Annotated in this window: 48 protein-coding genes and 1 pseudogene (1 of these 49 only partly in view); 29 read left to right on the forward strand and 20 right to left on the reverse strand. The window is 73.5% G+C overall.

Going from position 1 to position 57,435, the window contains the following annotated elements:
• The 7 genes from OG435_RS32440 to OG435_RS32470 all read left to right on the forward strand — a co-directional run.
• On the forward strand, positions 1-2,757 hold the 3' portion of the coding sequence (locus OG435_RS32440; RefSeq protein WP_266881433.1) for an FtsK/SpoIIIE family DNA translocase. 66 nt of this gene lie to the left of the window's left edge; only the last 2,757 of its 2,823 coding nucleotides appear in the window; its start codon lies beyond the left edge, outside the window; the stop codon is at positions 2,755-2,757.
• Positions 2,758-2,961: 204 nt separating this feature from the next.
• A complete protein-coding gene (locus OG435_RS32445; RefSeq protein ID WP_266881434.1) occupies positions 2,962-3,858 on the forward strand; it encodes a helix-turn-helix domain-containing protein in 897 nt (298 codons plus the stop codon).
• A gap of 126 nt (positions 3,859-3,984) precedes the next feature.
• Complete coding sequence (gene rimO, locus OG435_RS32450) at positions 3,985-5,478, forward strand: 30S ribosomal protein S12 methylthiotransferase RimO (RefSeq protein ID WP_266881435.1); 1,494 nt, start codon at positions 3,985-3,987, stop codon at positions 5,476-5,478.
• The gene (gene pgsA, locus OG435_RS32455; protein ID WP_266881436.1) at positions 5,475-6,131 is read left to right on the forward strand and encodes a CDP-diacylglycerol--glycerol-3-phosphate 3-phosphatidyltransferase; all 657 of its coding nucleotides are present in this window, start codon (positions 5,475-5,477) and stop codon (positions 6,129-6,131) included. The genes rimO and pgsA overlap by 4 nt, the downstream gene beginning before the upstream one ends.
• Before the next feature lie 62 nt (positions 6,132-6,193).
• Positions 6,194-6,733: a CinA family protein gene (locus tag OG435_RS32460; protein WP_266882285.1), complete on the forward strand. Its 540-nt coding sequence runs from the start codon at positions 6,194-6,196 to the stop codon at positions 6,731-6,733.
• Positions 6,734-6,842: 109 nt separating this feature from the next.
• The gene (locus tag OG435_RS32465) at positions 6,843-7,223 is read left to right on the forward strand and encodes a helix-turn-helix domain-containing protein (RefSeq protein WP_112451800.1); all 381 of its coding nucleotides are present in this window, start codon (positions 6,843-6,845) and stop codon (positions 7,221-7,223) included.
• 203 nt (positions 7,224-7,426) lie between these two features.
• Positions 7,427-7,765: a hypothetical protein gene (locus OG435_RS32470; protein WP_430625732.1), complete on the forward strand. Its 339-nt coding sequence runs from the start codon at positions 7,427-7,429 to the stop codon at positions 7,763-7,765.
• 144 nt (positions 7,766-7,909) lie between these two features.
• On the opposite strand, the gene OG435_RS32475 is transcribed toward OG435_RS32470, so the two are convergent.
• The 3 genes from OG435_RS32475 to OG435_RS32485 all read right to left on the reverse strand — a co-directional run bounded on the left by OG435_RS32475 (position 7,910) and on the right by OG435_RS32485 (position 15,131).
• Complete coding sequence (locus tag OG435_RS32475; protein WP_266881438.1) at positions 7,910-8,677, reverse strand: SDR family NAD(P)-dependent oxidoreductase; 768 nt, start codon at positions 8,675-8,677, stop codon at positions 7,910-7,912.
• 36 nt (positions 8,678-8,713) lie between these two features.
• A complete protein-coding gene (locus OG435_RS32480; RefSeq protein ID WP_266881439.1) occupies positions 8,714-9,613 on the reverse strand; it encodes an Fpg/Nei family DNA glycosylase in 900 nt (299 codons plus the stop codon).
• Positions 9,614-10,517: 904 nt separating this feature from the next.
• Positions 10,518-15,131, reverse strand: coding sequence for an Lhr family helicase (locus tag OG435_RS32485; protein ID WP_266881440.1), 4,614 nt, complete (start codon positions 15,129-15,131; stop codon positions 10,518-10,520).
• An 80-nt stretch (positions 15,132-15,211) separates the two neighbouring features.
• On the opposite strand from OG435_RS32485, the gene OG435_RS32490 reads away from it, so the two are divergent.
• The 4 genes from OG435_RS32490 (at position 15,212) to OG435_RS32505 (ending at position 18,464) form a co-directional block, all read left to right on the forward strand.
• Complete coding sequence (locus OG435_RS32490; RefSeq protein WP_266881441.1) at positions 15,212-16,081, forward strand: AraC family transcriptional regulator; 870 nt, start codon at positions 15,212-15,214, stop codon at positions 16,079-16,081.
• A gap of 10 nt (positions 16,082-16,091) precedes the next feature.
• A complete protein-coding gene (locus tag OG435_RS32495; protein WP_266881442.1) occupies positions 16,092-17,336 on the forward strand; it encodes a DUF2716 domain-containing protein in 1,245 nt (414 codons plus the stop codon).
• 103 nt (positions 17,337-17,439) lie between these two features.
• On the forward strand, positions 17,440-18,159 hold the full coding sequence (locus OG435_RS32500; protein WP_266881443.1) for an AzlC family ABC transporter permease: 720 nt from the start codon (positions 17,440-17,442) through the stop codon (positions 18,157-18,159).
• Positions 18,156-18,464, forward strand: a complete 309-nt coding sequence (locus OG435_RS32505; protein WP_266881444.1) for an AzlD domain-containing protein — start codon at positions 18,156-18,158, stop codon at positions 18,462-18,464. Before OG435_RS32500 ends, OG435_RS32505 begins: the two co-directional genes overlap by 4 nt.
• Here OG435_RS32505 and OG435_RS32510 read toward each other — a convergent pair.
• Entirely contained in the window at positions 18,433-19,434 is a 1,002-nt protein-coding gene (locus tag OG435_RS32510) for a hypothetical protein (RefSeq protein WP_266881445.1), read from the reverse strand. The two genes, OG435_RS32505 and OG435_RS32510, sit on opposite strands and share 32 nt — an antisense overlap.
• A gap of 81 nt (positions 19,435-19,515) precedes the next feature.
• Between OG435_RS32510 and OG435_RS32515 the strand changes: the two genes are divergently transcribed.
• Together OG435_RS32515 and OG435_RS32520 are read left to right on the forward strand one after the other, a co-directional pair.
• Positions 19,516-19,710 (forward strand): DUF3046 domain-containing protein, encoded by a 195-nt coding sequence (locus tag OG435_RS32515; protein WP_214955542.1) that lies wholly within the window; start codon positions 19,516-19,518, stop codon positions 19,708-19,710.
• Positions 19,711-20,020: 310 nt separating this feature from the next.
• Positions 20,021-21,115: an AI-2E family transporter gene (locus OG435_RS32520; RefSeq protein ID WP_323187956.1), complete on the forward strand. Its 1,095-nt coding sequence runs from the start codon at positions 20,021-20,023 to the stop codon at positions 21,113-21,115.
• Here the strand turns inward: OG435_RS32520 and OG435_RS32525 are convergent.
• Positions 21,063-21,824, reverse strand: a complete 762-nt coding sequence (locus tag OG435_RS32525) for a Clp protease N-terminal domain-containing protein (protein WP_266881447.1) — start codon at positions 21,822-21,824, stop codon at positions 21,063-21,065. The genes OG435_RS32520 and OG435_RS32525 overlap by 53 nt on opposite strands.
• A gap of 97 nt (positions 21,825-21,921) precedes the next feature.
• Positions 21,922-22,488 (reverse strand): 2'-5' RNA ligase family protein, encoded by a 567-nt coding sequence (locus tag OG435_RS32530; RefSeq protein WP_266881448.1) that lies wholly within the window; start codon positions 22,486-22,488, stop codon positions 21,922-21,924.
• A 184-nt stretch (positions 22,489-22,672) separates the two neighbouring features.
• Here OG435_RS32530 and recA point away from each other — a divergent pair, with 184 nt between their 5' ends.
• The 4 genes and pseudogenes from recA to OG435_RS32550 all read left to right on the forward strand — a co-directional run.
• Entirely contained in the window at positions 22,673-23,794 is a 1,122-nt protein-coding gene (recA, locus tag OG435_RS32535) for a recombinase RecA (protein WP_250751812.1), read from the forward strand.
• Positions 23,795-23,797: 3 nt separating this feature from the next.
• A complete protein-coding gene (gene recX / locus OG435_RS32540; protein ID WP_266881449.1) occupies positions 23,798-24,487 on the forward strand; it encodes a recombination regulator RecX in 690 nt (229 codons plus the stop codon).
• Between the two features lie 124 nt (positions 24,488-24,611).
• The gene (locus OG435_RS32545) at positions 24,612-24,782 is read left to right on the forward strand and encodes a hypothetical protein (protein WP_266881450.1); all 171 of its coding nucleotides are present in this window, start codon (positions 24,612-24,614) and stop codon (positions 24,780-24,782) included.
• A pseudogene (locus OG435_RS32550) lies at positions 24,700-26,859 on the forward strand (FtsX-like permease family protein); the annotation flags it as partial. The gene OG435_RS32545 and the pseudogene OG435_RS32550, both read left to right, overlap by 83 nt.
• A 287-nt stretch (positions 26,860-27,146) precedes the next feature.
• Here OG435_RS32550 and OG435_RS32555 read toward each other — a convergent pair.
• The 8 genes from OG435_RS32555 to OG435_RS32585 all read right to left on the reverse strand — a co-directional run bounded on the left by OG435_RS32555 (position 27,147) and on the right by OG435_RS32585 (position 33,465).
• A complete protein-coding gene (locus tag OG435_RS32555) occupies positions 27,147-27,533 on the reverse strand; it encodes a rhodanese-like domain-containing protein (RefSeq protein ID WP_266882287.1) in 387 nt (128 codons plus the stop codon).
• Positions 27,524-28,057 (reverse strand): cysteine dioxygenase, encoded by a 534-nt coding sequence (locus OG435_RS32560; protein ID WP_266881452.1) that lies wholly within the window; start codon positions 28,055-28,057, stop codon positions 27,524-27,526. Before OG435_RS32560 ends, OG435_RS32555 begins: the two co-directional genes overlap by 10 nt.
• Before the next feature lie 73 nt (positions 28,058-28,130).
• A complete protein-coding gene (locus tag OG435_RS50400; RefSeq protein ID WP_311318651.1) occupies positions 28,131-28,217 on the reverse strand; it encodes a putative leader peptide in 87 nt (28 codons plus the stop codon).
• A 47-nt stretch (positions 28,218-28,264) separates the two neighbouring features.
• Entirely contained in the window at positions 28,265-29,848 is a 1,584-nt protein-coding gene (locus tag OG435_RS32565) for an FAD-dependent monooxygenase (protein ID WP_266881453.1), read from the reverse strand.
• Positions 29,849-30,060: 212 nt separating this feature from the next.
• On the reverse strand, positions 30,061-30,939 hold the full coding sequence (locus tag OG435_RS32570) for an amino acid ABC transporter permease (RefSeq protein WP_266881454.1): 879 nt from the start codon (positions 30,937-30,939) through the stop codon (positions 30,061-30,063).
• Positions 30,936-31,610, reverse strand: a complete 675-nt coding sequence (locus tag OG435_RS32575) for an amino acid ABC transporter permease (protein WP_266881455.1) — start codon at positions 31,608-31,610, stop codon at positions 30,936-30,938. The genes OG435_RS32570 and OG435_RS32575 overlap by 4 nt, the downstream gene beginning before the upstream one ends.
• A 116-nt stretch (positions 31,611-31,726) precedes the next feature.
• Positions 31,727-32,581 carry a glutamate ABC transporter substrate-binding protein gene (locus OG435_RS32580; RefSeq protein WP_266881456.1) on the reverse strand — a complete coding sequence of 285 codons (855 nt, stop codon included), beginning with the start codon at positions 32,579-32,581 and terminating at the stop codon, positions 31,727-31,729.
• Between the two features lie 98 nt (positions 32,582-32,679).
• On the reverse strand, positions 32,680-33,465 hold the full coding sequence (locus OG435_RS32585; protein WP_323187928.1) for an amino acid ABC transporter ATP-binding protein: 786 nt from the start codon (positions 33,463-33,465) through the stop codon (positions 32,680-32,682).
• A 303-nt stretch (positions 33,466-33,768) separates the two neighbouring features.
• Here OG435_RS32585 and OG435_RS32590 point away from each other — a divergent pair, with 303 nt between their 5' ends.
• Together OG435_RS32590 and OG435_RS32595 are read left to right on the forward strand one after the other, a co-directional pair.
• A complete protein-coding gene (locus tag OG435_RS32590; protein WP_266881457.1) occupies positions 33,769-34,530 on the forward strand; it encodes a response regulator transcription factor in 762 nt (253 codons plus the stop codon).
• Positions 34,531-34,542: 12 nt separating this feature from the next.
• Positions 34,543-35,961 carry a sensor histidine kinase gene (locus OG435_RS32595; protein ID WP_266881458.1) on the forward strand — a complete coding sequence of 473 codons (1,419 nt, stop codon included), beginning with the start codon at positions 34,543-34,545 and terminating at the stop codon, positions 35,959-35,961.
• On the opposite strand, the gene OG435_RS32600 is transcribed toward OG435_RS32595, so the two are convergent.
• The 3 genes from OG435_RS32600 to OG435_RS32610 form a co-directional block, all read right to left on the reverse strand.
• Positions 35,883-37,814 (reverse strand): endo-beta-N-acetylglucosaminidase, encoded by a 1,932-nt coding sequence (locus tag OG435_RS32600; protein ID WP_430625733.1) that lies wholly within the window; start codon positions 37,812-37,814, stop codon positions 35,883-35,885. The two genes, OG435_RS32595 and OG435_RS32600, sit on opposite strands and share 79 nt — an antisense overlap.
• A gap of 34 nt (positions 37,815-37,848) precedes the next feature.
• A complete protein-coding gene (locus OG435_RS32605) occupies positions 37,849-38,058 on the reverse strand; it encodes a hypothetical protein (protein ID WP_266881459.1) in 210 nt (69 codons plus the stop codon).
• 83 nt (positions 38,059-38,141) lie between these two features.
• Positions 38,142-39,428, reverse strand: a complete 1,287-nt coding sequence (locus OG435_RS32610) for a glycoside hydrolase 5 family protein (RefSeq protein ID WP_266881460.1) — start codon at positions 39,426-39,428, stop codon at positions 38,142-38,144.
• 248 nt (positions 39,429-39,676) lie between these two features.
• Here OG435_RS32610 and OG435_RS32615 point away from each other — a divergent pair, with 248 nt between their 5' ends.
• The 3 genes from OG435_RS32615 (at position 39,677) to OG435_RS32625 (ending at position 46,185) form a co-directional block, all read left to right on the forward strand.
• The gene (locus OG435_RS32615; protein ID WP_266881461.1) at positions 39,677-44,014 is read left to right on the forward strand and encodes an NEW3 domain-containing protein; all 4,338 of its coding nucleotides are present in this window, start codon (positions 39,677-39,679) and stop codon (positions 44,012-44,014) included.
• An 8-nt stretch (positions 44,015-44,022) separates the two neighbouring features.
• Entirely contained in the window at positions 44,023-45,162 is a 1,140-nt protein-coding gene (locus tag OG435_RS32620; protein WP_266881462.1) for a LacI family DNA-binding transcriptional regulator, read from the forward strand.
• A 105-nt stretch (positions 45,163-45,267) separates the two neighbouring features.
• On the forward strand, positions 45,268-46,185 hold the full coding sequence (locus OG435_RS32625) for an ROK family protein (protein ID WP_266882291.1): 918 nt from the start codon (positions 45,268-45,270) through the stop codon (positions 46,183-46,185).
• A 22-nt stretch (positions 46,186-46,207) separates the two neighbouring features.
• Here the strand turns inward: OG435_RS32625 and OG435_RS32630 are convergent, their stop codons facing one another.
• A complete protein-coding gene (locus OG435_RS32630) occupies positions 46,208-47,203 on the reverse strand; it encodes a TAXI family TRAP transporter solute-binding subunit (protein WP_266881463.1) in 996 nt (331 codons plus the stop codon).
• Between the two features lie 118 nt (positions 47,204-47,321).
• Here OG435_RS32630 and miaB point away from each other — a divergent pair, with 118 nt between their 5' ends.
• Together miaB and OG435_RS32640 are read left to right on the forward strand one after the other, a co-directional pair.
• Entirely contained in the window at positions 47,322-48,839 is a 1,518-nt protein-coding gene (gene miaB / locus OG435_RS32635; RefSeq protein ID WP_266881464.1) for a tRNA (N6-isopentenyl adenosine(37)-C2)-methylthiotransferase MiaB, read from the forward strand.
• A gap of 499 nt (positions 48,840-49,338) precedes the next feature.
• Entirely contained in the window at positions 49,339-50,046 is a 708-nt protein-coding gene (locus OG435_RS32640) for a class III extradiol dioxygenase subunit B-like domain-containing protein (RefSeq protein ID WP_266881465.1), read from the forward strand.
• 107 nt (positions 50,047-50,153) lie between these two features.
• Here the strand turns inward: OG435_RS32640 and OG435_RS32645 are convergent, their stop codons facing one another.
• Both OG435_RS32645 and OG435_RS32650 read right to left on the reverse strand, forming a co-directional pair.
• A complete protein-coding gene (locus tag OG435_RS32645; protein WP_266881466.1) occupies positions 50,154-50,399 on the reverse strand; it encodes an antitoxin in 246 nt (81 codons plus the stop codon).
• A 22-nt stretch (positions 50,400-50,421) separates the two neighbouring features.
• The gene (locus tag OG435_RS32650; RefSeq protein WP_266881467.1) at positions 50,422-50,640 is read right to left on the reverse strand and encodes a gliding motility protein; all 219 of its coding nucleotides are present in this window, start codon (positions 50,638-50,640) and stop codon (positions 50,422-50,424) included.
• Between the two features lie 174 nt (positions 50,641-50,814).
• Between OG435_RS32650 and miaA the strand changes: the two genes are divergently transcribed.
• From miaA to OG435_RS32675, 5 genes are all read left to right on the forward strand, one after another.
• Entirely contained in the window at positions 50,815-51,753 is a 939-nt protein-coding gene (miaA, locus tag OG435_RS32655) for a tRNA (adenosine(37)-N6)-dimethylallyltransferase MiaA (protein ID WP_266881468.1), read from the forward strand.
• A 330-nt stretch (positions 51,754-52,083) separates the two neighbouring features.
• Complete coding sequence (locus tag OG435_RS32660; protein ID WP_430625787.1) at positions 52,084-52,542, forward strand: hypothetical protein; 459 nt, start codon at positions 52,084-52,086, stop codon at positions 52,540-52,542.
• A gap of 93 nt (positions 52,543-52,635) precedes the next feature.
• The gene (gene dapF, locus OG435_RS32665) at positions 52,636-53,511 is read left to right on the forward strand and encodes a diaminopimelate epimerase (protein ID WP_266881469.1); all 876 of its coding nucleotides are present in this window, start codon (positions 52,636-52,638) and stop codon (positions 53,509-53,511) included.
• Between the two features lie 140 nt (positions 53,512-53,651).
• The gene (locus OG435_RS32670) at positions 53,652-55,751 is read left to right on the forward strand and encodes a RelA/SpoT family protein (RefSeq protein ID WP_266881470.1); all 2,100 of its coding nucleotides are present in this window, start codon (positions 53,652-53,654) and stop codon (positions 55,749-55,751) included.
• A 209-nt stretch (positions 55,752-55,960) separates the two neighbouring features.
• Positions 55,961-57,409 (forward strand): M1 family metallopeptidase, encoded by a 1,449-nt coding sequence (locus OG435_RS32675; RefSeq protein ID WP_266881471.1) that lies wholly within the window; start codon positions 55,961-55,963, stop codon positions 57,407-57,409.
• Positions 57,410-57,435: the final 26 nt, after the last annotated feature.

Raw genomic sequence — 57,435 nt, forward strand, 5'->3', positions numbered from 1 at the left:
CGTACGGCGGCGCCGGCGAAGAAGGCTGCCCCAGCCCGCAAGCCCCCCGCGAAGAAGTCGGCACCTGCGGCCAAGCGCGGCCCCGTCAAGAAGGTCGCGCCGAAGCCCGCGCCGTCCCCCACCGGGGGAGTGCTGCGGCTGCTGCGCGCCTTCTGGCTCGGCATCGCGCACGCGGTCGGCGCGATCTTCCGCGGCATCGGCCAGGGCGCGAAGAACCTCGACCCTGCCCACCGCAAGGACGGCCTCGCCCTGCTGCTGCTCGCGCTCGCGCTGATCGTCGCCGCCGGGACCTGGTCGAACCTGAGCGGGCCCGTCGGGGACCTGGTGACCATGCTGGTCACCGGCGCCTTCGGCCGGCTCGACCTGCTCGTACCGGTCCTGCTCGGCGTCATGGCGGTGCGTTTCATCCGCCATCCCGAACAGGCCGACGCCAACGGCCGCATCGGCATCGGGCTCTCGGCGCTGGTCATCGGAGTGCTGGGGCTCGTACACATCGCCTGCGGTGCCCCCGGGCGCGACGAGGGCACCACCGCCATGCAGAACGCCGGCGGGCTGATCGGCTGGGGCGCCTCGAAGCCGCTGATCTTCACGATGGGTGCGCCGCTGGCCGTGCCGATGCTGGTGCTGCTCACCGTCTTCGGGCTGCTGGTGGTCACCGCCACCCCCGTCAACGCGATCCCGCAGCGGCTGCGGAGCGCGGGGATCCGGCTCGGAGTGATCGCTCCGAACGAACACGACGCCGAGTACGCCGAGTACGCCGAGTCCGGGGACCCCGCGGGCGCGGCCGCCGCGGACCGGCACGACGCCGCGCAGTGGCGGGCCCGCACCGGCGCCGCCCGGTCGGAGGATCCGGCGGAGGCCGCCGAGGAGGAGGCGCTCGCCCGGCGGCGGCGCCCCCGCCGGTCCGCGGGCCGGCCCATGGACCGCGGCATGGACGCCGTCGACGTGGCCGCGGCGGCGGCCGCCGCGCTGGACGGGGTGGTGTACGGAGGCATGCCGCCCTCCCCGCTGGTCGCCGACCTCACGCAGGGCATCTCGGTGGAGCGCGAAGGCCGCGAAGGTGTGGAGATCACCGCTCCGGTCCCGGCGGCCCGGGAAGAGGGGCCCGCGCGCGAGGAGAAGGCCGCCCGCGAGGAGAAGCCCGCGGCGGCCGAGGGCGCGGCCCCGCCGCACGACACGACCGCGGCGGCCTCCGGGACGCTGTCCGTTCCCGACCTGACCAAGGCCCCGCCCGAGACCCAGGCGCTGCCACCCCGCGCCGAGCAGCTCCAGCTGCGCGGGGACATCACGTACTCCCTGCCCTCGCTGGACCTGCTGGAGAAGGGCGGGCCCGGCAAGACCCGCAGCGCCGCGAACGACGCGGTCGTCGCCTCGCTGACGAACGTGTTCATGGAGTTCAAGGTCGACGCGAAGGTCACCGGTTTCACCCGGGGCCCGACGGTGACCCGTTACGAGGTGGAGCTCGGTCCGGCCGTGAAGGTCGAGCGGATCACGGCGCTGGCGAAGAACATCGCCTACGCCGTGGCCTCGCCCGACGTGCGCATCATCAGCCCGATCCCGGGCAAGTCGGCGGTCGGCATCGAGATCCCGAACACCGACCGCGAGATGGTCAACCTGGGGGACGTGCTGCGGCTGGCGGACGCCGCCGAGGACGACCATCCGATGCTGGTGGCGCTCGGCAAGGACGTCGAGGGCGGCTACGTCATGGCCAACCTGGCGAAGATGCCGCACGTGCTGGTCGCCGGAGCCACCGGCTCCGGAAAGTCCTCCTGCATCAACTGCCTGATCACCTCGGTGATGGTGCGGGCCACCCCGGAGGACGTCCGGATGGTGCTCGTGGACCCCAAGCGCGTGGAACTGACGGCGTACGAGGGCATCCCGCACCTGATCACGCCGATCATCACCAACCCCAAGCGGGCCGCCGAGGCGCTGCAGTGGGTCGTGCGCGAGATGGACCTGCGCTACGACGACCTGGCCGCCTTCGGCTACCGGCACATCGACGACTTCAACCAGGCCATCCGGGACGGCAAGATCAAACTGCCGCCGGGCAGCGAGCGGGAGCTCAGCCCGTACCCGTACCTGCTGGTGATCGTCGACGAGCTCGCCGACCTGATGATGGTGGCCCCGCGCGACGTGGAGGACTCGATCGTCCGCATCACGCAGCTGGCCCGTGCGGCCGGCATCCACTTGGTGCTCGCGACCCAGCGGCCCTCGGTGGACGTGGTGACCGGTCTGATCAAGGCGAACGTGCCCTCGCGCCTCGCCTTCGCCACCTCCTCGCTCGCCGACAGCCGGGTCATCCTGGACCAGCCGGGTGCGGAGAAGCTGATCGGCAAGGGCGACGGGCTGTTCCTGCCGATGGGCGCGAACAAGCCGGTGCGGCTCCAGGGCGCCTTCGTCACCGAGGACGAGATCGCCGGGATCGTGCAGCACTGCAAGGACCAGATGGCGCCCGTCTTCCGCAACGACGTCACGGTCGGGCAGAAGCAGAAGAAGGAGATCGACGAGGAGATCGGCGATGACCTGGACCTGCTGTGCCAGGCGGCCGAGCTGGTCGTCTCCACGCAGTTCGGGTCCACCTCGATGCTCCAGCGCAAACTGCGGGTCGGGTTCGCGAAGGCCGGCCGGCTGATGGACCTGATGGAGTCGCGGGGGATCGTCGGACCGAGCGAGGGGTCGAAGGCGCGCGACGTGCTGCTGAAGGCCGACGAGCTGGACGGCGTGCTCGCGGTGATCCGCGGGGAGACTCCCGAGTAAGGGACACAGGATCGGGGGCAACCGTTTCCCCCGGTCGTGTGTCTAGTTGAGGGAGATGGCGGTCCGCACCGGGCCGCCGCACCGGGCGGGAGCCCCTTGGCCATTCGTATGGCGTAGGGAGGCGCCCCTCCGGTTGCTCCACCCTTTCGTCACCCCCCTAGACTGGACTTCCAGCAGGTGGCTACACGCTCGAAAGGCGCCCTCGTGTCCATCGGCAACGCCAACTCCCCCGAAGAAGAGCGGCCTTCGACCGACGACCGGTCCGAGGACCGCCTCGTCGAACGTTCCGTCGAAGAGCCGTCCATCGGGACGGCCCTCAAGAAGGCCCGGATCGCCGCCGGGCTGACTGTCGACGAGGTCAGTTCCACCACCCGCGTGCGCATTCCGATCGTGCACGCGATCGAATCCGACGATTTCACACGCTGCGGCGGCGATGTCTATGCCCGCGGCCACATCCGTACGCTCGCCCGTGCCGTAGGTCTCGATCCGGAACCCCTGATCGAGTCGTACGACGCGGCTCACGGCGGCCGGCCGGCACCCACCCCCGCCGCGCCGATGTTCGAAGCCGAGCGGATCCGCCCCGAACGGCAGCGGCCCAACTGGACCGCCGCCATGGTAGCCGCCATCGTCGCCGTGATCGGCTTCGTCGGCTTCACGGCCTTCGGCGGCGCCGACGAGAAGACCAAGCGGCCGGTGGCGGAAGGTTCCGCCGCGCCGAAGCCCGCACCCACCCCGAACGCCTCCAAGCCCTCCGTCCAGGCACCGCTGGCGCCTACGGCTCCCAAGCCGGAGCCTTCGGACAGTGCCATCGCCGCCGCGCCCAAGGACCTCGTCACGGTCGTCCTGACGGCCAACGACGGCGAGAGCTGGATCTCGGCCAAGGATCACAGTGGCCGGCTCATCTTCGACGGCACCCTCACACAGGGGCAGTCGAAGACGTTCACGGACAAGGAGTCCATCGACCTGGTGCTCGGCGACGCCGGGGTCGTGAAGCTCTTCGTGAACGGCAAAGAGATCAAGGACGAGTTCCAGCCCGGACAGGTGGAACGTCTCACATACACCAAGGACGACCCGCCTCAGGGACAGGCCCAGGCGGGCTGATCAGCAGGTCTGACCAGCAGGGAATGGAACGTTCCGGATCCCCGGGGTGCCGCGCCGCACTCCGGGGATCTTGTCGTCCGGGACGGGAGGCGGGGGCCGGCGCCGGGACGAAGTAGTCTTGAGTCCATGCCCGAACGCCGTACCGTCGCCCTTGTCACTCTTGGCTGCGCCCGTAACGAGGTGGACTCGGAGGAGCTCGCAGGCCGCTTGGCGGCGGATGGCTGGGAGCTCGTCGAGGACGCCGCCGATGCGGACGTAGCCGTCGTCAACACCTGCGGCTTCGTCGAAGCCGCCAAGAAGGACTCCGTAGACGCCCTGCTGGAGGCCAACGATCTCAAGGATCACGGCCGCACGCAGGCCGTCGTAGCCGTCGGCTGCATGGCCGAGCGCTACGGCAAGGAACTCGCCGAAGCGCTCCCCGAGGCCGACGGCGTGCTCGGCTTCGACGACTACGCCGACATCTCCGACCGCCTCCAGACCATTCTCAACGGCGGCATCCACGCCTCCCACACCCCGCGCGACCGGCGCAAGCTGCTGCCGATCAGCCCGGCGGAGCGCCAGGACGCCGAGGTGGCCCTGCCGGGTCACGCCCAGGAGCCCGAAGCCGCCCCCGCGGACCTTCCGGAGGGCGTCGCGCCCGCCTCCGGTCCGCGTGCGCCGCTGCGCCGCCGCCTGGACAAGAGCCCCGTCGCCTCGGTGAAGCTCGCCTCCGGCTGCGACCGGCGCTGCTCCTTCTGCGCCATCCCGTCCTTCCGCGGCTCCTTCATCTCCCGCCGCCCCAGCGACGTGCTGGGCGAGACGCGCTGGCTCGCCGAGCAGGGCGTCAAGGAGATCATGCTGGTCTCCGAGAACAACACCTCGTACGGCAAGGACCTGGGCGACATTCGCCTGCTGGAGACCCTGCTGCCCGAGCTGGCCGAGGTGGACGGCATCGAGCGCGTCCGCGTCAGCTACCTCCAGCCCGCCGAGATGCGGCCCGGCCTGATCGACGTACTCACCTCGACCCCCAAGGTCGTCCCGTACTTCGACCTCTCCTTCCAGCATTCGGCCCCCGACGTGCTGCGCGCCATGCGCCGCTTCGGTGACACCGACCGGTTCCTGGAACTGCTGGACACCATCCGCTCCAAGGCCCCGACGGCCGGCGTGCGGTCCAACTTCATCGTCGGCTTCCCCGGCGAGAAGGAGTCGGACTTCGCCGAGCTGGAGCGCTTCCTCACCAGTGCGCGCCTCGACGCCATCGGCGTCTTCGGCTACTCCGACGAGGACGGCACCGAGGCCGTCACGTACGACAACAAGCTGGACGCCGACACCATCGCCGAGCGCCTCGCCCACATGCAGCGCCTCGCCGAGGAGCTCACCTCGCAGCGCGCGGAGGAGCGGATCGGGGAGACGCTGGAGGTGCTCGTCGAGACGGTCGTCCCGATCGACGAGGCGGAGGACGGCGAGGGAGCCTACGGGCGCGCCGCCCACCAGGCGCCCGAGACCGACGGCCAGGTCGTTTTCACGGACGGCGCGGGCCTGGTACCGGGGCGCATCGTGACCGCGAAGGTGGTCGGAACCCTGGGCGTGGACCTCGTGGCGGAGCCCCTGGGTGTGGATCTTGAGGAGGCGGCCGGATGACCGGAGCCCCGGCATCTGCGGCGGGCGGGACCGGCCGTCGGCCCGCGCCCGGCGCGAAGCTGGGCGCCGCGGCCGTCAATCAGGCCAGCCTGTGGAACATCGCCAACATCCTGACGATGATCCGGCTGGTCCTGGTGCCGGGATTCGTGATGCTGCTGCTCGCCGACGGGGGCTACGACCCCGTCTGGCGGGCCCTGGCGTGGGCGGCGTTCGCCGTCGCCATGATCACCGACATCTTCGACGGGCATCTGGCCCGTACGTACAACCTGGTCACCGACTTCGGGAAGATCGCCGACCCCATCGCCGACAAGGCGATCATGGGGTCGGCATTGGTGTGTCTGTCCTGGCTCGGCGATCTGCCCTGGTGGGTCACCGGGGTGATCCTCGGCCGGGAACTCGGGATCACGCTCATGCGTTTCTGGGTCATCAGGTACGGAGTCATCCCGGCGAGCCGGGGCGGGAAGCTGAAGACCCTGACCCAGGGCGTGGCGGTGGGCATGTACGTGCTCGCGCTGACCGGGCCGCTGGCGACGCTGCGGTTCTGGGTGATGGCGGCCGCCGTCGTCCTGACCGTCGTGACGGGTCTGGACTACATCCGCCAGGCCGTCGTGCTCCGGCGCAAGGGGCTCGCCGCGGAGCGTGCGGCGCGGTGAATCTGCCGGGGCATGACGCGGTGCTGCAAGGGACGGGCGGTTCTTCGGTGGCTGATGAAGCGGTGCGGAATGCCGCGGGGGCTGCCGGGGCCGCCGGTGCGGTCGCGGCCGATGTGTTGCGACTCCTCGCGGAGAGTAACGGTACGGTTGCGGTTGCGGAGTCGCTGACCGGCGGCATGGTGGCCGCGGAGCTCACGGCCGTCCCCGGCGCCTCGAAATCCTTCCGCGGGTCCGTCACCGCGTACGCGACCGAGCTGAAGCACCTGGTGCTGGGCGTGGACGCGGGGCTGCTCGAGGCGGAAGGCGCGGTGAACCCGCAGGTCGCGGAGGAGATGGCGGCCGGCGTGCGGCGCGTGCTCGGCGCCTCCTGGGGCATTGCGACCACCGGGGTGGCCGGTCCCGAGCCGCAGGACGGGCAGCCCGTGGGCACGGTTTTCATCGCCGTGGCGGGTCCCGGGGGCAGGAAAACGGCCCGTCTGAGGTTGAAAGGCTCCCGCGCGGAAATCCGTAGGGAGAGTGCACGGACAGTGCTCGAGCTGCTCGCGAGCGAACTCCGCGAGAATCTGCGGGGGCAGGATACGGAACAGGACGGGGGGATTTGATGTTTGCAGCCCTGAGTGAACACGACATCGCTCCCCGCACGGCCGCCGCGCGAGGCGGTACGGTGGGACGTGAAGGTTACGGCTACACGGTCAGAGGAGGGAGCCACCGATGATTCTGCTCCGTCGCCTGCTGGGTGACGTGCTGCGTCGGCAGCGCCAGCGCCAGGGCCGTACTCTGCGCGAAGTCTCCTCGTCCGCCCGAGTTTCGCTCGGCTATCTCTCCGAGGTGGAGCGGGGGCAGAAGGAGGCATCTTCCGAGCTGCTCTCCGCGATCTGCGACGCGCTTGACGTACGGATGTCAGAGCTGATGCGGGAAGTCAGCGACGAGCTTTCGCTCGCCGAGCTGGCCCAGTCCGCCGCGGCGAGCGAACCGGTGTCCGCACCGGTCCGTCCGATGCTCAATTCGGTATCCGTGGCCTCGGTCACGGGTGGCCCGGAACGGGTGACCATCAAGGCGCCCGTGGAAGCGGTGAATGTCGTAGCCGCGTGATGCGTGTGCGTGTGCGCGTCTGCTGAGCGTATGAGTGTGGCCGGAGCCCCGGCCGGTGCCCTTGGGTGCCGGGTGGGGCTTCTTGCCGTTCCGGGGGCGGGAGCCCTCCGGTGGCGGTGGCGGTGGCGGTGCGACGGGGGTGCGGGTGTGGGCGGGGTGCGGGAGGATGGGCCCGTTCGGGTCTCCGGCCCCTGGAGGTGGCCGTGCGGCGGTTGCTGGGTATACCCGTGGGTCTGGCCATCGCGCTGTCGGTGGGCGTGCTGTGGTGGTGGGCCGTGCTGCGGCTCGTGCTGGCGCCGGCCGAGGCCGGGCCGGTGGAGGGCGCGGTCGCCGTCGGGGGGTGGGGGCTGGGGCTGCTGCCCGTGCACTGTGTGCCGGGTCCGGTGGGTGGCCGTCGCCGCCGTGGGGCGGCCGGGGGCGTACGGGGTGACGGGGGTGGCGGCGTCGCCGGTGAGGGCGGGGAGCGGGCTGCTGCCGGGTCGGTGGGGGTCGGGGAGCCGGGAGTGGGGGTTTCAGGGGGCGGTGAGCCGGGGGGCGGCTGACCGGGGTGCGGGTGCGGCTGATCGGGGCCTGGCGGCCCCGGGGCGGGTGGGCTGGGGCGGCGGGTGGTTCGCGGCGGCGGGTAGGACTGGGCGGGCGGTTCGCGGCGGTCGGCGGGGGTGGGGGGGGCCGGGGCGGGTGGTCGATTACCAGGGCATGGAGACTCCACCGTTCGGGCGAAGGATCTGGCCCGTCATGAAGGACGAGGCGTCCGAGGCGAGGTAGAGCACCGCCTGGGCTATGTCCTCGGGCTCGCCCACGCGGCGCAGCGGGGACATGCGCGTCATCATCGCCTCGGTCTGCTCCTGGACCTCGGGGCTGTGCCGGCCGGTCATCGGGGTGCGGATCCAGCCCGGCGCGACGGCGTTGACGCGGATGCCGTGCGGGCCGGCCTCCGTGGCGAGGGTCTTGGTCAGCTGGACCACGGCCGCCTTGGCGGCGCTGTAGCAGAGCAGGCCGGGCTGGGCGGCGTCCACGGCGCCGGAGGCCATGGTGATGATCGAACCGGGCCGCCCGGCGGCGATCATGGCGCGGGCCGCCTCCTGGCAGGTGCGCAGCACTCCCTTGAAGTTGATGTCCAGGACCCGGTCGAGGTCCTCGTCGGAGGTCTCCAGGACGCTGCTGCTGTGCATGATCCCGGCGATCGCGGCGGTGATGTCGAGCGGGCCGGCCTGTGAGATCGCGGCCCTGATCGCGGCGCGGTCGGTGACGTCGAGGGGGTGGGCGGTGGCCCGGCCGCCGGCCTTGGCGATGAGTTCGACGGTCTCCTGGAGGCCCTGGGCGTCGCGGTCCGCGCAGTGCACGGTGGCTCCGGCCTCGGCGAGGAGCACGGCGGTGGCCCGGCCGATGCCGCTGGCGGCGCCGGTGATCAGGGCGGTGCGGCCGGTGAGTTCGTACGCGCTGGGTGTAGGCATGCGGGGACGGTACGACTGCATCTGACGGGGCGTCAACTAAGGCGTCGGGCCGGATTGGCAACGCGGACACCAGTAGGTGGGGCGGTCGTCCTGGGGGGCCTCGCGCACGGGGGTGCCGCAGCGCAGGCAGGGGCGGTGGGCGCGACCGTAGACGAACAGGTCCTGGCCGTGGCGGCGGCTGCCCGTGGTGTTGCGGTGGCGGGCCTTGTTCGCGTCGAGGAGCCGGTGCGCGGCGGCGGCGAGGCGGGGGAGGTTGCGGGGCGGCAGATCACCGACCGGGGTCCAGGGGGTGACCTGGGCGAGGAAGCAGAGCTCGGCCTTGTAGATGTTGCCGATGCCGGCCAGGTTGCGCTGGTCGAGGAGGGCCTCGCCGAGGGGGCGGGCGGGTGCGGCGAGGAGGTTCGCGGCGGCGAGCTCTGCGTTCCAGTCGGGACCGAGGAGGTCGGGGCCGAGGTGGCCGACCGCGCGGTGCTCGTCGGCGGTACGGAGCAGTTCGACGACGGGGAGGCGGTAGCCGACGGCGGTGTGGTCGGCGGTGGCGAGGATGACGCGGATTTCGTGGGCGGGGCCGGGTGGGTGGGGCGGGGTGGAGGTGCCGGGGGTGGGGAGGATGCGCCAGGCGCCGTCCATGCGGAGGTGGGTGTGGAGGGTGAGGAGGGCGGGTCCGGGTCGGGCTTCTGGTCCGGGTCCGGGTCCGGGTCCGGCTTCGAGTTCGGCTTCGGGGCCGGGCCCGATTCCTGGGTCGGTGTTGGGCGTCGGGTGGCCGAAGCGGATGAGGAGGTGTTTGCCCCGGGGGACGACTTCGAGGGTGGTGAAGCCGGTGAGGTCGGCGGTCGCGAAGCGGGGGACGCGGAAGTCGGAGCGGGTGAGTTGCTTTCCCGCGAGGGCTTCGCGGAGTCGGGCCGCGGTGCGGTAGACGCTGTCTCCTTCGGGCATGGGGTCATTCTCCTGCGGAGTCGGGCCGGGTGGGTGGGGGTGCGGTCGGGCGGCGCCGCTGCGTGGTGCTTGCTCCCCGCCCCGCCCTTCCTCCGTTCCCCGGGGCAGGGCCCCGGACCCCGCTTCGGGGCTCTGCCCCGGGCCCCGTTTCCGGGGCTCTGCCCCGGGCCCCGATCCTCGGGGCTTGCGCCCGGGGCCCGCTTCGGGGGTGGGGCGTGGAACTTCCTCAGAGCTGCGCCCGGACTCCGTTTCTCGGGGCCGCCCCGGGGCACGCTTCGGGGCTGCGTCCCGGACCCTGAACCCCGATCCTCGGGGCTTGCGCCCCGGACCAGGGGGCTGTGCTCGGCCCTCGTTCCCGGCGGCTCCGCCCCCTTGCACTCGCCCGAAGCCCCCCGCAACCCGAACTCAGCGCCCCGTTCCCCGGCCCCAGGCCTCACCCCCGAACCGGGCCAGGCCACAGGCCCACCCCGGGCCCGGGACACAGCCCGCAGAAGTCGGTCAGGGTCGCAGGCGGGAGCACCTACGGCCCACCTGAGCGACTCCGGGGCGCACCCCCGAGGGAGGTTCACGGCCCATCCCTGAAGTGGGCCTGGGGCGGAGCCCCGTAGGGCTAGGCCTGGGACGGGGCTCCAGGGCAAGGTCCGGGCGCGGCCCCAGGGGGCGGGGTGCGGTGGCGGCGGCCCGGGGGAGGTTCACGGCCCATCCCTGAAGTGGGCCCGGGGCGGAGCCCCGTAGGGCGCGGTCCGGGGCGGGGCTCCAGGGCGAGGTTCGGGCGCAGGCCCGGGGTGCGGTGGCGGCGGCTCGGGGGAGGTTCACGGCCCGCCCCCGGAGTAGGGCCGGGGCGCAGTCCCGGAGGACGGAGTCCGGGGTGGGGCTTTGGCTTGGTCGTCCGTGGGGTGGGGCGTCAGTGGCGTAGGCGGAGGCCCTGGGGTGTGGCGTGGAAGCCTGTGGCTTCTGTGGGTGGGGCGTAGGGGGAGGTGAGGGACGGGGTGGCGTTGATGCGTTCCACCGTGAGGGTGGGGAGGGCGCCCTTGCGGGAGGCCGTGGTGAGGGCCGTCAGGGCGGCGGTGAGGCGGGGGTCGTCCGGGTCGGGCCAGGCGAGGAGGGTTTTGCCGCCGCGCTCCAGGTAGAGGGTGAGTTCGCCGTCGACCAGGACGACGAGGGAGCCGGCCTTACGGCCCGGTTTGTGGGTGGCTCCGGTCGGGGGCTCCGGCCAGGGGAGGGCCGCACCGTAGGCGTTCGCCGGGTCGGCGGCGGCGAGGACCACCGCGGCGAGAGGGGGCGGGGTGCGCTCGGCCGCGCGGAGGCGGTCGACGGCGCCGTCCATGGCGAACTGGGCCGCGCCCAGGCCTTCGACCACGTAGCCCCTGCGGGCCTGGCCGCTGTCCTCGAAGGCGGAGAGGATGCGGTAGACCGCGCTGAAGCCGCCTTCCACGCCTTCGGCGGCCACCGCGCCCCGGGTCACCACCCCGTGGCGGTCCAGCAGGGTGCGGGCCAGGGCGTGTGCGCGGTGGGTCGGGTCCGGGGCGTGGACCGGGAGCAGGGACCAGCGGCCCGACACCGTGGGCGGGCCGGTACGGGAGGCAGGGGTGGTGAGGGTGCCGTAGCGGCCGCGGGGGATCGTACGGCGGGCGCGGTGGGCGGTGGCGCCCGCCGTGCGGCCCGAGCCGAGGAGGGAGCGCAGGGGGGCCAGGGTGTCGTTCGTCAGGCGGCCCGACCAGGCCAGGTCCCAGACGGCGGAGGAGAGGTCCGCGTCCGAGGCGTCCGGGTGCAGGGCGCGGGCGCGGTCCGTGAGCTGGCGGAAGAACAGGCCGTAGCCGCCGGAGAGCGCGGTGAGGACCGCCTCGTGGAGCGGGGTGATTTCCAGGGGGTGCGCGGGCGGGAGGAGGAGGGGGGCCGCCTCCGCGAGGTACAGGGAGATCCAGCCGTCCTTGCCCGGCAGGGCGCCCGCGCCGGCCCAGACGACCTCGCCGGTGGTGGTGAGCTCGTCCAGGAGGGTGGGGGAGTAGTCCGCAACCCGGGAGGGGAGGATCAGCCGTTCCAGGGCGGAGGCGGGCACCGCGGCGCCCTGGAGCTGTTCGATCGCGCGGGCCAGGCCGTCGATGCCGCGCAGGGCTCCGCCCAGGTGCTGCCACTGGGGGAGGAAGGTGGCGAGGGAGGCGGGCGGGACCGGCTCCAGTTCCTGGCGCAGGGCGGCGAGGGAGCGACGCCGGAGCCTTCGCAGAACCGTGGCGTCGCACCACTCCTGGCCGATGCCCGCCGGGTGGAACTCGCCCTGGACCACCCGGCCGGCCGCCGCGAGCCGGTGCAGCGTGCCGTCGGTCACGGCCGTGCCCAGTCCGAAGCGGGCGGCGGCGGTGACCGTGGTGAAGGGACCGTGGGTGCGGGCGTACCGGGCCAGGAGGTCGCCGAGCGGGTCCTTCACCGGCTCGGTGAACGCCTCAGGGACGCCCACCGGGAGCGCCGTGCCCAGTGCGTCGCGCAGCCGGCCGGCGTCCTCGATGGCCGCCCAGTGGTCCTCGCCGCCGATCCGGACCCGGATCGCCCGGCGGGAGGCGGCGAGGGAGGGAGCCCACTCCGGTTCCGCGCCGCGGGCGGTCAGTTCCGCCGGGGTGAGCGGGCCCAGCAGGCGCAGCAGGTCGGCCACCGACTCGGCGTCCTTGGCCCGCCGGTCCTCGGTCAGCCACTGGAGCTCCCGCTCCAGCTCCGTCAGCACCTCCGCGTCGAGCAGTTCGCGGAGCTCCGCCTGGCCGAGCAGTTCGGCCAGCAGCCGGGAGTCCAGCGACAGCGCGGCCGCCCTGCGCTCGGCGAGCGGCGAGTCGCCCTCGTAGAGGAACTGGGCGACGTACCCGAAGAGGAGGGAACGGGCGAAGGGGGAGGGCTCCGGCGTCGTGACCTCGACGAGGCGGACCCGGCGGGACTCGATGTCCCCCATCAGCTCGGTCAGGCCCGGCACGTCGAAGACGTCCTGCAGGCATTCCCGTACGGCTTCCAGGACGATCGGGAACGAACCGAACTCGGAGGCCACCTGGAGCAGCTGCGAGGCGCGCTGGCGCTGCTGCCACAGGGGGGTGCGCTTGCCGGGATTGCGGCGCGGGAGCAGCAGGGCGCGGGCCGCGCACTCGCGGAAGCGGGAGGCGAACAGGGCGGAGCCGCCCACCTGGTCGGTGACGATCTGCTGGACGTCCCCGTGGTCGAAGACCACGTCCGCGGCGCCGAGCGGGGGCTTCTCGTCGTCGAAGTCGAAAGAGGCTGAAGTGGCTGTCGAACTGCCGGGCGCCGGGTCGTGGTCCAGCAGGTCCAGGTCCATGCTCAGCAGGTCCGCGTCGGGGAGGCGGAGCACGATGCCGTCGTCGGCGTGCATGACCTGCGCGTCCATCCCGTACCGCTCGGAGAGGCGGGCGCCGAGCGCGAGCGCCCAGGGGGCGTGGACCTGGGCGCCGAAGGGGGAGTGGACCACGACCCGCCAGTCGCCGAGCTCGTCGCGGAACCGCTCGACGACGATGGTCCGGTCGTCCGGTACGTGGCCGCAGGCCTCGCGCTGTTCGGCGAGGTAGGACAGGACGTTCTCCGCGGCCCAGGCATCCAGGCCGGCCGCCAGCAGGCGCAGCCGGGCGTCCTCGGCGGTGAGTCCGCCGAGCTCGCGCAGGAACGCGCCGACCGCGCGGCCCAGCTCCAGCGGGCGGCCCAGCTGGTCGCCCTTCCAGAACGGGAGGCGGCCCGGGACTCCGGGAGCGGGGGTGACCAGGACGCGGTCGCGGGTGATGTCCACGATCCGCCAGGAGGTGGTGCCGAGGGTGAAGACGTCGCCGACGCGGGACTCGTAGACCATCTCCTCGTCCAGCTCGCCGACGCGGCCGCCGCCCTTCTTCGGGTCGGAGCCGGCCAGGAAGACGCCGAAGAGGCCGCGGTCCGGGATGGTCCCGCCGGAGGTGACCGCGAGCCGCTGGGCGCCGGGCCGGCCGGTGATCGTACCGGCGACGCGGTCCCACACGACGCGGGGTCTGAGCTCGGCGAAGGCGTCCGACGGGTAGCGGCCGGCCAGCATGTCCAGCACCGCCGTGAAGGCCGAGTCGGGCAGCGCCGCGAAGGGGGCCGCCCGGCGCACCAGGGCCAGCAGGTCGTCCAGCTGCCAGGTGTCCATCGCGGTCATCGCGACGAGCTGCTGGGCCAGGACGTCCAGCGGGTTGGCGGGGATCCGCAGGGACTCGATCGAGCCCGTCCGCATCCGCTCGGTGACCACGGCCGCCTGGACCAGGTCGCCCCGGTACTTGGGGAAGACGACCCCGGTGGAGACCGCGCCCACCTGGTGCCCGGCGCGGCCCACGCGCTGGAGCCCGGAGGCCACCGAGGGAGGGGACTCCACCTGGATGACGAGGTCCACCGCACCCATGTCGATGCCCAGCTCCAGGCTGGAGGTGGCAACCACGGCGGGCAGCCGGCCCGCCTTCAGGTCCTCCTCCACCAGCGCCCGCTGCTCCTTGGAGACCGAGCCGTGGTGGGCGCGGGCCAGCAGCGGCGGGGCGCCCTGGGCGGCGCCCGACTGGGCCATGATCTCGGCCGGGGGCGCGCCCTCGGGCAGCGGGCCGCCGGTGGCGCGCTCGTACGCGATCTCGTTGAGCCGGTTGCACAGCCGCTCGGCGAGGCGGCGGGAGTTGGCGAACACGATGGTGGACCGGTGGGCCTGGACCAGATCGGCGATCCGCTCCTCCACATGCGGCCAGATAGAGGGCTTGTCGCCGCCCTCCTTGCCCTCGGTGGCGGGGGAGCCGCCCAACTCGCCCATGTCCTCGACCGGGACGACCACCGACAGGTCGAACTCCTTGGTGGAGGGCGGCTGGACGATCTCGACCTTGCCGCGAGGAGCGAGGTAGCGGGCCACCTCCTCCACCGGGCGGACCGTCGCCGACAAGCCGATCCGGCGCGCGGGGTGGGGCAGCAGCTCGTCCAACCGCTCCAGGGACAGCGCGAGATGGGCGCCGCGCTTGGTCCCGGCGACCGCGTGCACCTCGTCCAGGATCACCGTCTCGATCCCGGCCAGGGCCTCGCGGGCCGCCGAGGTCAGCATCAGGAACAGCGACTCGGGCGTGGTGATCAGGATGTCCGGCGGCCGGGTCACCAGCGCGCGCCGCTCGGCCGGCGGGGTGTCGCCCGAGCGGATCCCGACCCGGATCTCCGGCTCGGGCAGGCCCAGGCGCACCGATTCCTGCCGGATGCCGGTCAGCGGGCTGCGCAGATTGCGCTCCACGTCCACCGCCAGGGCCTTCAGCGGCGAGATGTACAGCACCCGGCAGCGCTTCTTCGGCTCCGCCGGGGGCGGGGTCGAGGCGAGCTGGTCGAGGGCGGCGAGGAAGGCGGCCAGGGTCTTGCCGGAGCCGGTGGGGGCCACCACCAGCACGTCCGAGCCCGCACCGATGGCCCGCCAGGCACCCTCCTGGGCGGTGGTGGGCGAGACGAAGGCCCCCGTGAACCAGGAACGGGTCGCGGGGGAGAACGAGTCGAGCGCGGTACCGGACATGCCCCCATCGTGCACCCGCCCACTGACAACCGGCCGGACCTGTGGAAACAGCCCGGCCGGACCGGGCGCAGAATGGGGGGATGGGCACGGGGACGACCAGGGCGGACGCGGGCCACGCGGGCCACGCGGGCCGCCGGGAGTGGGCGAGGCACTGGCAGTACGCGGAACTGCCCGGGCTGGACCTCCTGCGCGCCCACTACGTCCGCCACACCTTCCCGCGCCACGCCCACGACGGGTACGTCATCGCGGCCGTCACCGGCGGCGTCGAGGAGATCGGCCTGCCGGGGGACACCCTGCGCGCCGGGCCCGGCAGCGTGGTCCTGATCAACCCCGAGGTACCGCACACCGCCCGCGCCGGGGTCCCCGAGGGCTGGGCCTACGCCACCCTCTACCCCTCCCGGGCGTTGATCACCGAGGTCGCCACCGAGATCGGGACGCTGCGCGGGACCCCCGGCTTCACCGCCGACATGGTCGCCGACGCACAGGCCTCGCGGGCCATCACCGAGGTCCACCGGGCCGCCGAGGCCGGCAACGCCCTGGCCGCCGACACCCTGCTGCGCGGGGTGGTGGCCCGGATGCTGACCCGGCACGCCGGGCCGCTGCCCGTCCGGGCGGCGGGCCGCGCGGGGGCCGCCGACGCGGAGCGGGCCCGGGCCGTGCTGGAGGAGCGGATGGGGGAGCCGCCGTCGCTCGAGCAGCTCGCGGCGGAGCTGGGCACGAGCCCCTTCGCCCTGCTGCGGGCCTTCCGGGACCGGTACGGCATGCCCCCGCACACCTGGCTGACCGACGCCCGGGTCCGGCGGGCGCGGCTGCTCCTGGACGCGGGGATCCCGCCGGCGGAGGCGGCCGTCACCGTCGGCTTCACCGACCAGCCGCACCTGAACCGGCACTTCACCCGCATCGTGGGGGTGCCGCCGGGCGCTTACCGGCGGGGGCGGGCGGCCGGTTAGGGTCCGGATCATGGACCGTTCGGAGCAGGCCCGGGTGTGGGGCGCGTACGCGGCGCAGGTGCGCGGGCTGGTGCCCGAGTGGGCGCCGCCGGGCGCGGTGGTGGAGCAGGACGGGCCCCTCGTACGGACCCACTACGGCACGCACGGGACCGTCGGCCACCGGCCGCTGACGCACACCGGGCGCGGCGAGCTCGCGGAGCTGGTGCGGCGGCAGCAGGAGGCCTTCGCGGCGCGGAGCGAGCCGGTGGAGTGGAAGGTGTACGGGGCCGATGCGCCGGCCCTGGCGGAGGAGCTGGGGGCGGCCGGATTCACGGCGGATCCGGAGCGGTCGCTGATGGCGGCGGGGTTCGCGGCTCTGGGGCGCGGGACGGATGAAGGGCGGGTGCGATCCGTCGTCCCGGGGACGACCCTGCGTGAGATGGCGGCTTCGTCCGATCCGCACGAAACGCCGCTCGCGGAGTTCGAGGCCGACGGCGGCTGCGTTTACGGGCGGGCCGAGGTCGCCCTCCTGCTCGACGGGGGTCGCGTGGCGGCCGTGGGCTGGGCGCGGCGCGACCCGCGCACGGAGTTCGTGGTCGTCGGCGGGGTGACCGGTCCGCACTCCGAACTCCTGAGGGCGTGGAGGCAGCTGGCGGAGCCGCGGCACCCGAAGACACCGGCGGCCACGCACTGTGTGCTGGAGGCCGAGGGGGAGCTGCGGGAGGTGGCCGGCGCTGCCGGATTCGGCGAGCTGACCACCGTACGGACCTACCGCTGGTCGCCGCCGGGAAGCCCGGCGGCGACCCGGCCCGTGCGGTGGCTGCGCGATGACGACGAGGATCCGCTGTGGGACCGCCTCGAGAAGGAGTTCGCCTTCGACCCGGACACCGACGGGTCTCCCGGCTTCGATGCTCCGGCCCCCTCCGTCACCTGGCGGCTCAAGGACGCGCCGACCGATGAGCCGGACCGGATCCTGCGGGCCTCCTTGAGGGCCCTCACCCCGGCCGGTCAGCGGCTCCACTGGCTCGACTGGCAGCACACCGGCTACGACTTCGACCCGCACCGGGTCGGTGGCTCCGGCGAACCGCGATGGCCCGGACGGGCCTACCCGAACGGCGACTACTACCTCTACCTCCACCCCGACCTGCGCTTCGGCACCTTCGGTCACCCCTGGGAGCGGACCTTGTGCGTCTGGGGCGCGGGACTGCTCGCCGCCGTGGAGGCGGAGCTCACCGAGGTGCTCGGGGAGCCCCTGCGGCGCCGGGACACCCCCTAGTCGAGCCGGCCCGGGCGGGTCTGCGGTCACCGTGGCACGGTGCAAGAACGTACAAGACCGGGAAGGCGCGGCCCCGTACGTTCGGGGCGTGGGAGAACAACGGATGGTCATACGAGAAGGCTCCGACCGGGAGGCACCCGGCGCGGCGTCCGCGGTGGAGAAGCCGCGAGCCGCCGTGGTCCGGGACGCGCTCGGCGTGGGAGTGGCGGTCGGGCTGTCCGGGTTCGCCTTCGGGGTGACCGCCGCCGGATCCGGGGTCAGCACCCTCCAAGCGTGCGTGCTGAGCCTGCTGGTGTTCACCGGGGCCTCGCAGTTCGCGCTGGTCGGGGCACTGGCCGCAGGCGGCAACCCGTTCACGGCCGCCGCCGGGGCCTTCTTCCTCGGGACCCGCAACGCCTTCTACGGGCTGCGGCTGTCCCAGCTGCTCGCGCTGCCCAAGGGCGTACGCCCGTTCGCCGCGCACTGGGTGATCGACGAGACCACGGCGGTGGCCCTGGCCCAGCCCGACCGGAAGTCCGCACGGCTCGGATTCACCGTGACCGGGCTGAGCCTCTACGTCCTGTGGAACCTCACCACCCTGCTCGGCGCGCTCGGCGCCGAGGCCATCGGGGACACCCGCGCGTGGGGGCTGGACGCTGCCGGGCCGGCCGTGTTCCTGGCCCTGCTCGCGCCGATGCTGAAGACCGGCACCGAGCGGGCCGTCGCCGCGCTCGCCCTCGTCCTCGGGCTGGGCCTGCTGCCCGTACTGCCCGCCGGGGTGCCCGTGCTGATCGCGGCGCTGGCCGCGCCGATCGTGCTGTGGATGAAGGGACGCCGCCCGTGAACGTCTGGATCGCCATCGGGATCACCGTCGTCGGCTGCTACGCCGTCAAGCTCGCCGGGCTGCTCGTCCCCGCCGGAGCCCTGGAGCGGCCCGCGGTGCGCAAGCTCGCCGCGCTCCTGCCGGTCGCGCTGCTCGCCGCGCTCACCGCGCAGCAGACCTTCGCCACCGGGCAGGAACTCGTGCTGGACGCCCGCGCGGCCGGGCTCGCGGCCGCCGCGGTCGCACTGCTGCTGCGGGCGCCGTTCCTCGTCGTGGTCGCGGCGGCCGTCGCCGTCACCGCGGGGCTGCGGGCCCTGGGAGGCTAGGCACGCCGACGGCGGGGCCCGGGAGGCGGCCGTACGCGCGCAGGGTCAGCAGCGCCTCCAGCGTGGCGATCGGGCGCCGCTCCAGCGCGCTGCCCGGCGCCCATGCCGCGCGGCCCACCGGCCAGCCGCCGTCCGGCTGCTGCAGGCCGGCCAGGAAGCGCAGCGAGCCGTACAGCTCCGCGTCCGTGAACCAGCCGCGGGCGAGGGACCCCGGGCGGCGGGCGAAGTCGTACGGGTACAGGCGCTCGCCCGGCGCCGGGTCCGCCACGGGGTCCGGTACGGGGTCCAGTACGACGAGCCGCTGCTCGCGGACGAGCCGCCCCAGCCGGTCCGCCGCCGCCGTGGCCCGGGCCCGGTCGGGGACCCCGTCCAGGAAGGCCACCGCGCTCCGGATCTCGTACGGGTGCCAGTGGCGCAGGTTCTCCACCCGGTCCCAGCAGAAGTCCGTCGCACGGAACAGCCACGCGTGCCACACTCGGTTGCGGTGCAGGATCCCGACGACGGGGCCGGTGGCCAGCAGGTCGCCCGGCGGATCGTCCTGCAGCGGGTGGTAGGGGGCCGCCGGGTAGCCGCCGGAGGCCGGGGCGGTCGCCGGGAGCGCCCCGTCCGGGGTGGAGACCCGGGTCAGGTGGGCGCAGAGCCGCTCGATGCGCTGTCCGGCGCAACGGCCCAGGCCGTCCAGCACGCGCAGGGCGTGGGCGGTGTGCAGCGGGTGGCTGAGCGGACCGCGCAGATCCGGATCCAGGGCGTGGCCGTAGCCGCCGTCGCCGCCCAGATAGGCGCCGAGGGCGGTGTCCACCGGGTCGGCGCCCCCGCCGAGGAAGTGGAACGCGAACCGCCGCTGCTCCAGGACGCGGGCCGTGAGCCAGATGAACTGCTCGGCGCGGGCGAGCGCGCCCGTCGCCGTGGCCGTCGTGGCCGCCGTCGTCGCTGTGGTCGCCGCCGGGGCGCGGGCTTCGTCTCCAGGCATGGCAGGAACGGTAGGGGTCCGTGCTGCGCCGAGGGGGCCCGAACGGGGAGGGTGCACTCTCCGGGGCGGGATACTGGAGGCATGCGGTTGACGATTTTCTGGGAGCGGATGGCCGAGCACTTCGGCGCGGGCTACGCGGACTCCTTCGCGCGGGACCACGTCATGACGGAGCTCGGGGGACGCACGGTCCACGAGGCGCTCGACGCGGGCTGGGAGGCCAAGGACGTGTGGCGCGCGGTGTGTTCGGCGGTGGACGTCCCCGCCTCGCTGCGCTAGGCCGTCTCTGGCCCGGTGCGCCCGGCCGGCCGTTCCGGAGGCCGTCGCACAGGTCGTTCCGCAGGTCGGTCCGGCTCCCGGTCCCCCCGTGGGGGCGGGGCCGCCGCGAACGCTTCGCCGTTCGCGGCGCCAGTGGGACAGACTGGTCGGCGTGGCAGCCAGTGATGAGACGACCGACCGGCCCGAAGACCCCCGGAGCGCGCCGCCGACCCGCTCGGCGGCCGCGGCGGACCCCTCGGCCGCAGGCCCCGTAACGGAGGGATCCGGTGCGCCGGGTCCCGGCGGTGAACCGGCTCCTCCGGATGCCCGGATGCCGCGCTGGCTGCCGCGCGCGGTGGTCCTCGTACTGGCCCTGGTGGCCTGCTTCCAGCTCGGCAGCTGGGCCTTCCACCAGCTCATCGGGCTGCTCGTCAACATCCTGATCGCGTTCTTCCTCGCGCTCGCGATAGAACCGGCCGTGGCCAGGATGGCGGCCCGCGGCATGCGCCGCGGGCTCGCCACCTTCCTGGTGTTCCTCGGGGTGTTCGTCGCGGCCGTCGGATTCCTCGTCCTGCTCGGCTCGGTCCTGGCCGCACAGATCGTCGACCTGGTGGAGGGCTTCCCCGGCTATCTCGACTCGCTGATCGGCTCGATCAACGACACCTTCCACACGGACCTGTCCCGGCTGGACATCCAGGACAGCCTGCTGCACTCGGACTGGCTGCAGAAATACGTGCAGAACAGCGCCAGCGGGGTGCTCGACGTGTCCGCCACCGTGCTCGGCGGACTGTTCAAGCTGCTGACGATCGGTCTGTTCTCCTTCTACTTCGCCGCCGACGGGCCGCGACTGCGCCGCGCGCTGTGCTCCGTACTGCCTCCCAGGAAGCAGGCGGAGGTGCTGCGCGCGTGGGAGATCGCCGTCACCAAGACGGGCGGATACCTCTACTCGCGCGGGCTGATGGCACTGATCTCCGGGATCGCGCACTACATCGTGTTCGCGGTGCTGGGCGTGCCGTACGCACCCGCGCTCGCGGTGTGGGTGGGGCTGGTGTCGCAGTTCATCCCCACCATCGGCACCTACCTGGCGGGTGCGCTGCCGATGCTGCTCGCCTTCACGGTGAACCCCTGGTACGCGCTGTACGTCCTCGGATTCGTGGTGGTGTACCAGCAGTTCGAGAACTACGTGCTCCAGCCGAAGCTCACCTCGAAGACGGTGGACATCCACCCGGCGGTGGCCTTCGGATCGGTCATCGCCGGCACCGCCCTGCTGGGCGCGGTCGGGGCGCTCATCGCGATCCCGGCCGTCGCCACGCTGCAGGCGTTCCTCGGGGCGTACGTGAAGCGGTACGCGCTGACCGACGACGCGGACGCCTCTACTTCGCGTTCTCGTCCGCGGCGCCGAGTACGGCTGCCAGGGCGTCGGTGACCCAGTTCTCGACCGTGTCCTTGTCCACGCCGAGGCCGCTGAGCGGACCCGTTCCGTTCTCCAGCTCCAGGAGCGCGAGCAGGACGTGCTCGGTACCCACGTAGCCGTGGCCCAGGCGCAGGGCCTCGCGGAAGGTGAGCTCCAGGGCCTTCTTCGCCGAGGCGTCGAAGGGGATCAGGGCGGGGAGGTCCGCCACGGCCGGGGGCAGGCCCGCCGTCGCGGCGGCGCGTACCTCGTCGGCCGCGACGCCCTGGGCGGCGATGGCCCGGGCCGCGAGGCCCTCGTCCTCGGCCAGCAGCCCGAGGACGAGGTGCTCGGTGCGGATCTCGGCGTTGGCGGCGGTGCGGGCCTCGTTCTGCGCGGTCACCACCACGTTGCGGGCGCGGGGGGTGAAGCGGGCGAAGCCCTGGCCGGGGTCGAGCGGGGCCTCGCCCTCCTTGTCGGCCTTCGGTACGAAGCGCTTCTGGGCGGCCTGGCGGGTGACGCCCATGCTGCGGCCGATGTCGGTCCAGGAGGCGCCGGAGCGGCGGGCCTGGTCGACGAAGTGGCCGATGAGGTGGTCCGCGACGTCCCCGAGGGCCTCGGCGGCGACGACTGCGCCGCTGAGCTGCTCCAGGGTGTCGGTGTGGACTTTCTTGATGGCCTCGATGAGGTCGTCGAGGCGTACCGGATTGGTCATGCGAACGGGTTCCACCGAAGGGTTCGTCATGAGGCAACCCTAGGTTGACAGTCGGAAAGGTGTCAACCCTGGGTTGTCACTCGGTCCGGTTCTCGCGGCGCCGTCACTTCTGGTTCCCGCGGCGCCGTCACTCTCCCGGTTCCCCCAGTGCGAAGCTCGCGCGCTCGTGCCAGGCCGTCCCGTCGTAGGCCACCAGGTCGACGGTGCGGGCGCGGGCGGTGAGCGGGAGTCGGCCGCCCAGGTCCGCCTCGGCGGCGTCCAGGTCCGCCTCGGCGGCGCGCTGGGCCACCGTGAGGTGCGGGACCGGGTCCGGGTAGCGGCCGCCGTAGGGGCGGACGTCCGGCCAGCGCTCGGTGATCGCACGGGTCAGCCGGCGCAGCGGGGCGTCCGGCTCCGGGGCGAGGTAGAGCATCCCCGGGAACCGGTCGGTCCGCTCGAAGCGCAGGTCGAAGGCGTGGTGGGGGCTCAGGGCCGCGGCGATCCCGGCGAGGACCGGGGCGTCGATCAGGTCCTCCTGGAGGAACGGGTAGAGCACGCTCACGTGCGCCGGAACCCCGGCCCCGGCCCGGGCGGCGGGGTCGATCCGGTCCCGCCAGCCCCGGACCACGGGTTCCGCTTCGGGGATCCGCACGATGAGCGCGGTGCGGCCGGCGGGGAACATGCTGGAGGTGGTGTCGTCCGCGGTGTCCGTCATGGGAACGGATCATGCCAGCCGGCGGTGGGGCGGACGGGTCCGGCGTGGCGCGCTTGACAGGGAAATCGAACACGCATTCTTATTGGTTATCCACAGCCGAACCGGACGTGGGACCGCGTTGTCAGTGGCAGGCGTTAGCGTCAATGGCGTGAAGCGATCGACTCAAGCAAATCGGGTGGAACCCATGGCAGGCAACGACCGCGAGAAGGCTCTCGAAGCCGCGCTCGCACAGATTGAACGGCAGTTCGGCAAGGGTGCCGTGATGCGTCTCGGCGACAAGCCGAACGACCCCATCGAGGTCATCCCCACCGGATCGACCGCGCTGGACATCGCGCTCGGCGTCGGCGGGCTGCCGCGCGGCCGTGTGATCGAGGTGTACGGGCCGGAGTCCTCCGGTAAGACGACCCTGACGCTGCATGCCGTGGCCAACGCGCAGAAGGCCGGCGGCACCGTGGCCTTCGTGGACGCCGAGCACGCGCTCGACCCCGAGTACGCCAAGGCCCTCGGCGTCGACACCGACAACCTCATCCTGTCCCAGCCGGACACCGGCGAGCAGGCGCTGGAGATCGTGGACATGCTGGTCCGCTCCGGCGCGCTGGACCTCATCGTCATCGACTCCGTCGCGGCCCTCGTGCCGCGCGCGGAGATCGAGGGCGAGATGGGCGACTCGCACGTGGGTCTCCAGGCCCGCCTGATGAGCCAGGCCCTCCGGAAGATCACCGGTGCGCTCAACCAGTCCAAGACCACCGCGATCTTCATCAACCAGCTCCGCGAAAAGATCGGTGTGATGTTCGGCTCGCCGGAGACCACCACCGGTGGCCGCGCGCTGAAGTTCTACGCCTCCGTGCGCCTCGACATCCGGCGCATCGAGACCCTCAAGGACGGCACGGACGCGGTCGGCAACCGCACCCGCGTCAAGGTCGTCAAGAACAAGGTCGCGCCGCCCTTCAAGCAGGCCGAGTTCGACATCCTCTACGGCCACGGCATCAGCCGCGAGGGCGGCCTGATCGACATGGGCGTGGAGCACGGCTTCGTCCGCAAGGCCGGTGCATGGTACACGTACGAGGGCGACCAGCTCGGCCAGGGCAAGGAGAACGCGCGGAAGTTCCTCTGCGACAACCCCGCCCTGTCCGACGAGATCGAGCGGAAGATCAAGGAGAAGCTGGGCGTCGGCATCCGCAAGACGGACACCGCTGCCGCTGCCACGGCCGAGGCCGGCGCGGACGCGTCCGCCGAGACCGCGGCCGTGCCCGCTCCCGCGTCGAAGGCCAAGACCGCGGTCAAGGCCGCCGTCGCTAAGAGCTGACCCGTGTGGGAGCACGAAAGGGGCGGCGCTGACGGCACCGGCGGCACCGACGGTCCGGACGGCGCTGAGGACCGCCGCGAGGGCAGTCGCCGGGGCCGCCGCGAGAGCGGCGGCCGGGGAGGCCGTCGTTCGGAGGGCCGGGGGGACCGTGAAGGCCGGGAGGGCCGGGAGGGCCGCCAGGAACTGCCGCCCCAGAGTCCCGAGGAGCAGGCGCGGGCGATCTGTCTGCGCCAGCTCACCGGGATGCCCCGCACCCGGCGGCAGCTCGCGGACGCCCTGGCCAAGCGGGACATCCCCGAGGAGGTGTCGGAGCAGGTCCTCTCCCGGTTCGAGGAGGTGGGCCTGATCGACGACGCCGCGTTCGCCGGCGCCTGGGTCGAGTCCCGGCACCGGGGACGGGGGCTGGCCCGCCGGGCGCTCGCGCAGGAACTCCGTACCAAGGGGGTGGCACCCACCCTCGTACAGGAGGCCCTGGAGCAGCTCGACTCCGACCAGGAGGAGGAGACCGCCCGGGAGCTCGTGGAGCGCAAGCTCCGCGCGACCCGGGGCCTGGAGCGGGACAAGCGGATCCGGCGCCTCGCCGGAATGCTCGCCCGCAAGGGGTACCCCGAGGGCATGGCCCTGCGGGTGGTCCGGGGCGCACTGGAGGCGGAGGGCGAAGACGCCGAGGATGCCGAAGATCTGACGACCTGACGACCTGACGGTGTGACACGCGGCCGAGCCGTGCGCCCGGACCGCACGGGGTGGGGCTAGCCCCAGGCCGGGGACGCCGGGGCGCTCCAATGTTCCGAGGCGGCCCCGGCGGCAGAGTTTTCCCATGATGCTGCGCTACGCACTCCAGACCGTCCGGGACCGCAAGGCCGGTTTCCTCGGCACCTTCCTCGCCCTGCTGTGCGCGGAGCGCGAAGCCCTCGTACGGGCACGCCTGGAGCTCGGCCGCGCTCACCCCCTTTACGCTCGCCGAGGGACGCGCACCCCGCGGCGGTGACGAGGTCGTCGTCGACCGCGGACTCGCGGCCCGCGCGGCCCTGAAGCCCGGCTCCGCGCTCACCGTGCAGTCCACCGGCGCGCCCAAGACCTATACCGTCAGCGGGATCGCAGCTCCGGCCGGCGGGAACCTCGCGCACCAGAGCGCGCTGTTCTTCGGCGACGCCGAGGCGCAGCGGCTCGCCGCCCGTGACGGCCGGGTCAGCGCCATCGGGGTACTGCCCGAGGCCGGGGTCGACGCGGGCGAGCTGGCCGGGCGGATCCGGCAGGCGCTCCAGGGCACCACCGCGCAGGTGGCCACCGGCCACCAGCGGGGCCCCGTGGAGTTCCTCGACGCGGCCGGTGCCCGGATCAAGCTGGTCTCCATGGGCGGCGCGATGGGCGGTACCTCGCTCCTCGTGGCGATCCTCGTGGTCGTCGGTACCTTCTCCCTGTCGATCCAGCAGCGCCACCGCGAACTCGCCCTGCTCCGCGCCATCGCCGCCACCCCCAAGCAGCTGCGGGGCATGATCGGCCGCGAGGCGCTCCTCGTGGGGCTCGCCGCCGGAATCGCCGGAGCCCTCGCCGGGCTGCCGCTGGCCGCCTGGCTGCACGGCCGGTTCGTCGAGGCGGGGGTCGTCCCGGTGACCCTGGAACGCACCGCCGGGATCTTCCCGATGATCGCCGCCGTCGGCGCGAGCCTGCTCGGCGCATGGGCCGCGGCCCGGATCACCGCACGGCGCGTGGCCCGCGTGCGCCCCGCCGAAGCCCTGGCCGAGGCCGCCGTCGAGCGCGGCCGCCCCGCGTGGGCGCGGCTCGTCGCCGGGGCGCTGCTGCTGGCGGCCGGGGTGGTGCTGGTCGCCGTACTCAGTACGCTGCGCACCGAGCCGGCCTCGACCCCGGTCACCTTCCTCGCCGTCGTGGTGCTCGCCGGAGCCGTCTCCCTGCTGGGCCCGGTGATCGTCAAGGGCGCGGCCGCGCTGCTCGCCGGGCCGCTGCGGCTGGCCGGCCCGGGCGGCCGGCTGGCCACCGCCAACCTGCGCGGCAACGCGACCCGGATGGCCTCCGCGGTCACCCCGCTCACCCTGCTGATCGGGATGGCCTGCACCGTCCTCTTCGTCACCCCGACGCTCGGCGACGCGGCCCGGGCGCAGGCCCGTGAGGGCGTACGGGCCGAGTGGGTGCTCCAGGGCCGGGGGCCGGGGGTTCCCGGCGCCGCCGCCGAGCGGATCCGCCGGACCCCCGGGGTCCTCGCGGCCACCGAGATCGTGCACACCTCGATCCGGGTGGGGCTGACGAAGTACGCGGCGCAGGGCGTGACCCCGGCCGGGCTCGACCGGACCTGGGACCCGGGGGTGACGGCCGGGAGCCTGGCGGGGTTCGGGGAGAAGAGCGTCGCGGTGAGCGACCTGGCCGCGGACCAGCTGGGCCTGAAGCCGGGCAGCCCGCTCTCGCTGTCGCTGGGGGACGGCACGCCGGTCACCCTGACCGTGTCCGCGGTGTACGCGCGCGGGCTGGGCTTCGGCGACGTGACGCTGCCGCACGGCCTGACGGCCGCGCACGTCGACGACCCGCTGGCTTCGAGCGTGCTGGTGGCCGGTCCCGCGACGCGGGAGGCACTCGCCTCGGCGGTACGGGAGTACCCGGGCGTGGCCGTGCTGTCGGCGGCCGAAGCGGACGGCGCGCGGGCGGAGCGGCAGGCGGCCGGATCGGAGATCAACCTGCTGGCGATGGGACTCGTCCTGGCCGTCACCGCGATCGCGGTGGCCAACACCCTGGCGATGTCCACGGGGGAGCGGCTGCGCGAGTTCGCGATGCTGAGGCTCGCGGGTGCGACGCGGCGGCAGGTGCGGGGGATGCTGCGGCTGGAGGCGCTGGCGGTGCTCCTGATGGGGGTGGTGCTGGGGTCGGGGATCGCGCTCGCGGTCCTGACCGCGTTCAGCGTGGGCATGACGGGGACGGCCGCCGCGGTGGTGCTTCCGCTGGTGTACGCGATGGTCGTGGGTGGCGCGGGGCTGCTGGCCCTGTCCGCCACGGGCTTCGCCGGGCGGCTGGCGATGCGCCCCCGCCCGGTGGACCTGGCGACGGCCAAGGGCTAGCCCTCGGGGCTCCGCCCCGGGCCCGCCTTCCCGGGGGGACCGGCCCCCGGCCCCCCGGCCCCCCTGGCGCCTCAGATGCCGGCGAGGCCGGGGGCTGGTCCCCGGCCGCACGCCGTGGGTGTGCCGCTGCGCGGGGCGGGTAGGGGGCCAAGCCCCGCAGGGCCAACTCGGCCGCACCCGCCCACCCAACCCCGTGCCGGGACGGCAGTGGCGGGCACCCCGCCGGCCCCCGCCGGCCCCGCCGGACGGTGCCCGGCGCAGCGGGGCGAAGCCCGCGCAGCGGGGCGTTAAGAAGGAACCACCGGTAGGCCCGCGGCCTTCCAGGATTGGAAGCCGCCCGTGAGGTCCGTTGCGTGGGGGAGGGACAGGGCGTGGAGGGAGGCCGCCGCGAGGGTGGAGGCGTAGCCCTCGTTGCAGATGACGATGACGCGGATGTCGTGGTCCACCGCCTCCGGGAGGCGGTGGGAGCCCTCGGGGTCGAGGCGCCATTCCAGTTCGTTGCGTTCGATCAGCAGGGCGCCGGGGATCAGTCCGTCCCGCTCGCGCAGGGCCTGGTACCGGATGTCGACCAGCAGGGCCCCGGTCAGGGACTCCGCGTGCGCCTGGGCCGCGTCCACGCGGGTGTACGTGGTCCGCAGCCGGTCGATCAGCGCGTCGATGCCGCTCACTGCCAGTCCGCCGGACGCTCGACCTGCTCCAGCGTGAGCACCGGGCCGGTGCGGCTGTAGCGGCGGATCAGGGGGAGCGGCGGGTGGTACGCGTGGACGGAGATCGCGTGCTCCGTCGCGGACTCGTTGAGCACCTCGTGCACGTGGTGCTCGCCGAAGGCCCGCCCGGTGCCCGCGTCCAGAGCGCGGGTGCGGTCCACGTCGGGGGCCAGGGAGAGGGACTGCCAGCCCTCGGAGGGAAGGCGGACCGCCAGGGAGTTCTCCGTGAGGCGGCCGCGCGCGGTGGTGAACGCGCCCCGCGACTCGGCGTGGTCGTGCCAGCCGGTGCCGGTGCCGGGCGGCCAGCCGATCAGCCAGGCCTCGCTGCCGCCCGGGCCGTCGAGCCGGATCCACGTCCGGCCCTCGGGGTCGAGGGGGAGGGAGGCGATCAGCTCGGGGTCGGAGGCGATGCGCCGGGTGAAGGCGAGGAGGCCCGCCGCCGAGAGCGCGGGGGCCGCGGCCGGGGCAGGGGCGTGCGTGGGTGCAGACATGGAGGGTGACCGTCCTGGGGGTTCGCGAGAGCGCGCGCCACAACCGCATGGGGGCGTGCGAGGGAAGGGCGAATCAGCAGGAAGGACGACATACGCAGCCCGCGTAGCGGAGCAGGTCCATATGGACCCTCCGCCACAGGCGTACGTCGTTGCCGGTCATGTCCGCGAGTGAAGCACGACTCGGCCGGAGGGTCAATCGATCATCGCTCAATCGACTACGGGTGCGGCGGCGGGCAAAGCCCTGGGCGCCGGTGCCGGGGTGGCTCCGGGCGCGCCGTGCCGGACCGCGTCCGCGGCCTCGTACAGCTCGGCCGGGTGGACCCCGGCGAACGTGGCCGCGAGATGCCCGTCCGGTCGTACGAGGAGCACGGTGTGCGCCGCCGCCCCCGGGTAGCCGTCCGCCACGAGCAGCTCCGCCCGGACCGGCAGCGCGGAGACCGCCGCCGCGAGGCGGGGCATCAGGCCGGCGCCCACCCAGTGCCGCCGGTCCCAGACCCCGGTGCCCGGGGCGACGAGGACGACGAGCAGCCGGCCCCGGCCCAACTGGTCGCGCAGCGGCACCGTCGAGCCGTCCGGCGCGGTCACCGGGACGTTCTCGACGGGCCCGCCCGGCTCGGTGGCGGTGGGCACGTCGTGGACGGCCACGGGCGGGGCGTACACCGGCTCCGCGCCGAGCGGGCCGCGGCCCAGATGGCCGTCGGTCAGGAGCACTTCGGCGGCCCGCGAGGCTCCGGGGAGGTACGCGCGCAGTCCGCCCCCGGTGCGCAGGACGGGCATGGCCTGGTCGGCGGCGCGCAGCCGGGCGGCCACCGCCCTGCGGCGCTCGGCCTCGTAACTGTCGAGGAGTTCCTCCGAGGCCCCCTGGTGCCAGGCGAGGGAGAGCTTCCAGGCGAGGTTCTCCGCGTCCCGGAGCCCCTCCTCCACGCCCTGGGTGCCGAGCGCGCCGAGCAGGTGCGCGGCGTCCCCGGCGAGGAAGCAGCGGCCGTCGCGCCAGCGCCGGGCGAGCCGGTGGTGCAAGGTGTGGACCCCGGTGTCGAGGAGCTCGTACGGGGGAGTCGTGCCCCCGCACCACAGCGCGAGGCTGTCGCGGATCCGGGTCACCAGCGCGTCGGGGGTGACGAGGTCGCCGCGCGCCGGGAGCAGCCAGTCCAGCCGGTACGCCCCGTCGGCCAACGGCCGTGCGGTGACTTCGTCGGGCGGGCTCCGGTGCAGCAACGCCTCCCCGGGCCAGGGCAGTTCGGTGCGCAGGGCGGCCACGGCGTGCCGCTCCACGGCGGTGCGGCCGGGGAAGCGGATGCCGAGCAGCTTGCGCACGGTGGAGCGGGCCCCGTCGCAGCCGACCAGGTGGCTCCCGCGCCACCACGTGGTCTCCGCGCCCCGGGTGTGGGCGGTGACCCCGCGGCCGTCCTGCTCCAGGGCGTCGAGTTTGCTCTCGGTGACTAGCTGGACCAGGGGGTGCGCGGCGGCGGCGTCGCGCAGCCCGCGGGTCAGGGCGTGCTGGGGCAGGTGGATCGGGGCCGGCCCGTCCTCGAAGGTGATCCGCTGCGACACGCGGCCACCCCGCATGGTGCGCCACGCGACGAAGTACGCTCCCTCGTCGCGCAGGGTCGTACAGCCCAGCCGGTGCACCATCGCGGCGGTGCCGGCGTGCAGGGCGACGGTACGGGCGGGGCGGAGCTCGTCCTTGCCGGACCCCTCGTCGAGCACGACGCAGGGCACGCCCTGGCCGGCCAGGGCGAGGGACAGGGACAGCCCGACGGGCCCCGCGCCGACGACGATCACCGGGTCCATGATGTGGCTCCCGATGTCCGGTATGTGATCACAGAACGTATGCAACCCACTGGAGGTGCCTGCGTCAAGTGACGCCGGGCCGGACAATGCCGAGTGGTGCGACGGATGAGTTCCGCCGCACCACACGTGTCCCGCAAGTGTACTGACCGGCTGTCAGGCCGGGTGCCGGACGTGGGTCCGAGCAGATGTCCGATGTTCCGCCGGGGGTCCGGTCAGGCGGCGCCGCCCGCGTTCTGGCCCGCGTCGAACTGACTGACCGGCACCATCGCGCCGGTGCTCCGCTTCGACTTCCGCAGCCGGCCCTCCATCCAGGAGGCGAAGGTGGTGAGGGCGAAGTTCACCGCGATGTAGATCGCCGCGATCACGATCAGGGTCGGGATGATGTTGCTGTAGTTCGCCGAGATCTGCCGGTACGTGGACAGCAGTTCGGCGAGGCCCAGCACGGCGCCGCCGATCGCGGTGTCCTTGAGGACCACCACGAGCTGGCTGACCAGCGCCGGCAGCATCGCGGTCACCGCCTGCGGGATCAGGACGTTGGTCATGACCTGGCCCTTGCGCATGCCGATCGCCTTCGCGGCGTCGGTCTGGCCCCTCGGCAGCGACTCGACGCCGGCCCGGACGATCTCGGCGATGACCGCGGAGTTGTAGAGGACCAGCCCGGTGATCACGGCGTACAGCGGCCGCACCGCGGAGTCCACGCCGGTGTACTGCACGTAGAAGGCGGAGCCGAAGAGCATCAGCATCAGCACCGGGATGGCGCGGAAGAACTCGACCCAGGCGCCCACGATGCTGCGGACCCACGTGTGGTCGGAGAGCCGGCCGATGCCGAGCAGGGCGCCGAGCGGCAGGGCGATCACCATGGAGATGGCGCCGGCCCGCAGGGTCTCGCCGAGTCCCGGGAGCAGGAACGTCGTCCACACCTGGCCCTCGACGAAAGGGCTCCACTTGTCGGCGTCGAGCTGGTTCTGGTCCGCGAGGGAGGACAGCACCCACCACGCGAGGGCGGCGGCCGCCACGAGGAAGACGCCGCTGTAGATCCAGTTGCGGGCCTTGGCCCGGGGGCCGGGGGTGTCGTACAGCACCGAGGTCATCGCTTCACCGCCACGCGCTTGGCCACCCAGCCCAGGAGCAGGCCGGTGGGCAGGGTCAGAAGGACGAATCCGAGGGCGAAGACGCCGAAGACGGCGAAGAGGTCCTGCGGCTCGTTCTCGACCACCTCCTTCATCAGCAGCGCCGCCTCGGCCACACCGATCGCCGCCGCCACCGTGGTGTTCTTGGTGAGGGCGATCAGCACGTTGGCGAGCGGTGCGACGACCGCGCGGAAGGCCTGGGGGAGCACGATCAGGGTGAGCGTCTGGAGGAAGCTCATGCCCAGGGCGCGGGAGGCCTCGGCCTGGCCGACCGGGACCGTGTTGATGCCGGAGCGGATCGCCTCGCAGACGAAGGTGCCGGTGTAGGCGATGAACCCGAGGACCGCGAGCCGGAAGCCGATCTCCTTGAAGGTGCCGCCGCCGAGCGTGACGCCGAGGGTCTGGCTGAGGCCCAGCGAACAGCCGAGGATCAGCACGGTCAGCGGGGTGTTGCGCACGAGGTTGACGTACGCGGTGCCGAAGCCCCGCATCAGCGGGACCGGACTGACCCGCATCCCGGCCAGTACGGTGCCCCAGATCAGGGACCCGACGGCCGAGTAGAGGGTGAGCTGAACCGTCACCCAGAAGGCTCCGAGCACGTCGTACTGCCCGGAATCAAGAAAATCGAACACGATGGCCTGCGCTCTCCCCAGGATGGCCAGGTTGGCCGGTGGGGCACGGCGCCGCCCGCGGCAGGCGGGCGGCGACGCTCCTCACCGATGGATCGGCCGGCGGACCGGCCGCCGGGTCAGCTGCCTTCGGTGACCGCGGGGGCCGGCTCGGCCTTGTAGCCGGACGGACCGAAGTTCTTCTCGACGGCCTTGGCCCAGGCGCCGTCCGCCTCCATCTTCTTGATGGCGGCGTTGACCTTGGTCTGAAGCTCCTTGTCGCCCTTCTTCAGACCGATGCCGTAGTTCTCGTTGCTCAGGCTCAGCCCGACCAGCTTGAACTTGCCCTTGTTCTTGTCCTGCGCCGCGTAGCCGGCCAGGATCGAGTTGTCCGTGGTCAGGGCGTCGACCTTCTTGTTCTCCAGGCCGGTCAGGCACTCGGAGTAGCCGCCCAGCTCCAGGAGGTCGGCCTCGGGGGCCAGCTTGGTCTTGACGTTCTGCGCCGACGTGGAGCCGGTGACCGAGCAGAGCTTCTTCTTGTTCAGGTCCTCGGCCTTGGTGATCGAGGTGTCGTCGGCGCGGACCAGCAGGTCCTGGTGCGCGAGGAAGTACGGGCCGGCGAAGTCGACCTTCGCCTTGCGCTTGTCGTTGATCGAGTAGCTCGCCACGACCAGCTTCACGTCGCCGTTGGCGATCAGGTTCTCGCGCTCGGCGCTGACGGCCTGCTTGAACTCGATCTGCTCGGGCGTGTAGCCGAGCTCCTTGGCCACGTACGTCGCCACGTCCACGTCGAAGCCCGTGAACTTGCCGTCGGGGGTCTTAAGGCCCACACCCGGCTGGTCGAACTTGATGCCGATGACGATCTTGTCCTTCTTGGCACCGGCCGAGGAGCTGGCGTCACCCGCGGGCTTGTCGCTGTCGCCGCCACAGGCGGTCGCGGTCAGGGCGAGAGCAACGGCGATGGCGGCGGCCGCGCCGACCTTGGAGAGCTTCATGGTGGACTTCCCTCGAAGTGAGACGTGAGACGGGAGAAAGACGTGAAGTGAGACTGCTGGACGACGATCCGTCACCGGATCACTACCAGATGCGAAGCTCAGTGGTGCAGGATCTTCGAGAGGAAGTCCTTGGCGCGGTCGCTCCGCGGGTTGCTGAAGAACTGCTCGGGCGTGGCCTCTTCGACGATCTTCCCGTCGGCCATGAAGACGACGCGGTTCGCGGCGGAGCGGGCGAAGCCCATCTCGTGCGTGACGACGACCATGGTCATCCCCTCCCGGGCGAGCTGCTGCATGACCTCCAGCACCTCGTTGATCATCTCCGGGTCGAGGGCCGAGGTCGGCTCGTCGAAGAGCATCACCTTCGGGTCCATCGCCAGGGCACGGGCGATCGCCACGCGCTGCTGCTGGCCGCCCGAGAGCTGCGCCGGGTACTTGTCGGCCTGCGAGCCGACACCCACCCGGTCGAGGAGGGACTTCGCCTTCTCCATCGCCGCCGCCGAGTCCGACTTGCGGACCTTGAGCTGGCCCAGCATCACGTTCTGCAGCACCGTCTTGTGCGCGAAGAGGTTGAACGACTGGAAGACCATGCCCACATCGGCGCGCAGCTTCGCCAGCGCCTTGCCCTCGGCGGGCAGTTGCTTCCCGTCGACGGTGATGCTGCCCGAATCGATGGTCTCCAGGCGGTTGATGGTCCGGCACAGCGTGGACTTGCCCGACCCCGAAGGGCCGATCACGACGACGACCTCACCGCGGGCAATGCTCAGATCGATGTCCTGAAGCACGTGCAGCGCGCCGAAGTGCTTGTTGACGTTGCTCAGCACGACCAGGTCGTCCGCGGCACCGGCCGCGTCCTGCACGTCCTTGGTCACTGATACTCCGCTCATCGGCTTGTGGCTCCGTCCTCCTCGGTTGGGAGGACAGTAGTGACGTGGCGCGCACAGCGTCAGTACATCTGAGGGAGAATTGAGCATAACGATCCGGCCTCGCGCCGATACGCTCCGTACGCGCGGGTGCCCGGCACCCGCCGCGGCCGTACCGGGTGCATAACGGAACCCCCGACGGACCGGAACCGTCTTGACGTGGGAGTCCGCATCGGCGTGGATGCTTGGTGGCCCATGATGGCCACCGAGCGAACGCGAAGCGATCACGAAGCGATCAAGAGATCAAGAGATGGAGAGGGGGACGACATGAGACTTCTGCTCGTCGAGGACGACGACCACGTCGCCGCCGCCCTGTCCGCGATCCTCGCCCGGCACGGCTTCAAGGTCACCCATGCCCGCAGCGGTGAGGAGGCCCTCCAGGCCCTGCTGACGGCGGGCGCCCCGCCCCAGGCCTCCCCGTACGGGGTGATCCTGCTCGACCTCGGGCTGCCCGACCAGGACGGGTACGAGGTGTGCGGCAAGATCCGCAAGCGCACCAGCACGCCCGTCATCATGGTCACCGCGCGGGCCGACGTGCGCTCCCGCATCCACGGACTCAACATGGGCGCCGACGACTACGTCACCAAGCCCTACGACACCGGCGAACTCCTCGCCCGCATCCACGCGGTGGCCCGCCGTACCGGCGTCTCCGAGGAGAGCGCCGCCGCCGGCCCTGCGGGTACGCCCGGCGTGGTCCGGCTCGGGAGCGTCGGCATCGAGCTGCCCACCCGCCGGGTCAGTGTGGACGGCGTCGACGTGGCGCTCACCCGCAAGGAGTTCGACCTGCTGGCCCTGCTCGCGCAGCGCCCCGGCGTGGTCTTCCGGCGCGAGCAGATCATCAGCGAGGTCTGGCGCACCAGTTGGGAAGGCACCGGCAGGACGCTGGAGGTGCACGTGGCCTCGCTGCGGTCCAAGCTGCGCATGCCGGCGCTCATCGAGACCGTCCGCGGCGTGGGGTACCGGCTCGTCGTACCGCCCGCCCCGGCGGCCCCCGCCCCGCCCGCCGCCTCCGTTCCGCCCGCCGTCTAGCGGCCACCCGTCGTGCGCGCCCGTCTGCTCCCGCTGCTCGTCGTCCTCATGGCGGGCGTCTTGCTCGCCCTCGGCTTCCCGCTCGCGGTGGCCCTGGCCGCGGGGCAGCAGCAGCGGGTGGTCGTCGACCGGATCGACGACAGCGCCCGCTTCGCCGCGCTCGCCCAGTTCGTCATCGACGCCGAGGGCTCGAAGTCCAGCGGGGCCGACGAGCGCCTCGAAACCCTCAAGCAGGAACTGGCCCGCTACCAGGACCTGTACGGGATCCGCGCCGGCATCTTCCGCCGGGACGGCAACGCCATCGCCCGCTCCTCCCAGGGGTGGACGGTGCCGGAGGAGGGGGAGGGCCGCAAGGCCTTCAGGGAGGCGCTCGCCGGACGCCGCAGCCACGACCCCGGCCAGGTGTGGCCCTGGCAGGCCGACGGCATACTCCTCGTCGCCTCCCCGGTCGTCCTCGACGGGGACGTGGTCGCCGTCGTCGCCACCGAGTCGCCCACCGGCCAGATGCGTTCCGCGACCCTGCGGGGCTGGCTGCTCATCGTCGCCGGACTCAGCGCGGCCATGCTCGTGGCCTTCGGCGCCGCCCTGCGGCTGACCAGCTGGGTGCTCAAGCCCGTGCAGACCCTGGACGCCGCCGCCCACGGCATCGCCACCGGGCGGATGAACTCCCGCGTCGCCGCGGGCGGCGGCCCCCCGGAGCTCAGGCGCCTGGCCCGCTCGTTCAACGAGATGGCCGACAACGTCGAAGAGGTACTGGAACAGCAGCGGGCCTTCGTCGCCGACGCCTCCCACCAGCTGCGCAACCCGCTCGCCGCGCTGCTCCTGCGGATCGAGCTGCTCGCCCTCGAACTGCCCGAGGGCAACGAGGAGATCGCCTCGGTGCGGACCGAGGGGAAGCGCCTGACCCAGGTCCTGGACGACCTGCTCGACCTGGCCCTGGCCGAGCACGCCGCCGCCGAGATCAGCCTGACGGACATCGCGGGGCTGGCCGCCGAGCGGGTGACCGCCTGGCGCCCGTTCGCCGAGGAGAAGGGCGTGCGGCTCACCGGGACGGGGCGGAGCGCCGCCACCGGCTGGGCCGACCCGATCGCGCTCTCCAGCGCGCTCGACGCCGTCATCGACAACGCCCTCAAGTTCACTCCCGAGGGCGAGGACGTCGAAGTGGCGCTCTCCGTGGAGGGCGACCGGGTGCTGATCGTGGTCGCCGACCGCGGTCCCGGGCTCACCGAGGAGGAGCTGCTGCGGATCGGGGACCGGTTCTGGCGCAGCGGACGCCACCAGAACGTCAAGGGCTCCGGGCTCGGCCTCTCCATCGCCCGCATCCTGCTCGGTGCGGGCGGCGGGTCCCTCTCCTACGGGAAGAACCCGCCGCACGGGCTGCGCGTGACCCTGGCCGTCCCGCGCACCGATCCCACCGCCCAGCCCGAATGAACCGCCCGCTTCAGGTGTCCCTCCAGGACTGCGCGGTCGTCATGCATCAGTGGGATCCGGTCCAGGTCAGAGTGGTGCGGGCGGGGTCGGAGACGGCGTACAGCTCGTCGACGGCCCGGATCTCGAAGACGGCCGCCCTCTCGCGGTCGACGGCCGGGAGGAACAGGGCGGTGCCGCAGGTGCCGCCGAGGAAGCGGCGGGCGCCGTCGGGCAGGACGCGGAACACCTCGTAGTGGCGGACGGGGCCGGCTGCCCGCTTCCATGACAGTCGTACGGCGGCCCTGCCGGACTGCTGGGCCGGACACGGCCGGTGTGCCCGGAGTCGCCGGGCGGGGCCGGGCGGCGGCCTCGCGTACCGTCACCGCGCCGAGTCGCCAGCGCACCGGCTCCTTCCCGCGTCGGGTGATCCGTACGGCCAGGGCGTGGGCGGTGGAGCCCGCCAGCTCCGACAGCCGGACCCTGGTCGTGCGCCAGCCCTGACCTGTCCCGAGCGCCTGCGCCTTCAGCCAGGTGTACGGGACCTCCTGCCCCGGGCCGGACGGCTCGCCGGTGGCCACGCCGAGCTCGACCGGGCCCGACTCGGTGCGGTGCACCAGCTCGGCGACGGCTGTGCCGGTCAGCGGCAGCCGGGTGGCGTGCAGTCCCACGGTCGCCGGGGCGGTGAGCCCGCCCGAGACGAGGAGGCTGGAGCCCCCGCGCCACGCCGTGGCGAAGTCGAGGGTGACCTCGGGGCGGGTCCCGGCGGTGTGCACGGCCCAGCGGCGGCCCGGGAGCCGGTCCTGGAGGCCGAGGTGGTTCCATCCGGTGTCGGAGACGGGCTCGCCGTGCTCGTACCAGCGTTCCCCATGACCGGTGTTGAAGGAGCAGGAGAAGGGCAGCGCGGTCACGGTGGACCGGTCGGCGACGACGGTGGCGGGGGCGCGCCAGATGTCCTCGGGGGAGGGCTGGGCCGGGTCCAGGGACTCGCCCGTCCAGAACCGGTCCTCGGCGCGGTGGAAGGCGCCGGGGGAGCGGTCCGAGAGGTGGTTGCGGGTCCACTCGGGCCGGTAGAAGCCGTAGGAGACGATGTGGCGGCTCCCGCGCGGGACGATCGCGTCCCAGTCCACCTCGGAGTTCCAGCCGTGGGACTCCGTGTCCACGGCCGCCCACAGCTCGTGGCGGCTGCGGCCGAGCCGGTCGGCGAGGTCGCCGGAGGCGGCGAGCTTCGCCACGGTCCAGCGGAAGTCCACGAACATCGTGTCGGCCACCTTGCCGCGGCGGTCCTCGTAGAACTCCTGGTTGAGCTCGTTCAGCGCGCCCTGCCAGCCGACTGCGCCCGTGGAGTTCATCGCGTCGTACCAGGTGATGGTCAGGCCGTGCGGGTCGCCGGCGGCGCGCAGGGCGCGCAGGAACCGCCGCATGCGGGCGGCGAGTTCGCTGTCGCCGCCCTCGGTCTCGGCGTTCACGAACCAGCCGTCGAACCCGTAGGCCCGCGCCACCTCCACCAGCTTCTCGGCGACCGGGAACCGGCCGAGGGAGTCCTGCTGGACCAGGTCGCGGGTCCACCGGAGGTCGCCGCCGTAGGGCACGGGCGGCAGGAACACGTTGCCCATCACGCGGACGCCGTTGCGGTGCGCGGCGTCGGTGACGGGCGCGTTCGGGGCGAGCACGATGCCCTCTCCGGCGGAGCCGCCCCAGAAGACGAGCTCGTCGATGTACGCCCAGTGGGTGAGGGCGTAGTAGTCGGCGGTGGGGGACCCCTGGGCCGGGTTGCCGGCCGTGTTCCCGAAGGAGACGAGCGAGGCGATACGGGCCTGGCCGGCGCGGGCCGTGGTGTTCGGCGGCACCGGGGTGAAGCGCTCCGCCAGCGGCACGGTGGCGGTGTTGTGGGCCAGATCGGGGTCGGACTCAGGGGTCCACCGCAGGAGGGAGCGCCAGGTGATCCCGGGACCCGGGGTCCCCGCGGGCAGCGAGTCGGGGAACCAGTACGAGGCGTACGGGGCGAGGTCCGCGGGGAGCCCGGCCGGGGCTGTGGCGGCTGGACAGGTGCGGGTCGGACGGGTGCGGGTCGGACGGGTGGGCGGTGCGAGGGTCGACGTCGTTGTCGATCTCGGACATGAGGGTTCTCCTCGGTAGCGGCCGGTGGGGCCGGGCGGGCCCGGTCGGGCCCCGGCGGCGCCGGTCGGGTCGGGTGGCGCCGGTCAGGTCCCGGTGGGGACGTCGGACACGTGCAGTACCTCGGTGATGCCGCGGGCGGCCAGGTGCTCCGGGTCCCCGGCCAGCTCCGCCAGGACCACCGCCGGTCGGACCCCTTGGGCGGTGAGCGCCGCCCAGGCCTCGAAGAACGCCCCGCCGGGGGCGCACACCGAGCGGTTCGGCGCGGACTCGGCGCCGCCGACGTCCACGGCGAGCGCGGTCGAGCGCACCGCCGGGCGGTGCTCGCGGCCCCGCCACTCCTCGGTGATCCGGGCGATCACCTCTCCGGCGGGCTTGGTCCGGCGGTCGTTGGTGAGCAGGCCGAGCCCGTACTCCAGCTCGGGGAAGTCCGCGAGCTCCCGGGACACGTCGTGCGAGCACCACCAGGTCACGCCCCACAGGCCGGTGCAGTCCAAGGCGCCCGCCACGGTCGCCTCGGTGAAGGAGGCGGCGTGCTCGGGCCGGATCAGCGGCGCGGGCGCGCCCACCTCCTGGAGCCAGACCAGCCGGTGCGGATCGCGGGCCCAGGCCTTGGACAGCTCGATCAGGTACGCGGCGTGGTGCTCGGTCGCCGTCCCGGTCCGGCCGTGGCGCTGCGCGGTGCCGTTGAACACCCACGAGTGCACGGCGGTCGCGGCGCCCAGCCGGGCCGCCTGGGCCACGGTGAAGGGGTGGCCGTCCTGATACCAGGCGGCGTCGTACTCGGCGTGCAGGTGCATGCGGCCCGGCGCGCCCGCCTCGCAGGCGGCGAGCATCCGCTCCAGCCAGTGCCCGGCCTGCTCCTGGGTGATGCGGTCGGGAGAGGGGTGCGGATCGTCGGAGAACTGGTTGATCTCGTTGCCGACCGTCATGCCCAGGAAGTTCGGCCGGTCGGCGAGGGCGGCGGCCAGGGTGCGCAGGTACTCCTCCTGCCCGGCGACGACCTGCGGATCGCTGAAGATGTTGCGCCGGTGCCAGGTGCCGGTCCACGCGGGCAGGAAGTCGAAGCTCGACAGGTGCCCCTGGAGCCCGTCCACGTTGACGTCGAGTCCGCGGTCGGCGGCCGCGTCGGCCAGTGCGACGAGCTGCTCGACGGCGCGCGGCCGGATCAGCGTCCGGTTCGGCTGGAACACCGGCCACAGCGGGAAGACCCGTACGTGGTCCAGGCCGAGGCCCGCGATCGAGTCGAGGTCGGCCTTGACCTCGTCGAGGTCGAAGTCGAGCCAGTGGTGGAACCAGCCGCGCGTCGGCGTGTAGTTGGCGCCGAAACGCAAGGGCCGGGCGGGTGCGGAGGCGGCGTTGCCGTCGTGCATGGAGGGTCCTGGAGTTCAGGGGGAATGCGCGGGATTCCCATAACCTGCCGCCTGTGCGGGGGATAAGTCAACAGGACTGTTATCTCCGAATGTCCCGACTTGGCGGGATGAAAGTCCTGACCTCCAGGGCTCTGGTACTTATGCGCTTCAGGTCAGTTGACAGAGGGGTTCCAGCCGCCGGAAGCTGAGCGCACTAATGCGGTTTAGTTGTTGATGTGCGGTGTTGTCACCCAAGGAAGTGTGCGGAAATGGACAGCGGAATTGCCGTCACGGCGGTCACCACCCCGGCCCTCTTCGCCGGCCCGCCGGAAACGCCCTCGCAGATCGTCCGGGTCCGCATCCGCAGGGCGCGCCCGGCCGGCCCCCTGCACGTGGCGGTGCACGGCGACGGCATCACCACCCCGCACCCGCGCATCGTGCGGGCCGACACGGCCGAGGCCTACGCCGGGACGGATGCCCGGGCGGATCTGGCGGGCTCCGGCCCGCGGCCCGTCCCGGAGTCCACCGTCGAGGTCGCCGTCCGCACCCCCGGCGCCGACCCCGGGACCGTCCTGCCCGCCACCGTCCGCGTCACCACCCCCGACGGGCGGCCGCTCGCGGAGCTGCCCTTCGACCTGGTCGTCGCCGAGCCCGGCTGGACCGTCCGGCTGGTCCCGCACTTCCACTACGACCCCATGTGGTGGAACACCCAGGCCGCCTACACCGCCCTGTGGGACGCCCCGTTGAAATCCGGCGAGGCCGAGCGCGGCTGGGAGTACACCGGCGTCCCGGCCTTCACCCTGATCCCGCTCCACCTCCAGCAGGCGCGCGAGGACCCGGCGTACCGCTTCGTGCTCTCCGAGGTCGACTACCTCAAGCCCTACTGGGACCTCCACTCCGCCGAACGCGCCGAGCTGCGCGCACTGATCGCCGAAGGCCGCGTGGAGATCGTCGGCGGCACCTACAACGAGCCCTCCACCAACCTCACCTCCGCCGAGACCACCATCCGCTCCGCCGTCCACGGCCTCGCCCTGCACCGCGGCACCCTCGGCGCCGACCCGCGCACCGCCTGGCAGCTCGACGTCTTCGGCCACGACCCCTCCTTCCCCGCCCTGATGGCCGGCGCGGGCCTCGACTCGGCCGTCCTCGCCCGCGGCCCCCACCACCAGTGGGGCCCGATGATGGACACCTGGGGCGACGCACTGCGCGCGCCCGCCGCCATGCAGCTGCCCGCCGAGTACGAGTGGATCGCCCCCGGCGGTGAGGGCCTGCTCCTGCACTACCTGCCCGCGCACTACTCCGCTGGCTGGTTCTCCCACCGGGCACCGGACGCGGAGTCCGCCGCGGAACAGCTGCTGGACCTGTACGAGCTGCTGCGCACCGCCGCCGCGACGAAGAACGTCCTGATTCCGATGGGCACCGACTTCTCCTGGCCGCACCGCTGGGGCCTGGACGTGCAGCACGCCTGGAACCGCCGCTACTGCTGGCCCCGCATGGAACACACCGGCCCGCGCGCCCACTTCGACGCCGTCCGCGCCGAACTCGCGGCACGCGGCGAGCAGCCGCTGCCGGTCACCCGGGAGATGGGCCCGGTCTACACCGGCAAGGACGTCACCTACAGCGATGTGAAACAGGCGCACCGGGCCGCCGAGAACCTCCTCGAACAGGCCGAGACCTTCGCCGCCCTCGCCTGCGCCGAAGGCCTGACCGACTACCCCGCCCGGACCCTGGCCAAGGCCTGGCGCCACCTGCTGCACGCCGCCCACCACGACGCCGTCACCGGGACCTTCTCCGACCAGGTGTACCTCGACCTGCTCCCGACCTGGCGCGAGGCGTACGAACTGGCCGACGGCGTACGGGAGGAGGCGCTCGGCGCACTCACCGCCGCGGCCGACACCCGTGGCCCCGGACCGCTCGCGGTCACCGTGCACAACCCGGTCTCGTGGACCCGTACCGACCTGGTCCGCACCCGCGTCGAGCTGGCGGCCCTCGGCCTCGCCGACGACCGTGACGTCCGCCTGATCACCGTCCTGGACGAGGCGGGCCGTGCGGCGCCCGTGCACGTCGAGGCCGTGGCCGGGGGAAGCGTCGAGCTGGCCTTCCTCGCCGAAGACGTGCCCTCGCTGGGCCACCGCACCTGGTGGCTCGCGGCGTCGGAGCTGCCCGTCTCGGGCGGGTGGGAGCCCGCGCCCGGGCACACCGCGCAGAACGAGTTCCTGCGCGCCGAAGCCGATCCCGCGCGCGGCGGGGGCCTGGCCCGGCTCCTGGACCTGCGCACCGGGCAGGAGGTCCTCACCCCGGGCGAGGTGGACGAGCTCGTGGTGCAGGAGGAGTACGACAAGCACCCCTCCTTCGAGGAGGGCCCCTGGCACCTGCTGCCCAAGGGGCCGGGCACCGGTTCGGGCGCCGGGCCCGCAGAGTCCTGCCGTGCGGAGCGCGGGCCGCTCGGTTCGCGCATCGTGGCCACCGGGCGCACCGGGCCCGTCCGCTGGACCCGGACCACCACCCTGTGGGACGGCCTGGACCGGGCGGAACTCACCACGACGGTGCACGCGTTCGAAGGCTCCGACCAGCTGCTGCGGCTGCGGATCCCGGCGGACGTGCCCGGGGCGCTGCCCGTCGCCGAGACGGCCGCCTCCGCGGTGGGGCGCGGGTTCGCCTTCCCCGAGGCGGACACCGGGGCCGACCACACCCGGGCCCCCTGGACCCTGGACAGCCCCTGCCTGAACTGGTTCGCGCTGTCGGCGCCGATGACCGGGCCGGGCGGCCGGGCCCTGGGCGCGGCGGAGATCGTCCTCCCGGACGTGGAGCCGCATGGCCGGTACAGCGCGCCGGGACTGCGGGAGCTGGTCACCGCCCTCGGCGCGTACGGGGTCACCGCGACCCCGACCCGGGCGGGCGGGCCGCGCTGGGGCGACCTGGCGGTGGACAGCAGCCTGCCCGACTTCCGCATCGCACTCGGCGGCCCCGAGGAGAACCCCTTCACGGCGGCGCTGCTGGAGTCGGCCGGTCCCGCCCGCGAGAACCTCCTGCGGGACCTACGGGAACACGGGCAGGTCTGGGTAGCGGCCCGAGCGGGGCTCCGCTCGCTCTGGAGCCCCGGCTGCGATCTGACGGGCCCGCGGGACCTGCCGGTCCTGGTCCACGCCGGACTCCCGGAGCAACTCGCCCGGGCCGTCGCCGCGTCGGGCCGGATCGACGCCCCGGCTCCGGCGGGCGCAGCCCCGGCTCCGGTGGACGCAGCGGGCGCGAACGAGGAGGCGTACCCACATGACGAGGCGTACCCGCACGGGACCGGGTACCCGCACGAGGAGCCGTACGCCGACCGCACCGTCGGGCTCCTGGTGCGCGGCACGCCCAGCTTCGCCGTCGACACGGCCGGGCGGCTGCACAGCACCCTGATGCGTTCCTGCACCGGCCGCCCGAGCGGGGAGTGGATGGACCCTCCGCGCCGTACCGCCCCCGACGGCAGCTCCTTCCAGCTCCAGCACTGGACCCACGTCTTCGAGCACGCGCTGGTCGCGGGCTCCGGCGACTGGCGGGCGGTGGACCTCTCGCGCCGCGGACGGGAGTTCAACAAGCCGCTCACCGCCGTCACGGCCGCCCCGGCCGAGGGGCCCCGGCCGCCCGCGCGCTCGCTGCTCGGCGTGGAGCCGGCCGACCGGGTGCTGATCGAGACGGTGAAGCGGGCCGAGGGCGCCGGCGCGAAGGGCGACCTCGCCGTCCGGCTGCGCGAGACCCACGGCCGCCCGGTGATGGCGGAGACCCTGTGGCCGACGGACCCGGCCGCCGAGGCCGATCTGCTGGACCGCCCCACCGGGTTCTTCGAGGGGCAGGTGCGGGGCGCCGCGACGACCACGCTCCTGCTGCTCACGGAATCCGGAATGCCGCTGCGGGAGGGCGAACGGGAGCCGCACCAGCCGGTGTTCAGCCGGTACTGGCTGCACAACACCGGGACGGCCCCGCTCGGCGACGCCCCGTACACGGTGACGTGTGACGGCATCCCCGCCGGGGCCGCGGTCACCCTCGCCGCCCACGGGCAGGCGGACGGCGGCCCCGTCGGGCTGGAGGTCCGGGCCCCGGAGGGCTGGACCAGCTCCTGGACCCGGCAGCGCGCCGAGCTCCCGGCCGGCGGTCACCTCTCCTTCCCGCTCACCGTGGAGCCCGCCGCCGGGGCGCGCCCCGGCGAACACCTGGTCCGCGTCCTCGCCACCACCCCGGCGGGCACCTTCGAGGACGTCCTGACCGTCACCGTCTCCGGCGGCCCGGCCGCCTCCCCGGCCGGGCTGTGGGTGGCCGCGCCGGAGCACGCGGTCACCGTCGCCCCCGGCGGGCGGACCCTCGTCCGGGCGCGGATCGGCTCCACCGGCATCCGCAGCACCCTGACGGGGCAGGCCTACGCCGTCTCCCCGTTCGGCACCTGGGAGCTGACGGCCCCCTCCGTCCGGCCCGTCGAGGTCCCGCCGGACGGCGGGACCGAGGCCGTCTTCGAGCTGCGGCCGCCGCTCGCCGCCCCCGCCGGGGAGTACTGGATCGTGGTCAAGGCGGTCTGCCAGGGCAGGATCGCGTACGGTCCGGCCATTGCCGTCCACGTCAGCGAGGGATGAGACAGGCCATGGCCCGCAGACCCACCATCAAGGACATCGCCCGCCAGGCCGGGGTGTCGGAGAGCGCCGTCTCCTTCGCCCTCAACGACCGGCCCGGGGTCTCCCAGGACACCCGCGCCCGGGTCCGGAGGGTCGCCGAGGAGCTCGGCTGGCAGCCCAACAGCGCCGCCCGGGCCCTCTCCGGGGAACAGTCCGGGGCCGTCGGCATGGTCCTCGCCCGGCCCGCGCACACCCTCGGCGTCGAGTCCTTCTTCCTCCAACTGGTCTCCGGCATCCAGGAGGTACTGGCCGCCGGCCGGATCGCCCTGCTCTTCCAGGTGGTCGAGGACCTCGACGCCGAATGCGCCGTCTACCGCCGCTGGTGGGCCGAGCGGCGGGTCGACGGGGTCGTCGTCGTGGACCCGAGGACCGACGACCCGCGCCCGGCCCTGCTCGAACAGCTCGCCCTGCCGGCCGTCACGGTGGGGGAGACGGGACCGGCCGCCGAATCCCCTGGCTGCCCCGACTCCGCCGACTCCGCCGACTCCGCCGACTCCGCCGACTCCCCCGGCTCCTCCGGTTCCGGGGCTCCCGGGGCCCCGGCCGCCCCCGCCGCGCTGTCCGCCGTCCGGGCCGACGACGCCGGCGCCATGGCGCAGGTGCTCGACCACCTGTACGGGCTCGGCCATCGCCGGATCGCGCACGTCGCGGGACTGCCCGGACTCGCCCACACCGAGCGCCGGATCGTCTCCCTGCGCGCGGAGGCCCTGCGGCTGGGCCTCGGACCGGGGCAGGTGCGCTCGGTCACCACCGACTACTCCGACGCCGAGGGCGCGGAGGCCACCCGGCGGATCCTCGCCGAGCCGGAGCCGCCGACCGCGATCGTCTACGACAACGACGTCATGGCGGTGGCCGGCGTGGCCGTCGCCTCCGAGCTGGGCATCCCGGTCCCCGGCGGGCTCTCCGTCGTCGCCTGGGACGACTCGGCGCTCTGCCGGGTCACCCGCCCGCGGCTCACCGCCCTGGTCCGCGACACCGCCGGCTTCGGCCGGCTCGCCGCCGAGGAACTCCTGGCCCTCCTCGCCGGGGGCCGGCCGAGGTCCCGCGAGAGCGAGCTGCCCAGGTTGGAGCCCCGCGAGAGTACGGCTCCACCGCCGGCCGCATACTGAAACCGACCCCAGTTCTGGAGCGCCACCGTGACCACTCCCACCCCCACCTCCGCCTTCCCCGCCCCGCGCGCCGGTGCACCGGCCGACTCCGGGCCGACGGTCGCGATCGACATCGGCGGTACGAAGATCGCCGGCGCGCTGGTGGACTCCGACGGCGCCATGACGGCCACCACCCGCCGGCCCACCCCGCGCGGGGCCGACGGGGACACCGTGTTCGCCGCCGTCGCCGACGTCGTCGCGGAGCTCGCGAAGTCCCCGCTGTGGCCCTCGGCCGTCCGGTGCGGGATCGGCAGCGCGGGCCCGGTGGACGCCGCGCTCGGGACGGTCAGCCCGGTCAACATCGGCGCCTGGCGGGGCTTCCCCGTCCAGGCCCGGGTGGAGGCCGAGCTCGCGCTGCACGGGGTCCGGATCCCGACGGTGCTGGCCGGCGACGGCGTGGCGATGACCGCCGCCGAGCACTGGCTGGGCGCCGCCCGCGGGCACGCCAACGCGCTCTGCATGGTGGTCTCCACCGGCGTCGGCGGCGGACTCGTCCTGAACAACCAGCTGCACCCGGGCCCCACCGGTAACGCGGGGCACATCGGCCACATCAGCGTCGCCTTCGACGGGGAGCCCTGCGCGTGCGGAGGCCGCGGCTGTGTGGAGTCCCTCGCCTCCGGCACCGCCATCGCGGCCTGGGCCCTGGCCCAGGGATGGGTCCCGGCCGGGGACGCCACCGCCGCCGGGGTGGCCGCCGCCGCTGCCGCGGGCGATCCCGTCGCGCTGGCCGCCTTCGACCGCGCGGGCCGGGCGCTGGCCGCAGCCATCGCGGCCACCGCCACCCTCGTCGAGACCGACATCGCCGTCATCGGAGGCGGTGTCGCCGCCTGCGGGGACACCCTCTTCGGGCCGGTCCGGGAGCACCTGGCCTCGTACGCGACCCTGTCCTTCGTCAAGGACCTCCAGGTCGTCCCGGCGACGCTGGGCACCCACGCGGGCCTGATCGGGGCCGCCGCCGCGGCGACGATGCTGCTGCGCTCCTGAGCGCGGTGGGCCGGGTCCTGCTTCAGGGCTTGACGGAGCGGTAGTAACGGGCCGCGCCCTCGTGCAGTTGCAGGGGATCCGTGTAGATCGCCGTCCGCAGGTCCACCAGCTGGGCGGCGTGCACCTCGGCCCCGATGCCGTCCCGGCTGTCGATGACCGTGCGCGTGAACTGCTCCGTCAGCTCGGCGCCCGTGTCGTCCCGCGTCACCAGCAGGTTCGGCACGGCGACGGTGGACACCGCCGTGTTGCCGCGGGCGCGGTCGTAGGCGTCCTGCGGCATCACCGCCGCCCGGTAGTACCGCGCGGGGCTGCCGCCGTCCTGGAGCGCCTCCACCAGGTCGCCGAGCTGCACGAGCCGGATGTCGAACCGCTCCGAAAGCTCCCGCACGGCGGTGGTGGGCAGTCCTCCCGACCAGAAGAAGGCGTCGATCCGGCCCGCCTCCAGCTCCGCCGGCACGGTGTCGATGCCGATGGCCACCTGGGTGACGTCCCGCGCCGGGTCCAGCCCCGCGGCCCTGAGCATCCGCTCGGAGATCAGCCGCACGCCCGAGCCCTCCTGGCCGACGGCGACCCGCTTGCCCCGCAGGTCCCGGGCGGACCGGACGGGCGAGCCGGCGGGGACCACGAGCTGGACGTAGTCGTCGTAGAGGCGGGCCAGGCCGCGCAGCCGCTGCGCTCCGGGCTTCTGGTCGACCTGGTACTTGGCCACCGCGTCGGCCGTCGCCACCGTGAAGTCGGCCTCGCCCGCGGCCACCCGCTGCAGGTTCTGCTGCGAACCCTCGCTCGTCTCCAGCCGGACCCGCACCCCGGGCACGTCCTTGGCCAGGGCCTTCTCCAGCAGCTGGCCGTAGCGGTGGTAGACCCCCTTCTGGACGCCGGTGCTGAGCGTGATCTCACCCGTGAGTTCGGGCCGGCCGAAGGGCCTCAGCCACCAGACGAGGGCGCAGAGCACCGCCAGGACGGCCACCAGGGCCCGCAGGGCACGGCGCCTGCTGATCCGGGGCGGTACGAGAGGCATGGCCGCGATCCTGCCACCGACCCGCCGTCCTGTCACGGCCCGCCCGGCCCCCGCCCCCTCGGCCGGCTCCGGACGGCGCCCGGCCCCGGCCGCCACGCCCGACCCGTACCCTTGCTGGGTGAGTACCGAGAGCGGCGAGGCGACTGTTGTGAAAACGTACGAGGTCCGGACGTACGGCTGTCAGATGAACGTGCACGACTCCGAGCGGCTGTCGGGCCTGCTGGAGGACGCCGGGTACGTCCGCGCGCCCCAGGGCTCCGACGGCGACGCCGACGTCGTCGTGTTCAACACCTGCGCCGTCCGCGAGAACGCCGACAACAAGCTCTACGGCAACCTCGGCCGGCTCGCGCCGATGAAGACCAAGCGCCCCGGCATGCAGATCGCCGTCGGCGGCTGCCTCGCGCAGAAGGACCGCGACACCATCGTGGCCCGCGCCCCCTGGGTCGACGTGGTCTTCGGCACGCACAACATCGGCAAGCTGCCCGTCCTCCTGGAGCGCGCGCGCATCCAGGAAGAGGCGCAGATCGAGATCGCCGAGTCGCTGGAGGCCTTCCCCTCCACGCTCCCGACCCGGCGCGAGTCCGCGTACGCCGCCTGGGTCTCGATCTCCGTCGGCTGCAACAACACCTGCACCTTCTGCATCGTCCCGGCGCTGCGCGGCAAGGAGGAGGACCGCCGTCCCGGCGACATCCTCGCCGAGGTCGAGGCACTCGTCGCCGAGGGCGTCTCCGAGATCACCCTGCTCGGCCAGAACGTCAACGCCTACGGTTCCGACCTGGGCGACCGCGAGGCCTTCTCCAAGCTGCTGCGCGCCTGCGGCGCCATCGAGGGCCTGGAGCGGGTCCGCTTCACCTCCCCGCACCCGCGCGACTTCACCGACGACGTGATCGCGGCGATGGCCGAGACGCCCAACGTCATGCCGCAGCTGCACATGCCGATGCAGTCGGGTTCGGACACGATCCTGCGCGCCATGCGCCGCTCGTACCGCCAGGACCGCTTCCTCGGCATCATCGAGAAGGTCCGCGCCTCCATCCCGCACGCGGCGATCTCCACGGACATCATCGTGGGCTTCCCGGGTGAGACGGAGGAGGACTTCCAGCAGACGATGCACGCGGTGCGCGAGGCGCGCTTCGCGAACGCCTTCACCTTCCAGTACTCCAAGCGCCCCGGGACCCCGGCCGCCGACATGGAGGGGCAGATCCCCAAGGAGGTCGTCCAGGAGCGGTACATGCGCCTGGTCGCCCTCCAGGAGGAGATCTCCTGGGACGAGAACAAGAAGCAGGTCGGCCGGACCCTGGAGGTCATGGTCGCCGAGGGCGAGGGCCGCAAGGACGGCGCCACGCACCGGCTGTCCGGGCGCGCCCCCGACAACCGCCTGGTCCACTTCACGAAGCCCGACGAAGAGGTCCGCCCCGGTGACGTGGTCACCGTGGAGATCACCTACGCGGCTCCGCACCACCTCCTCGCGGAGGGCCCGACGGGGGCGGTACGCCGGACCCGTGCGGGCGACGCCTGGGAGAAGCGCAACGCGGCTCCGGCGCAGCCGAAGGGCGTCCTCCTCGGCATCCCGACCCTGGGCGTCCCGGCCCCCCTCCCGGCAACGACGTCAGGCTGCGCCAGCCCCGCCCTTCCCTAAGGGGCCGCACACCTTCTTTGCGTGCCCCTCGCACCGCTGCGCCGGACTCCGTCCGGCGGTGGCCGGGTGCGGGTGTCCGGCCCTGCGGGGCTGGGTCCCCTACCCGCCCTTCCACCGTTCCCCGGGCGCTGCCCGGACCCCCTGGGGCTCCGCCCCAGACCCCGCGCCTCCCGACCAGGCACACATCAGCCCCTCCGGCGTTTGAGGAGCGGGGGTCCGGGGGCTGGCCCCCGGAAACGGGTCCGGGCGGAGCCCGGGGAACGGTGGAAGGGCGGGTAGGGGACTTCGCCCCGCAGGGCCGAGCCACCCCGCCCACCGCCCCTGCCCCAGGCGGCGGTGGCGGCACCGCCGACCCGCTACCGCCGGACGGAGTCCGCGCAGCGCTGCGCGCCCTGCGCCGAGAAGGTGCCCGGCGCAGGGGCGCGAAGCCGGTGAGGCCCGTCAGGGCCGTACCGCGCGAGGGGCGCGTCAAGAAGGCGGGGCCGCTACGCTGCGGATCATGCTCGTAGCCGCTGCCGTCTGCCCCGCCCCGCCCATGCTCCTGCCGGAGCTCGTCACGGGCGCCGCCGCCGAACTCGCCGACGCCCGGACCGCGTGTTCCGACGCGCTCTCCGTGCTCGCCGCCTCCCGGCCCGATCTGCTCGTCGTGGTCGGAGCCGGCGACGCCGACCACCACGGTGCCTACCCCCAGGGTGCCCGCGGCACCTTCCGGGGATTCGGGGTCGCGGCCGACGTACGGCTGGGCGAGGGCGAGGAGGGGCCGCGGCTGCTGCCCACCCCGATCGCCGTGGGCGCCTGGCTGCTCGGCCGGGCCGGCTGGGGCGCCGCGCCCCTGGAGGGGTTCGGGGTCGCCGGGCAGCTGGACACCGAGGGGTGTCTGGAGGCAGGCCGGGAGCTCGCCGCGCGCGAGGACCGGGTCGCCCTGCTCGTCATGGGTGACGGCAGCGCGTGCCGGACCCTCAAGGCCCCCGGTTACCTCGACGAACGCGCCGCCGGATTCGACGCCGAGGCCGCCCGCGCGCTCGGCGCCGCCGACCTGTCCGCCCTCGCCGCCCTCGACGCGGGACTCGCCGCCGAGCTGCAGGCCGCCGGCCGGGCCCCCTGGCAGGTGCTCGCGGGTGCGGCCGAGGGTGCCGGGCTCGAAGGACGGCTGCTGTACGAGGACGCCCCGTACGGGGTCGGGTACTTCGTCGCCGCCTGGTCGTAGCGGCGGCAGCGCCGGCAGCAGCGCCGACACGGAACGCGGAAGGGGCGCGGCACCGAGTGGTGCCGCGCCCCTTCCGGGATCCCGGGGTTCCGGGTTCCGCGACCGCGTCAGGAAGCGGCCGGCGGCGTCGGCCCGCCGGGAGCGTCCTTGTGCGCGATCTTGCCCAGGGCGTCCTTCGCCTTGTCCGCACCGCTAGAGATCTGGCCGCTGTACTTGCCCTTGGTCTTGGAGTCGACGGCCTTGGCCACCTTCTCCAGATTCTGGGTGATCTTGCCCTCGTGCTGTGCAGCGAGGTCGCCGACCTTGTCCTTGGCGGGCGCGAGCTTGGCCTTCAGATTGTCCAGCAGGCCCATGGGTCACCTTCCAATAGCGAGGCTACGTGCGGGCACCCTCTGCGGCCTCGCTGTCCGCGCTGACCTCCGCCGTCTGCTGCTTCGGGATCTCGACGGCCTCGGCCGCCGCGCTCTCCTCAGCCACAGCCTGCTCGGTCCCGGCCTCGTCGGCCGTCGCGGACTCCGCCGTCAGATCCGCGGCAACGGCCTCTTCGGTCGTCGCCTGGGTCTTGCGGCCGAGAAGCCGGTCCAAAATGCCCATGTCTACTCCTATAACGTTACTCGTGTGAGTGAAGTTCCGCCGTGGGCGGGCCGCCGTACGGCGGGCGCACGCCCGGCCGGAACCCCGCCAAGGCAACGACCCCGGTCAGGTCACGTCACGTAGCTCGATCGGGTACATGGCGATGCCTTGACGGAGGGCTGCGAGACTGGTGCGGTGAGGAAAGCAGCCCCCGCCCCGCGGGTCATCGCCGTCGTAGGACCCACCGCGGCCGGAAAGTCCGATCTGGGCGTGGCCCTGGCCCGCCATTTCGACGGCGAAGTCGTCAACGCCGACTCGATGCAGCTGTACCGGGGGATGGACATCGGTACCGCCAAACTGACGACGGAGGAACGCGGAGGGGTCCCGCACCACCTCCTCGACATCTGGGACGTCACCGAGACGGCGAGCGTGGCCGAGTACCAGCGCCTCGCCCGCGCCGAGATCGACAAGCTGCTCGCCCAGGGCCGTACGCCGGTCCTCGTCGGCGGTTCCGGCCTCTACGTGCGCGGCGCGCTCGACGCCATGGAGTTCCCCGGCACCGACCCCGAGGTCCGGGCCCGGCTGGAGGCCGAGGTCACCCTGCGCGGCCCCGGCGCCCTGCACGCCCGCCTCGCCGCCGCCGACCCGGCCGCCGCGCAGGCCATCCTGCCGAGCAACGGCCGCCGAATCGTGCGCGCGCTGGAGGTCATCGAGATCACCGGGCGGCCCTTCACGGCGAACCTGCCCGGCCACGAGTCCGTCTACGACACGGTCCAGATCGGTGTGGACGTGGCCCGGCCGGAGCTCGACGAGCGGATCGCGCTGCGCGTGGACCGGATGTGGGAGGCCGGTCTGGTGGACGAGGTCCGCACGCTGGAGGCCGCGGGCCTGCGGGGCGGAATCACCGCCTCCAGGGCGCTCGGCTACCAGCAGGTGCTGTCCGCGCTGGCGGGGGAGTGCACGGAGGAGGAGGCGCGCGCCGAGACGGTCCGCGCCACCAAGCGGTTCGCCCGCCGCCAGGACTCGTGGTTCCGCCGCGACCCGAGGGTGCACTGGCTCAGCGGCGCCGCCGAGGACCGGGGAGAACTCGCCGGACTCGCGCAGTCGTTGGTCGAACGAGCGGTCACAGCCTGATCACGTGATGGCATCGGGACGCCCCGCACGCCCGTCCGGGGCCTGACGGCGTGCCATCATCAAACTTCCGCCGGTGCCGTCACCGGCGGTGTACGGCGGTGTACGAAGTCCAAGTGGGGAGGGCGCGTGGCGATGGAGGCCGGCCCTCGTGACACCGGTCGGGACGACACCCGGCCGGAAGCGGACCCGATGCTTCACAGCGCCCTCGCCGACGGCGACGGCCCGCTCGATGGAGCGACGCCGGAGGCCGACGGGCTCGGCGACGCCCTCGCACCGCCTACGGACGCGGACGCCCTGGCACTGCCCGCGGACGCCGACGGCGGCCCGGGACTGGGGCTGCCCGCGGACGCCGACGGCGGCCCGGGACTGGGGCTGCCCGCGGATCCCGCGCGGCTGACCCCCGACGGCCCGGACGCGCCCGACTCCGCCGAGGCGGAGGCCGCCGCCGCTCCCGCCTTCGAGGTGGAACTGCGCCCGCAGCGCAGGCTGCGGCTGTGGCAGATCGCCCCCATCGTCATGCTGGGCGCGGCCGGATCCCTGATGTTCGCCTTCCCGCTCGCCTTCGAGTTCGGCGACGGCGGAGCGGTCGTCGCCATGCTCGGATTCCTCGTCAGCTGCTGCGCGGGCGGCTGGGGCCTGATGGCCGCGCGCCGCGTGGGCTACGCCCTGCCGGGGCTCCCGGCCCGCGGCTCGGGGCAGCGGCCCGACTGGCGCCTCGCGCTGCTGTACGCGCTGGTCGCGCTGGGTGTCGTGGCGCTCGCGGTGTACCGGGTGGCCCGGCTCCGCTAGCGCGGCTGCCCGGCGCGGCGTCCCCTCGCGGCGGCCCGTCCCGGCGGGCGGACGGACCGGATCCGCCGGGCGACGGCTCGGTACCATGGGCGGGTGACGCAGACGAGCCTCTCCTTCCTCAAGGGCCACGGCACCGAGAACGACTTCGTGATCGTCCCGGACCCGGACAACGCCATCGAGCTGCCGGCCTCCGCCGTGGCGCGGCTGTGCGACCGGCGGGCCGGGATCGGCGCGGACGGCGTACTGCACGTGGTGCGCTCCGCCGCGCACCCCGAGGCCGCGCACCTGGCCGGCGAGGCCGAGTGGTTCATGGACTACCGCAACAGCGACGGCTCCGTCGCCGAGATGTGCGGCAACGGCGTCCGCGTCTTCGCCCGCTACCTCCAGCACGCCGGACACGTGGAGCCGGGCGACCTGGACGTCGCCACGCGCGGCGGGGTCAAGCGGGTGCACCTCGACAAGACCGGCGACGTGACCGTCTCCATGGGCCGCGCCGAGCTGCCCGAGGGCGAGGTCACCGTCTCCGTCGGCGAGCGCTCCTGGCCCGCGCGCAACGTCAACATGGGGAACCCGCACGCGGTGGCCTTCGTCGACAGCCTGGACGACGCCGGGAACCTGCTGGACCCGCCCCCGTACAGCCCGGCGTCCGCCTACCCGACGGGTGTCAACGTCGAGTTCGTCGTCGACCGCGGCCCCCGGCACGTCGCCATGCGCGTCCACGAGCGCGGCTCCGGCGAGACCCGCTCCTGCGGCACCGGCGCCTGCGCGGTCGCCGTGGCCGCCATCCGCCGCGACGGCGCCGACCCGGCCGTCATCGGCGCGCCCGCCACGTACACCGTCGATCTGCCCGGCGGCACGCTGATCATCACCGAGCACCCCGACGGGCGGATCGAGATGACCGGACCCGCCGTGATCGTGGCCGAGGGCGAGTTCGATCCCGCCTGGCTCACCGAAACGGCTTTCGTCTGAAGCTTCCCTCTAATGGGTGATCCGTTTCACGCTGAGCGAGAGGTGGACTGCGCCACGTGGTGGGGTCGGTAGCATCAGGCACCGGCCCTGAGGGCTCACCCCATGCCCGCCACCGCCGGTCGATGCCGTCGGAGGTGCCCATGAGTGCAGAGGCCACGAACCCCGAAGCACGTCCCGAAGCGCTCCCTGAACTTCGCAGACGTGGCAGGACCAGGCTTGACCTGCGACGACTCGGCCGCGCCGCGCTGCTCGGGCCCACCCCCCGGGACCGGCTGCCCGACGCGATCGGCCATGTCGCCGAGGCGCACCGCGCCCATCACCCCGACGCGGACCTGTCGATCCTGCGCCGTGCGTACCTGCTCGCGGAGACCTCGCACCGCGGCCAGATGCGCAAGAGCGGTGAGCCGTACATCACACATCCGCTCGCCGTCACCCTCATCCTGGCCGAACTGGGCGCCGAGACCACGACCCTGACGGCCTCGCTCCTGCACGACACCGTCGAGGACACCGACGTGACCCTCGATCAGGTCCGCGAGGAGTTCGGCGACGAGGTCTGCTTCATCGTCGACGGCGTCACCAAGGTCGAGAAGATCGACTACGGCGCCGCCGCCGAGCCCGAGACCTTCCGCAAGATGCTCGTCGCCACCGGCAACGACGTCCGCGTGATGTCCATCAAACTCGCCGACCGGCTGCACAACATGCGCACCCTCGGGGTGATGCGGCCCGAGAAACAGGCGCGCATCGCCAAGGTCACCCGCGACGTCCTCATCCCGCTCGCCGAACGGCTCGGCGTACAGGCCCTGAAGACCGAGCTGGAGGACCTCGTCTTCGCGATCCTGCACCCCGAGGAGTACGAGCACACCCGCGCCCTCATCGCGGCCCACGCGGGCGAGCGCGACCCGCTGCCCGCCATCGCCGACTCGGTACGGGCCGTCCTGCGCGACGCGGGCATCGCCGCCGAGGTGGTCGTACGGCCCCGGCACTTCGTCTCCGTGCACCGGATCTCCCTCAAGCGCGGGGAGCTGCGCGGCTCCGACTTCGGCCGACTGCTGGTCCTCGTGGGGGAGAACGCGGACTGCTACGCCGTCCTGGGGGAGCTGCACACCTGCTTCACCCCGGTCATCTCCGAGTTCAAGGACTTCATCGCCTCCCCGAAGTTCAACCTCTACCAGTCCCTGCACACCGCCTTCGCCACGTCGGAGGGGCCCACGACCCAAGTGGCCGAGGTCATCGTCCGGACCCGGCAGATGCACCGGGTCGCGGAGGCGGGCGTGGTGGCGCTGGGCAATCCGTACACGACCCCGCAGCCCCCCAACCAGCCCGAAGCGGCCGACTGCGACGAGGAGCGGGTCGACCCGACGCGGCCCGGCTGGCTCTCGCGGCTGCTCGACTGGCAGCAGTCCGCGCCCGACCCCGACACCTTCTGGGACGTCCTGCGCTCGGAGCTGGCCCAGGACCGGGAGATCACCGTGTTCCGGGCCGACGGCGGCACCCTGGGCCTGCCCGCCGGCGCCAGCTGTATCGACGCCGCCTACGCGCAGTACGGCGAGGCGGCCCACGGCTGTATCGGCGCCCGGGTCAACGGGCGCCTGACCTCCCTGTCCTCCCGGCTCTCCGACGGGGACACCGTCCAGCTCCTGATCGCGTACGACGCCCCCTCGGGGCCCACCGCCGACTGGCTGGAGCACGCCAGGACCCCGGCCGCCCGGATCGCCGTCAGCAGCTGGCTGGAGGCCCACCCCGACGGGGCCCGGCCGGCCGACGCCGCCCCCCGGCCGCCGCTGTCGGTGATCGGCCTGCGCAGCGGCGGGGGCAACGCCGTCGCCGACCTGCCGGACGCCACCGTGCGGCTCGCGGGATGCTGCACCCCGGTACCGCCCGACGCCGTCGAGGGGTTCGTCGTACGCGGCGGGGTCGTCACGGTGCACCGGGTCCACTGCGCGACCGTGGCCCAGATGCGGGCCGTGGGGCGGACCCCCGTCGCCGTGCATTGGCGGGCGACCGCGGACTGCCGGGTCACCCTGCTCGCCGAATCGTTCGGCCGCCCGCACCTGCTGGCCGATCTGACCGAGGCCATCGCCCGCGAGGGGGTCGAGGTGGTCTCCGCGACGGTGGAGCCGCCGGTCGAACAGCGGGTCCGGCACAGCTACACCCTGCAGCTGCCCGACGCGACGGGGCTCCCGGCGCTGATGCGGGCCATGCGGGACGTGCCGGGGGTCTACGACGTCAGCCGGGCGTAGCCCGCGGGACGTGCCGGGCGGTCTACGACGTCAGCCGGGCGTAGCCCGCGGGACGTGCCGGGCGGTCCACGACGTCAGCCCGGTGTAGCCCGCGGGACCTGCCGGGGGGGCCTGTGACGTCAGCCGGGCGCGGCCCGCCCGACCCCTTTCGGGTGGACCCGTCGCGCGCCGTTCGCGGGCGCGCGGCGGGCGCTGATAAGCGGTGGGGGATGCAGCTCACCTCCCCGCGCCTGCGCGCCGCCCTGCTGGCCGCGGCCTCCCTCACCCTCGTCGCCGCCGTCGTGCCCCCGCCCAAGGCGCTCGGCATCGGCGACGTGCTGTTCCCCGAGCTCGGCAACCCCGGGTACGACGTGCTCTCGTACGACCTGTCCTTCGCCTACAAGGACAACAGCAGCCCCCTCGACGCGGTCACCGTCATCGACGCGCGCAGCCTCACCCGGCTCGAGACCGTCAACCTCGACTTCACCCACGGCAAGGTGGCCTCCGCGGAGGTCAACGGGGAACCCGCCGCCTTCGCGAGCGTAGGCGAGGACCTGGTCCTGACCCCCGCCCGGCCGGTGGAGCCGGGCCTGCCCCTCCACATCACCGTCCGGCACACGAGCGACCCGCGCGGCCGCGGCGACGGCGGCTGGGTGGTCACCGACGACGGGCTGGCCATGGCGAACCAGGCCGACGCCGCCCACCGGGTCTTCCCGTGCAACGACCACCCCGCCGACAAGGCGTACTTCACCTTCCGGGTGAGCGCGCCGGCCGGGAAGACGGCCGTGGCCAACGGGGTGCCGGGGGCGCTCCCGGCCCGCCGGGCGGGCGCCGCGACCACGTGGACGTACCGGACCCTGCACCCCATGGCCACCGAGCTCGCCCAGGTCTCGATCGGCGACTCGGCCGTGATCCACCGCACCGGGCCGCACGGACTGCCGCTGCGCGACGTGGTCCCCGCGGCGGACCGGGAACGGCTGGAGCCCTGGCTGAAGAAGACCGCCGGGCACATCGAGTGGATGGAGGCACGGGTCGGCCGCTACCCCTTCGAGAACTACGGCGTGCTGATCGCGAAGGCCCGTACCGGCTTCGAGCTGGAGACGCAGACCCTGTCGCTGTTCGAGAGCGCGCTGTTCGCGGGCAGCGGCGGATACCCCGAGTGGTACGTCGAGTCCGTGATGGTCCACGAGCTGGCCCACCAGTGGTTCGGCGACAGCGTGAGCCCGCGCACCTGGTCCGACCTGTGGCTCAATGAGGGCCACGCCACCTGGTACGAGGCCCTGTACGCGGACGGCCTCGGCAAGTACTCCCTGGAGCGGCGGATGCGCGAGGCGTACCAGCGCTCCGACCAGTGGCGCGCGGCGGGCGGCCCCCCGGCCGCGCCCAAGCCGGCCCCGCCGGGCGAGAAGATCGGGCTGTTCCGGCCGGCGGTCTACGACGGTGCCGCGCTGATCCTGTACGCACTGCGGCAGGAGATCGGGGTGGAGGCCTTCGACCGGGTGGAGCGGCGCTGGGTGGGGGAGCACCGGGACGCGGTCGCCGGTACGGAGGACTTCGTACGGCTGGCCTCGCAGGAGGCGGGCCGGGACCTGGGCGCGTTCCTGAAGCCGTGGCTGTACGGGAAGAAGACCCCTGCCATGCCGGGGCACCCGGAGTGGAGCGCCCCGAAAAGCGTGTGACGCGTGCGGAACGGGCATGCCACCAT

The sequence above is a fragment of the Streptomyces sp. NBC_01264 genome, assembly GCF_026340675.1.
Classification (GTDB): domain Bacteria; phylum Actinomycetota; class Actinomycetes; order Streptomycetales; family Streptomycetaceae; genus Streptomyces.

Coding starts and splice junctions, on each gene's coding strand:
- rimO (WP_266881435.1), top strand. CDS start 3,985: ATGCCCGAACGCCGTACCGTCGCCCTTGTCACTCTTGGCTGCGCCCGT.
- pgsA (WP_266881436.1), top strand. CDS start 5,475: ATGACCGGAGCCCCGGCATCTGCGGCGGGCGGGACCGGCCGTCGGCCC.
- OG435_RS32465 (WP_112451800.1), top strand. CDS start 6,843: ATGATTCTGCTCCGTCGCCTGCTGGGTGACGTGCTGCGTCGGCAGCGC.
- OG435_RS32475 (WP_266881438.1), bottom strand. CDS start 8,677: ATGCCTACACCCAGCGCGTACGAACTCACCGGCCGCACCGCCCTGATC.
- OG435_RS32480 (WP_266881439.1), bottom strand. CDS start 9,613: ATGCCCGAAGGAGACAGCGTCTACCGCACCGCGGCCCGACTCCGCGAA.
- OG435_RS32485 (WP_266881440.1), bottom strand. CDS start 15,131: ATGTCCGGTACCGCGCTCGACTCGTTCTCCCCCGCGACCCGTTCCTGG.
- OG435_RS32490 (WP_266881441.1), top strand. CDS start 15,212: ATGGGCACGGGGACGACCAGGGCGGACGCGGGCCACGCGGGCCACGCG.
- OG435_RS32495 (WP_266881442.1), top strand. CDS start 16,092: ATGGACCGTTCGGAGCAGGCCCGGGTGTGGGGCGCGTACGCGGCGCAG.
- OG435_RS32500 (WP_266881443.1), top strand. CDS start 17,440: ATGGTCATACGAGAAGGCTCCGACCGGGAGGCACCCGGCGCGGCGTCC.
- OG435_RS32510 (WP_266881445.1), bottom strand. CDS start 19,434: ATGCCTGGAGACGAAGCCCGCGCCCCGGCGGCGACCACAGCGACGACG.
- OG435_RS32515 (WP_214955542.1), top strand. CDS start 19,516: ATGCGGTTGACGATTTTCTGGGAGCGGATGGCCGAGCACTTCGGCGCG.
- OG435_RS32520 (WP_323187956.1), top strand. CDS start 20,021: ATGCCGCGCTGGCTGCCGCGCGCGGTGGTCCTCGTACTGGCCCTGGTG.
- OG435_RS32525 (WP_266881447.1), bottom strand. CDS start 21,824: ATGACGAACCCTTCGGTGGAACCCGTTCGCATGACCAATCCGGTACGC.
- OG435_RS32530 (WP_266881448.1), bottom strand. CDS start 22,488: ATGACGGACACCGCGGACGACACCACCTCCAGCATGTTCCCCGCCGGC.
- recA (WP_250751812.1), top strand. CDS start 22,673: ATGGCAGGCAACGACCGCGAGAAGGCTCTCGAAGCCGCGCTCGCACAG.
- OG435_RS32545 (WP_266881450.1), top strand. CDS start 24,612: ATGATGCTGCGCTACGCACTCCAGACCGTCCGGGACCGCAAGGCCGGT.
- OG435_RS32560 (WP_266881452.1), bottom strand. CDS start 28,057: ATGTCTGCACCCACGCACGCCCCTGCCCCGGCCGCGGCCCCCGCGCTC.
- OG435_RS50400 (WP_311318651.1), bottom strand. CDS start 28,217: ATGACCGGCAACGACGTACGCCTGTGGCGGAGGGTCCATATGGACCTG.
- OG435_RS32565 (WP_266881453.1), bottom strand. CDS start 29,848: ATGGACCCGGTGATCGTCGTCGGCGCGGGGCCCGTCGGGCTGTCCCTG.
- OG435_RS32570 (WP_266881454.1), bottom strand. CDS start 30,939: ATGACCTCGGTGCTGTACGACACCCCCGGCCCCCGGGCCAAGGCCCGC.
- OG435_RS32580 (WP_266881456.1), bottom strand. CDS start 32,581: ATGAAGCTCTCCAAGGTCGGCGCGGCCGCCGCCATCGCCGTTGCTCTC.
- OG435_RS32585 (WP_323187928.1), bottom strand. CDS start 33,465: ATGAGCGGAGTATCAGTGACCAAGGACGTGCAGGACGCGGCCGGTGCC.
- OG435_RS32590 (WP_266881457.1), top strand. CDS start 33,769: ATGAGACTTCTGCTCGTCGAGGACGACGACCACGTCGCCGCCGCCCTG.
- OG435_RS32605 (WP_266881459.1), bottom strand. CDS start 38,058: ATGTCCGAGATCGACAACGACGTCGACCCTCGCACCGCCCACCCGTCC.
- OG435_RS32610 (WP_266881460.1), bottom strand. CDS start 39,428: ATGCACGACGGCAACGCCGCCTCCGCACCCGCCCGGCCCTTGCGTTTC.
- OG435_RS32615 (WP_266881461.1), top strand. CDS start 39,677: ATGGACAGCGGAATTGCCGTCACGGCGGTCACCACCCCGGCCCTCTTC.
- OG435_RS32620 (WP_266881462.1), top strand. CDS start 44,023: ATGGCCCGCAGACCCACCATCAAGGACATCGCCCGCCAGGCCGGGGTG.
- OG435_RS32630 (WP_266881463.1), bottom strand. CDS start 47,203: ATGCCTCTCGTACCGCCCCGGATCAGCAGGCGCCGTGCCCTGCGGGCC.
- OG435_RS32640 (WP_266881465.1), top strand. CDS start 49,339: ATGCTCGTAGCCGCTGCCGTCTGCCCCGCCCCGCCCATGCTCCTGCCG.
- OG435_RS32645 (WP_266881466.1), bottom strand. CDS start 50,399: ATGGGCCTGCTGGACAATCTGAAGGCCAAGCTCGCGCCCGCCAAGGAC.
- OG435_RS32650 (WP_266881467.1), bottom strand. CDS start 50,640: ATGGGCATTTTGGACCGGCTTCTCGGCCGCAAGACCCAGGCGACGACC.
- OG435_RS32670 (WP_266881470.1), top strand. CDS start 53,652: ATGAGTGCAGAGGCCACGAACCCCGAAGCACGTCCCGAAGCGCTCCCT.
- OG435_RS32675 (WP_266881471.1), top strand. CDS start 55,961: ATGCAGCTCACCTCCCCGCGCCTGCGCGCCGCCCTGCTGGCCGCGGCC.